The organism is Paenibacillus sp. CF384 (assembly GCF_900106745.1).
Lineage (GTDB): Bacteria > Bacillota > Bacilli > Paenibacillales > Paenibacillaceae > Paenibacillus_Z.
In genome coordinates, this window is the sequence record NZ_FNNV01000024.1 from 1 (window position 1) to 57,671 (window position 57,671).

Genomic DNA, 57,671 nt, shown 5'->3' on the forward strand with positions numbered 1-57,671 from the left:
GCTATCCCCGAAGGAATAACTCCGCTCGACTTGCATGTATTAGGCACGCCGCCAGCGTTCGTCCTGAGCCAGGATCAAACTCTCCATAAAAGTGGTCCGAAGACCGTTTATGAATTCGCTTGTTAGCTCATTCAAATACTAGCTTGCGAAATGTTAATTTCGCGATTTATAACCATTTGACTGGTCGCTCATTGTTCAGTTTTCAAAGAACAAATACTTCGTGTTTTTCTTACTCATTCGCCCGTGTCTCAGCGGCGACTTGATTAATATATCATAGCCCACAAGATGATTGCAACCTTTTTTTAAACTTTCTTCAATTTCTTTTTGGAGTACTGTTTTTCGCTTGGCGATTCCATAAAGAAAACCGCCAGGGCTACTCCCCCGGCGGTTTCGTTTGATTCGATTATTCGCCTGCACGCTCACGCATAAGCGGGAACAACAGTACGTCTCTTATAGAAGGTGCATCAGTAAGCAGCATAACGAGACGGTCAATCCCGATGCCTAGTCCGCCTGTTGGCGGCATACCGTATTCAAGTGCACGGATGAAGTCCTCATCCATTTCATGCGCTTCGTCATTGCCTTGTTCTTTCTCAAGCAGCTGCGACTCAAAACGTTGACGCTGATCGATTGGATCGTTCAGCTCCGTAAAGGCATTCGCATGCTCACGCGCCACGATAAACAACTCGAACCGATCCGTAAAGCGCGGATCGAGATCGTTCTTCTTCGCAAGCGGCGAGATCGCAACCGGATGACCGGTCACAAATGTCGGTTGAATCAACGTATGCTCACAGAACTCCTCGAAGAATGCGTTGAGGATATGACCGAAAGTCATATGCGGTTCAACTTTCACATTATGCGCTTTGGCATGTGCATGCGCTTCTTCGTCTGTCATCTGCTGGCTGAAGTCGACACCTTTTGCTTCTTTGACCAATTCAACCATCGACACACGGCGCCATGCCGGCGTTAGGTCAACTTCCGTACCTTGGTACATAATCTTCGTAGTTCCCAGCACTTCTTGCGCAATATGTGCAATAAGCGACTCCGTTAGAGCCATAATATCTTTATAATCCGCGTAAGCCTCGTAGAGCTCAATCATTGTAAATTCAGGGTTATGACGTGTCGAAATCCCTTCGTTCCGATAAACGCGGCCGATTTCGTATACTTTCTCCATGCCGCCGACAATGAGGCGCTTCAAGTGAAGTTCTATTGCGATACGCATGTACAGCTGCATGTCGAGCGCATTGTGGTGGGTAATAAACGGACGTGCCGCAGCACCGCCAGCAATGGAATGCAGTGTTGGTGTTTCGACTTCCAGGTACCCCTGCGCATCCAGGTAACGACGCATAGTTTGGATAATACGGGAGCGCAAGATAAACGTTTGCTGTACTTCCGGGCTCACGATCAAATCTACATAACGCTGACGGTAACGCAGCTCTACGTCTTTGAGGCCGTGATATTTCTCTGGAAGCGGCAGAAGCGACTTGGACAACACCGTGATTTCTTTTGCCTTAATAGAGGTTTCGCCTGTATTTGTTTTGAAGACAACTCCGCGCACGCCAATAATATCGCCAAGATCGAGAAGATCGAAGGCTTGATACTGAGCTTCCTCGACGGTGTCCTTGCGCGCATAGATTTGAATCTTGCCGCTCAAATCTTGAATATGAGCAAAGCTGGCTTTGCCCATTCCGCGTTTCTGCATGATTCGGCCTGCCACGGTAACCTCAACAGCCTGAGCCTCGAGATCTTCCTTGCTTACCTCTTCATACGTATCTACGATGTTCTTAGCATGATGAGTCCGTTCAAATTTGCCGCCGAATGGGTCAATGCCCAGTCCGCGGAGCTCGTCCAGCTTGTCTCTGCGAATTTGCAGAAGCTCGCTTAATTCTTGTTCTTGCGTTCCTTGCTCCACCACGATTCATCTCCTTGTTGGTCCAGAAAGGCAGGGCGGTACAGCCGCTGCCCTATTACCCTTGCCAGAGCAGAACAGATTCCTGCTCCACAATGTTGAAAAAAGCTTCCTCAAGGAAGCTTTCTCAAAAGGCATGCCTGGTTTATTTTTTGATATCAACGATTTTATATTGAATGATGCCGGCTGGTACGCTTACTTCTACGATCGTGCCTTTGTTCTTGCCTAGAATAGCTTTGCCAACCGGGCTTTCATTAGAGATTTTATTCTTAAGCGGATCCGACTCGGCCGAACCGACGATCGCATACTCCATCATATCACCGAACTCCAAATCTTCAACCGTAACAATAGAACCGATGCTCACCGTTTCAATATTGATTTCATCGTTATTGATAATACGGGCATTACGAAGCATTTTCTCAAGTGTAATAACCCGGCCTTCGATAAACGCCTGTTCATTCTTAGCGTCCTCATACTCCGAGTTTTCACTGATATCGCCATAGCCGATAGCCACTTTGATCCGCTCAGCAACTTCACGACGTTTGACGGACTTCAGGTTCTCAAGCTCATCTTCCAACTTCTTCAGGCCGTCTTGTGTAAGGATAATCTCTTTATCACTCATGTTACAATTCTCCTGTCGTGTGGCATTTTTTCATACCGTGTATGAATCACTGTTACTTAATATATTACGCATCATGCCCATGATGACACCGCGCAGGAATGAGAATTGCCAGTCATAAACCAGGGCGGACGGTTTGTTATTGGAAGATTATATTTCAACTTCCCCTATATGTCAACGAAAGCCAACCAGCAAATGTAATCGCTTAACTCCACGAAACGCAAAGGCGCTCGCTTACGAGCTCCTTTGCGCTGGATTAGTGATATACGGCTTCTTCCGTAGAAGTGGAAGGTGTGATCGAGGCTGTAGGCTCTTCGCTCAGTTCACCTAATGACTCGACATACTGGCCTAGAATATCCACCACGTTGTCGCGTGTCGTTTCTTCCATGATAACGTCTTTGACGCGCGCCGCACCCGGAATCCCTTTGAGGTACCAAGCCAAATGCTTGCGCATCTCCCGAACGGCCGTCGATTCGCCTTTCAAGTTAACAAGACGATCCATATGCAAAATAGCTACGTCCAGCTTCTCGCGAGGCGTTGGATCCGGAAACAGCTCGCCCGTCTGCAAATATTGGATTGTCCGATACAGCATCCACGGATTACCGAGTGCTCCACGGCCAATCATGACACCATCGCAGCCGGTGTGGTCAAGCAAACTGCGTGCATCCTCTGGAGAGAACACATCGCCATTACCAATAACGGGAATGGATACGGATTGCTTAACATCCTTTATAATATCCCAATTGGCCTTACCGGTATACAATTGCTCCCGCGTACGGCCATGAACGCTGACCGCTTTGCCGCCCGCACGCTCAACAGCTTGCGCATTCTCAACTGCAAATACATGTTCACTGTCCCATCCGATCCGCATCTTCACCGTAACCGGTTTATCGACAGCATCGACAACAGCCGACACCATTTCGTAGATTTTGTTCGGATCGAGCAGCCATCTGGCACCTGCGTCGCATTTTGTGACTTTAGGCACAGGGCAGCCCATATTGATGTCGATAATATCTGCGTTCGTTTGCTTATCGACGACTTTAGCTGCCTCCACTAACGATTCGCGGTCACCGCCAAAAATTTGCAAGCTAAGCGGCTTCTCGCGCTCATCTACAAACAGCATTTCCAGTGTGCGCTTATTGCCGTGCAGGATCGCTTTGTCGCTAACCATCTCGGCGCAAACCAGACCGGTGCCGAATTCTTTGGCTATCAGTCGAAAAGCCGGGTTGCACACACCTGCCATCGGCGCCAGCACGACTTGATTCTTCATCTCGATGTTTCCGATTTTAAGCATGGACGTCCAGACTCCCTTCTGAGAGAAATAATTAAATAACAATGGTCAAACCAGCAGCATACTCATTTAAAGTCGGCGGTCAGTTCGCTGTAACTGACACCGAGCGTGTCCGAAATTCGCTCCAGCAGCTTAGGATCCGGCTTGCGTGTTCCCCGCTCAAGCGATCCGAGCACAGCAACAGAAACGCTTAGCTTGGCAGCGAGTTCTTGCTGCGTATAGCCCTTTAGCTTTCGGAATGCGCGGACGCGCCCGGCCAATTGATCGTATTCCATAGCGCGATTCCTTCCCCTCTGTCTTGTAGCGCTTGCTTTGCGATTTCTTTCACTTGCTTCTGCAGTGAATGCTCCTCCGCCATTACATCACTCAGAGGCACCAACACAAACGAACGCTCCATCATACGTGGATGCGGCAGTATAAGCTCCTCTTCCGCAAGCGTAACTCCTTCATATAAAAGCAAATCCAAATCAATGGTTCGCGGTCCCCAGCGGATATCACGTTTTCTCCCAAGCTGCTGCTCCATCGCAAGCATCGCATACAAGAGTTCATGTGGTTCAAGCGAGGTACGCAGTGCGGCAGCCATATTCAGAAACGCCGGTTGATCGGTATAGCCGACCGGGTCGGTTTCGTAAATGGCCGATGCACGTACAACCGTTATGGCTGGGTGGCTGTCCAGCAAATGAAGTGCGTCCCGGAGCCGCTGCTGCCGATCGCCGACATTAGCGCCGAGTGCTATATACGCGTTGGCCTCATCCGTGTGAAAGATGAGGTTCGGATCATTAATGCCTTGCGGGCCGCTCGGTTCCATAGTCATCCCGCTTTCTGCAAAGTTCCACCGTCACGCCATCGAAAAAGATTTCAAAGGGCGGGTTCGGCTTCGTTACGGACACCGTCACTTCATTTACACTAGTATAAGCGTCGAGGACTGCCGATGCAACGTGACCTGCCAGCGCCTCAATCAGTTTAAACGGCGGTCCTTCAACAATGGACTTCACCCGGGCATGAATTTCGGCATAGTTAATCGTATGTTCTAGGTCGTCGGTTCTGGCAGCCTGCGATAAGTCCATCTGAAGGGACAGATCGACATAGAACTGCTGGCCAAGTTTGTTTTCCTCCGGAAAAACGCCGTGATATCCGAAGAACCGCATCCCTTTTAGAGTCATTTTGTCCATGATTCATTCCCCATTCTTCGACAAATTTCTTCTTATATCGACTTCGTGCGCGGATATACAATAGCATCGCTCATTAAGGCGGTCTGCTTGTTCTCGCGAATATCGTGTACTCGGACGATCTGACAGCCTTGCATGATGCCAAGCGAGGTTGTCGCCGCTGTACCAAACGTGATCTCATTCGAATTCAGCTGCAGCGCTTCGCGGATAAACTTCTTGCGAGAGGTGCCAAGCAGAACGGGAAACCCTTCCGCCACCAGTTGATCAAGCTTGCCCATTAACGCGAGATTATCCTCATAGGTCTTAGCAAACCCAATCCCCGGGTCGAGCCAGATGAATTCGTCCGATACGCCGGCTTTTCGCGCTATTGCGATACTTTCGCGCAAATCAGCTAGGACGTCCGTGACCAAATCGGAATAATCTCTTGCCTGCCTATTATGACTAATAATGACGGGACAGCGATGCGCTGCAGCAACTTCGGCCATTCGCGGGTCACCTTTAAGTCCCCATATGTCATTGATGATGTGTGCTCCCGCATGCAAAGCCTGGTCGGCAGTTTCGGCTTTATAGGTATCAATAGAAATCGGAATGTTCGGCAACGCCGCTCGAATGGCACGAATGACGGGGATGACCCGCTTCAGCTCTTCCTCAAGCGGAACAGGCTCGAATCCCGGACGTGTCGATTCCCCGCCGATATCGATGATGTCTGCGCCGTCTGCAACCATTTGGTTGGCATGACGAACGGCCGCTTCCACCTCGTTATAACGCCCTCCATCAGAGAAGGAGTCCGGTGTCATATTCAAAATGCCCATAATCAGCGTCCGTGTTCCAAGCGCAAGCTGCACACCGCCCGGAAATACGTAGCCTCGCTCAAAGGGCCATTGCTTTACTGTATCTTCTGTTATGCATGCTTTCATAAATGGGTATCCTCCCGATATGCCGCCAGCAGCTTCCGTGTGATCGAGCCGGCTTGTCCACTCCCAATCACGGTTCGGCAGCCGTCATCATCCCTTAACACAGTGACAGGTACAAGCTCTTGAATCGAGTTCGTTACCCATACTTCTTCCGCCTCCGAAAGCTCTGCCCACGTATAGAATCCTTCTTCGACGGTTATTCCCGCTTCCCTAGCCAGCTCCATTACACGCTGCCGTGTAATTCCCGGAAGTATGCCTGTTTCAATGTCAGGCGTGAATACCTTACCCCCGCTAGCGAAGAAAAGATTGCTGACGATCCCTTCCGACAGCCACCCTTCCCGGGTCAGCATGAGCCCTTCTGTTCCTGAGGCTGCCCAGCCGATCGCCGCCAGTTCCCGCTTTGCAATAATATTATTCATATAATGCAGCGATTTCAAACGCACTTCGCCCTCCGGCGTATTCCGCAAGGTCCGCAGCAGCGCTAACTCGCGGCCGTTAAGGTAGAGGTCATCATTAGGTTCAGGCAGTGCTTTTACAAGAAGCAGCACATTGGGCTCTTCATAATCCCCGGTCGGAAGACCAAGTACGCCTTCGCCTGCGGTAACCGTCAGTCGAACATACGCTTCTTCCAGCCCATTAGCGGCCATTAGCTCGCGAAGCCAGCTTCGGAGCTCACCTGTATCAAGCTTGCACTTGATGCCAAGCGACTCACATCCGGCCGACAACCGCTCCAAGTGCCTTTCCAATAAATATGGCTCGCCGCCATAGGTGCGAAACGTCTCGAAGAGGCCCATTCCATACAAAAAACCGTGATCGTAAACCGAGATCACGGCCTCTTCCTGTAACTTGATGCTGCCATTCCATCCGATCATCATCGTACTGCGCCTGCCCGCATGTTCAGGAAATTGCGAAGCAGCTTCAGTCCGTTCTCGGTGATGATTGACTCCGGATGGAATTGAACGCCTTCAATGAGATACTCTTTGTGACGCAGTCCCATAATTTCGCCTTCTTCTGTCTCCGCACTGATTTCCAGGCAATCCGGGAGTGTCTCTTTCTTCACAATCAAGGAATGGTAGCGCGTCGCCGTATACGGAGAAGGAATCCCTTCAAAAATCGTGCGCCCGTCATGATGAATCTGCGAGGTCTTGCCGTGCATCAGCTTCTCTGCGCGAACAACGTCGCCTCCGAAGGCTTGTCCGATCGCTTGATGGCCAAGACATACGCCGAATATCGGAATGATGCCTTTGAAACGTTCAATGAGGGCAAGGCTGATACCCGCTTCATTCGGGCTGCATGGTCCCGGCGAAATCAGAATATGATCCGGTGCAAGGGCCGCAATATCCTCAAGCCCCATCTCATCATTGCGTTTCACGACAATCTCCTCGCCCAGCTCTCCCAAGTACTGAACCAAATTGTACGTAAATGAGTCGTAGTTATCGATGACCAATATCATTTGCGTTTCCCCCTTTGGATTACAGCCGCGCGCGGCTTGCTTCTGCCCATTGCTCGCTGTACTCGATCGCCTTCCACAGTGCCTTGGCTTTGCTCAGTGATTCGCGGTATTCACGCTCCGGATCGGAATCAATGACGATTCCCGCTCCGGCCTGAATGTGGACGACTTCATCCTTCACCGACATCGTTCTTATAATAATATTAAATTCCATATCTCCGTTGTAGTCAATCCATCCGAGCGAACCGGTGTAAGGCCCGCGCCGCGTCGGCTCCAACTCTTCGATGATTTCCATCGTACGGATCTTAGGTGCACCTGTAATGGTACCGCCCGGGAAGGTCGCTCCAATGACATCATAAGCGTCCTTGCCTGAGGCAATTCGGCCTTCAACTTGCGAGACCAAATGCATCACATGGCTGTAATATTCGATTACCATGAGCTCCGCTACATGAACCGAGCCATATGCTGATATACGTCCGAGATCATTGCGCTCCAGATCGACCAGCATGATATGCTCTGCACGTTCTTTCTCGTTGCTTCGAAGCTCCTCGGCCATCCGAAGGTCCTCTTCTTCGGTCAGTCCTCGGCGACGCGTTCCCGCAATGGGGCGCGTAGCCAGCTTGCCATCTGAGAGCTCCACCAGCAGCTCCGGCGAAGCCGATACGAGCTGGAAGTCCGGACAATTCAAGAATCCCATATAAGGCGAAGGGTTGAACAGTCTCAGCCATTCATAGAGCTCTTCCGGGCTCGACTGAATGTTACGGCTTTGACGCTGCGAGAGGTTGACTTGAAACACATCACCTGCCGCGATATAGTCCCGAATTCGCTCCACTGCCGCTTTAAAGGCTTCCTTGGCAAAAGGCGACGTAATCCCGTTTACCGACTCCAAGTCGATTTGAAGCGAGCCATCCTCCATAAAGCGAGTCCGAGCACTCCGCAAAGCTTCTGCTGCTGCCGCTGCTTCTCCTCCGGCAAAAGCAGTCCACTGCTCCGCCATGCGCTGCCCACGACTACAAGCTGCTTCGAACAAACCTTCGAGCTGTTCCTTCGTTTCTTGTCCCGTTAGTGCGGTATGTACAGCACAGTAGAGCTGCTCCTCTTGATGATCCACGATCCACAGCTCGTCCATCCGCATAAACAAATAATCAGGCAAGCCCAGGTCGTCTGCCGCCTGCTCCGGAAGCCGCTCAATCGAGCGAATGACATCGTAGCTCCAGAAGCCTGCACAGCCGCCCGTCCACTTCGGTGCTCCCGGGACCCGCGGCGCTCGAAGGCCGCCCATCCAGCTGCGCACCGCTTCGAGCGGTTTCTCCTTATATGGGGTTACACGACCGACTCTATCATGATCGACCGCCTCAGCGATCATTCCTTTGCCGCGGATAACCGACGTAGGGTTTAGCCCCAAATACGTATAGCGGCCATCCTTGCCGCTCTCCAGCACGAACGCGTGAGGCGATGCCATCTTCCACGCCGCTTCCCATGAGGCCGGACGTCCTTCTCCACTGCTGAGAGGTCGCTTCGTAAGCATTGGCAGCGAAGTATAACCCTCTTCCCGCCAGTTCAACCAATCCTTAAAGGCTGTACGTTCCATTATCGCAGCCCCTCCACTTCGTCGCCGTTCAATCCGCTTGTTCTGTCAGAAACTTGCAGCAGCAAGCGATCTTTGTTTGCCAGCTAGTATACCGAAATTACGAGAAAAAGGAAAGAGATGGTGCGATGGTGCTTCTATCTCCGTTCCTCATCTATACTGATTTGAACATCAGCCTGAATAGCCAGCTCCGGGTACAACTTATCCCATGACTGTTCATTCCATTTCCTATCCTGCGATCGCGCAATGGCGCCAAACCCAATCGGATCAATGCCGGCACGTTGGAAAGTTCGAATCATTGTATTTATTTTCGCTTCAAACTCTTTCTCAGCTTTGCTCTTCATCTGACTGATCTTTGGTCCATTCATCTCCAATGTCAGACGATCTACCGGTTGATTCAGTCGGCCGTTTACTTTTAACCGCACTTGCATCTGTTTACGAGAACGCTGCCACCGATAAGAGACTTTGGAGCGCTCGATCTGCATCCGCACATCGCCGCTTTCCGTCTCGAATTGACCGCGGTGAACCGACTGTTTCATCATTGAAAAAAACAACATGTTCATGTAACCTCGCAGAGGCATCACGTAACGGTCATCTTTAAAAAGCGCCAGTCCTTGCAGCTCTACATTTTTGTCTTCTTCATCCTCGCGGATGAGCGGCAAAACCGGGTCCTGCCCTTTTCCCTCCAGCTGTCGCGCAAAAATGAGCAGATTGGTCATTGGAATGAGGCTGGCTTCTTCATTCTTTGAAATGACATCGTTAATAATAGTCGCGGCATCCGCCTTCTTCACGGATAGTTTCAACAATTTGGAGGGTACCGTCTCCGTCACGGCAATCGACAAGTTGGCGGATAGATTGAGCAAGCTGACATATTGGCTGATGAACGGGGTTATCCCTTTCCTCGCTAGCGACTGCTCGATTAAATAGACTTGCACTTTCTGGTCGACGAGCCTTCCTCCCGCTTTCAAGCTCGCCTCATCGTTCATCTTCGTCGTCGAGTTTCCTTTGACTTCAATAAAAAAATTATTAAAGCCGTCCTTCTTATACAACGGAATCAAGTAAGTCGCCATCAAGCTGGGTTTACCGCTGTCTCGGGCTTGCCCTGGCTCTAAGGCGATGCCGTACACGATGCTCATCTTCTCGATCGGCTGACTCTGGCAACCGGATATCAGAAGCGATAAAGCGAGCATCAAGCCTGCGACCCCGATCCATTTAACCATTTGCCTCGCCCCCTATAGGCGCAGCTCCGCCGGATGCCCGTCTTTGTCCTCTGCGGCTTAATAGCACATATATAGGCAAATAGACGAGCAGCATGCCAAACGTGAAGGCAGGGTATACGTTCCCCAAAAACAATGTCTTCTGGAAATGCCAAATGACTCTTGCGGTGATGACCAGCAGCGCCGCCCAAATACAGAGATGAGCCATCTCAGAGAGCTTGCGGAATATTAGCTTGCGCATTAACATCGCTACAATCCACAGCCCTAGGGACATATCCGGAAGCAGCCGAAACACAAGCGCGGCAACGCCGACTTGGTCGATTTGCTCCAGGAACGGCAGCGAAACCACTTTGAAGAAGTCGACCATGGTGATCTGCTGCCTGGACGACGCAAAATCAATCTCGAAAACGCTAAGGATAAGAAATAGCGCATCCATAGATAACAGCACCTGCATGCCGATTGCCCCCCAAATCGCCCGCCTTATCTGTGAGGTCTTCAGATGACTGGTGAACAGCTTGAGAAAAACCAGCAGCTCGATTCCATTAAACATGTTAATGCTGGTGGAGATGCTCTCAAACTTCGGACGCTCTCCATTCCACAACGGCAATACGGACCGCAGCTCGATATAGTCCCAGGAGCCGAGTATGATGATGACGTGCTCAATCAGACGCAAACCGAGAGCGACAAAAAACAAGCCGGCAATAACACGAACCCCGCCTTTTGCCGCAACGACCGCGCAGATAACAAGAGGAATCACCGACCAATAGGTTTGCAGGTTAGGCGCCTGATATTCATCGAACATGCCGATTGTCTCATTCAGCATGATCGTCTCATAAATAAACAACCACCCCACAAAAAACAGCAGGAGAATAACGCCTACCGCATTGCCAAATGCACTCAAGTGATTAGCGACAAAATCTTTCTGCTTGCCTCCTGTCAACACCTTCTCCATCAACATGAGCATCAAGCCCGTGATCGTGCCGAAAACAAGAACGTATAACCAGGCAGAAGTGCCGCCCAGCTTAATCAACCTGCCAATTACGAGTAGATACTGCGATCCTCCTTGAATGCCCAGAGCGATATAAAACAGCTGCCAAGCCGTCAACCGATCTTGTTCCATCTCTTGCTCACTCCTTTCCCTTCAAATAACGCGAGAAGGGGAGTAGGCCAAACAATGCAAACGGCTGATCCAAAGATCGAACCGCAAACATCCGCGATAGCATGAGAAACCAGAATAGGCCGATGCCCGTCATGCCGTACAACTGCGCCAGAATCAAGCAAGGGATCTTGAGCACGAATAGAAAATTGCGCATTTGGACGGACGCCGATGTGAGCGTAAACAAGGCGGATACCGCTACCATGACGAGCATCACGTTGCTTACGAGGCCCGCTTCCACGGCAGCGGAGCCCAGCACGATGCCAGCCACGATGCCCGCGCTTTGCGACAGCTTGGTCGGTAGACGAGTAACAGCCTCTAGCTGAATAAGGACAAGCAGCTCCATGATAAGTGCTTCAAAGAACGCGGAGAACGGCACCTGATACCTGGAGATCAGCATCGTTTCAATCAGTTTGATCGAAAATATTTGAAAATGGTACGTATTCACGGCCACATACAACGGAGTGAGCGTTAACGCCATGATGAAGCTGAACACACGAACCACGCGAATGACCACGACATAATTATGAGATAAAAAAAGATCCGATACCGTGACGAAGGAGTCCTCAAACGAGGTTGGCGCAATAAGCGCCTTGCGCGAACCTTCCATAACCAGGATGACTTTCCCCGACTCCAGCATATGAATCGCGTGCAGCGGCAACTCCGTAAATTCATACGGCGGGAAAAACGTGCTCTTGCCGTTTGGCAGCCGCATCGCGAAGTTAGAAATGTCCAGCAAAGTCTTCGGATGATCGATCGACGCCTGCTCTACTTGATATGTCAATCGGTCAGCCAGGATCTGGCTTTCCGCCAAATAAAAAATGGAAGCCGGCGTCTTCGCGGAGCCAAGCGTCAAGTTTCGCACCTGAAGCTGCTCCGTCACTAATCGCCGGCGAATCATATTCGAATTCGTTTCAAGAGATTCTGTGAAAGCCTCAAGCGGGCCTGCTTCCGAGAATTCTTCCTTCGGCTCTTCAATTCCGCGGTAATTACTTTTCTTACAGGGCAAATAAAGCACATCGGGATGCGCGACACCTGCCGTTTCAATAGTGACACTTATATACCCTTTCAAGAGAAGCGCATGCTTCTCGAATTGGCCGCGTATTTCTATGTTTTCAAACGGCAATATTAGGCGCATATCTTCGCTGGAACGAGGCTTATGCAGCTGGAGCATCGGCAGGAAGCGCTCACGCATCATTTGCAGATCGACCATGGATGACAGCCATTCAATATGGTAAGTACGCTCTTGCAGCGCTAACCGATATGTATTCCAATCGTCGGTCTTTGTAGGCTTGTTCGACATCGAAACCGCACCCCTTTCCAAGGAATCGCCTTATTTTTCCCTATACCGGACCAATTTATTACCCATCGGGCAAGAAGCTGCTGCACGTTATTTGAGCACCAGACTTCAAAAAAAAAAGAAACCCGACGTTTTAAAAAACGTGGGTTTCTCTAAAATTGAGTACCCCTTGGGAAAGAGGATCCTCATCATATAAGCTTGTATTAGTTCTCGAAGTTGAACAGTGGTGTAGACAGGTAACGTTCACCGTTGGATGGAACAATAGCAACGACACGTTTGCCTTTACCGAGTTCTTTGGCAACTTTCAATGCTGCGAAGATCGCTGCACCGGAGGAAATTCCGCAGAGAATGCCTTCTTCTTTCGCTGCACGGCGAGCCGTTTCGAAAGCTTCGTCATTCTCGATTGTGATGACTTGATCGTAAATCTCGCGGTTTAGAATTTCAGGGATGAAGTTAGCGCCAATCCCTTGAATTTTGTGACCGCCAGGGCCGCCACCGGAGAGCAGCGGAGAAGCAGCAGGCTCAACAGCTACTACTTTGATGCCTGGGAAGTTCTGCTTCAGTACTTCACCGGCACCGGAAATCGTACCGCCTGTACCGATACCTGCAACGAAAGCATCCAGCTTGCCGTCAAGCGAGTTGATCGCTTCAACGATCTCAGGGCCTGTTGTTTCGCGGTGTACCTTCACGTTCGCTTGGTTCTTGAATTGTTGCGGAATGAAGTAAGAAGGATTCTCGGCTTGCAGCTCTTCTGCACGGCGAACGGCTCCGTTCATACCTTCAGATCCCGGTGTAAGCACAAGCTCAGCACCGTATGCGCGAAGCAAGTTGCGACGCTCAACGCTCATGGTTTCAGGCATAACGAGAATTGCTTTATAGCCTTTAGCGGCAGCTACCATTGCCAGGCCGATCCCCGTGTTACCGCTAGTTGGTTCTACGATTGTATCACCCGGTTTAAGGATACCTTGCTGTTCAGCTACTTCGATCATGCTGATTGCAATACGGTCCTTAACGCTTGCACCCGGATTCTGGTACTCAAGCTTCACGTAAATTTCTGCGCTGTCCTCCGGTACCAAACGGTTAAGACGAACAAGCGGTGTATCCCCAATAAGTTCGGTCACGCTTTGTACAATTCTAGCCATGAATAGTGCTCCTCCTTATTCCGACTAAATTAGTTGGTTTTACTTACATATTATCAATGAAACCCAGTAGTTGTCAATAGTCAGTTTTCGAACTAATGGCCTACAGCTCTACCCTTTGGACGGCTTTGGCACCACTTCCGCGTTATACTTCTGCAGCAGTGAATTCTCTACTTCACGCAGCCCGTTCAGCTTGGATAAAGCCAGCTCTCGCTTCACTTGATTACGTATGCGGCTCTCGCTCAGCACTTCTTCCGTATGCGTTTCAAGCAGTTGAATGACGGCTTGCCCCTGCTCCACCTCTATTGGTCCGGTAACCTCGCCAACCGACAGTTGATTGGCCGCTTCCAGAATGGCATCATCCGTGAACGGATCATCGGCTTCAATAAACCCCAGATCCCCGCCGTTATCTGCCGTATTGGTATCAATCGAGTAGGTCTTTGCCATTAGGGCAAAATCTTCTCCTGATTCAAGCTGCCGCAGCAAGTCATCGGCTTCGTTCTCCGTTGCAAGCACAATCCATGCCAAATGCAGCTGCTTCCGAGGGGCGAACTGCTCCTTGTTGTCTGCTATGTAGGCATCAATCTCCGACTCGGTCACCTCTACGGATCGAACTGCGATTTTCTCAAGCAGCAGCCGGTACTCGGTGTCTTCCCGAATCCCCTCAGGCGTTAAGCCGAGCTGCTCTTTCATCGTGGCATAATATTGTTCCTTATTCTCATAGCCTGTCATCATGGCCTCAAGCTCATCGTTCATTTCCGTGTCCGAGATGCTCAGGTCGTAAGCTTCCGCCTCCTGCCGGGTAGCTGCTCGCACCATCAATGTACGAAGCAGCTGATCACCGTATTGCAGCTGCAGCTCGTCGCTGAGCTGCTTGGCCGTAATTTGCTCATCGCCAACCTTAGCGGCAATCGGCTCCTCCGAAGACGCGGGGCCTTCTTGGTCTTGTGAATTATCGACCGTCGTTTGCGGATCTGCCTTAGGCGGGAGCAGTACCCGGAACACCACCACGAGAGCTAAAATAATCATACAGATCGCCTGAATGAGCACAATGCTCTTCAGCACCCGGTCGTTCTTCATTATCGCTTGGCCTCCGATTATTGAATCGGCTTCGGCTTAGCCTGATCGAGCAGCATCTCAAGCTGCTGGCGGTCAAATGCGTAGATCTCGTTGCAGAAATGGCACACGACTTCAGCTTGTCCGTCTTCATCAATTAACTGTTTCAACTCATGCTCACCCATGCTGATGAGCGTACGTTCTACTCGTTCCATGGAGCATTGGCATTTAAAGACGACGTCCACTTGGTCCATCAGCTGAATTTCATCACCAACGACAAGACGCAGCAGGCTTTCAGGTGTTTCTCCTTGTTCAAACAGAGCGGATATAGGCGGCAGTGCCGCAATCGCCTGCTCCAACTTCGTAAGGTTCTCTTCAGTGATACCCGGTAACACTTGTACGATGAAGCCTCCTGCGTTCATGACCGTGCCATATTCATCGACTAGCACGCTCAGACCGACAACAGACGGCGTTTGCTCGGATGTAGCGAAGTAGTAAGTGAAATCTTCCGCAAGCTCGCCTGATACGATCGGAATGCTGCCGCGATACGGCTCCTTCAGCCCCAGGTCCTTAATAATATGGATGTAACCAGTACGACCGACAGCTCCTGCTACATCCAGCTTCCCAAGTGCATTGCTGGGCAGCTGTACATCCGGGTTGTCTACATAACCGCGAACCTCGCCATTGGCATTGGCATCGACGACGATTTGGCCGACAGGCCCATCGCCTTTGACTTGAATCGTCAGCTTCTCATTACCCTTCAACATCGCGCCCATCATCGCACCTGCCGTAGCCGTGCGTCCAAGTGCTGCTGTTGTGGTCGGCATTGTGTTATGCCGCTTGCGCAGCTCTTCTACCAGCCCGGTTGTCTTGACGGCAAATACGCGAAGCTGTCCATTCCATGCGGTACCGCGTACTAAATAATCTTTATGCTCTTCAGTCATCTCTATGATACCTCTTTTATTCTTGGTTTCGTTCATAAATAATGCGTAAACCTTCCAAGGTCAACAGCGGGTCTACTTCTTCAATGGTTTCCGATTCGGCGGCAATTAAGTCTGCCAGTCCGCCTGTCGCAATAACACGCGGCGTTACACTGAATTCTTTGCGAATCCGATTCACGATTCCGTCCACTTGACCGGCATAGCCGAAAATAATCCCGGCTTGCATCGACGTAACCGGGTTTCGCCCAATCACACTCTTCGGTTTCACCAGTTCAATACGGGGCAGCTTAGCGGCACGCTGGTATAGCGCTTCGGTTGAAATGCCGATACCCGGTACGATCGCTCCGCCCAAGTAGTTATTGCCTGCGTCAATATAATCAAATGTCGTAGCGGTACCGAAATCGACAACGATCAAGGGCGCGCCATATTTCTCAATGCCGGCAATGGAGTTTACGATACGATCCGCGCCGACCTCACGCGGATTCTCATAACGGATGTTAAGTCCGGTCTTGATGCCGGGTCCGACAATGAGCGGAGACTGACGCATATATTTCTGGCATAGCTGCTCCAACGTACGCATAAGCGGCGGCACAACGGAGGAGATAATAACCCCTTCGATCTGATCCAGCTTAACTCCTGCAATTTGAAACAAATTGTGAATCATAATGCCGTATTCATCCACGGTTGCCGAACGATTCGTGCTCAGGCGCCAGTGGTAAAGCAGTTTGCGAGCTTGGTAGATACCCAGCACAATGTTCGTATTGCCTACGTCCACAACGACGATCATGCTGCTGGGCCTCCTTTCTTCCCATTCAAATCCAGACTAATGTCGAGGGATTGGAACGAATACGTCAGCCCGCCAACGGAAATGACATCAACGCCTGTTTCCGCGATGCCGCGAATGGTCGACAAATTCACTCCACCCGATGCTTCAACGATCACATGAGGGGAGCTGGCCTTGATGCGTCCAACCGCTTCACGCATAAGATCATTGGACATGTTATCGAGCATGATAATATCAGTGCCGCAGGCGAGTGCTTCATCCACTTGAGCAAGCGACTCCGTCTCCACTTCAATTTTCATGGTATGGGGAATAACGTGACGAGCAGCCTTCACAGCGCCGGCAATCCCGCCTGAGCCTTTGATGTGATTATCTTTGATCATAACCGCGTCGTATAATCCGAAACGATGGTTGAATCCGCCGCCCACTCTCACAGCGTACTTCTCCAGAAGTCGATGACCAGGCGTTGTTTTGCGCGTATCAACCAGGCGTGTAGGAAGCCCTTCAATAGCCTGGACAAAAGCGCGGGTCTTGGTGGCGATGCCAGACAAACGCTGCATCAGATTCAGCGCCAGACGCTCACCTGTCAGGATACTATGCGTGCTGCCTTCGACTTCAGCCAGTATCGTACCTTTCGTCACAGCATCGCCGTCTGCCGCCAACGGACGGAATTCCAATGCGGGGTCGACCACCTCGAAAACAAGCTTCGCAACCGGCACACCTGCCAGTATGCCATCCTCCTTCACATGAATGACAGCCATCGAACGCGTTCCTGCCGGAATCGTCGCCCAGCTTGTAATATCCCCTGACCCGATATCTTCAGCAAGCCACGCCTTTATTTGAGCCCGCAGCATCTCAGTCGCACTGTTCCCGAATGCCGCCGCAAATTGTGCTTCATACATCTTCAATTCGCTCCTCTGTTATCCCGTTCTCCCGGTGGAGTACGGTATGCTTGCGCCAGAGCGTATCATTTCGCTCCGGAAAATCTTCCCGACTATGCGCGCCGCGGCTTTCTTCCCGTGTTAGGGCAGACTCTGCCGTGAGCATCGCGCAGGTCAGCAGATTCGCAAACTCATATTCTTCTCGTTTCGTAATAACGGAGTGGAAGATCGAACGCAGCTTCTTGAGTTCTTCAAGTCCTTTGTTCAGCCCGTTAGCATCACGATTCAACCCGACATACCGCACCATCGTCTTCTGCAGCTTCAATCGTTTCTCGACCACCGCCTGAATCGGCGCTTCGCTCCGTTTCAGTGAATCCATGTGAACGTCCGTATGGCCTTCAAGCGGAGGCAGCGCGTTAATACGCTCTACAATTCGCCGTCCGAACACAATCGCTTCGGATAACGAATTGCTTGCTAATCGATTCGCACCATGAACGCCGGTCGACGAACATTCGCCGCAGGCGAACAGCCGCCGCAAATTCGTTTCGCCGTTCAAGTCGGTTTTAACCCCGCCCATCATATAATGCGCCGCAGGGGCAACGGGAATCCAATCCGACGTCAAATCAAGTCCGAAATTCAAACAGAACTCATAAATGTTCGGGAAACGATGTCTCACCATATCCGCGGATTCGTGTGTCACGTCAATATAAACGAAGGTGGATTTGGTCGCTTCCATCTCGCTGACAATCGCCCGCGCCACGACATCCCGAGGAGCCAGCTCAAGCTGCTCATGATATTTCTCCATAAACCGCTCGCCCCGAATGTTGCGAAGCACCGCACCTTCACCACGCACCGCTTCCGAAATCAGAAACCGAGGCGCACCCGGGTAACAAAGCGATGTGGGATGAAATTGAATAAACTCTACATCTTGTATGTAAGCACCTGCGCGATAAGCCATAGCAATGCCGTCCCCGGTAGCTACTTCTGGATTCGTCGTATAACGGTACAGCTGCCCTGCTCCCCCGGAGCAAAGAATGGTTGCTTTGCCGCGCACGAATAATCGCTGCCCATCCGGCTTCTGCACCAAAGCACCTACGCAAACACCGTCATCGGTAATCAGATCGATTACAAAATGATCATCCCAAACCTCAATCCGTGGGTTCGCAATCGCTTTCTCCGACAACGCACGAACGATTTCGAAACCGGTCGCATCTCCATTGGCATGCAAAATACGACGCTGACTGTGCGCACCTTCCTTGGTGAGCGCAAACTCGCCGTTCTCTTGGTCAAACTGCGTACCCATGCGGACTAAGTCCTCTACGCCCTTCGTTCCCTCATGCACGAGCACATCGACAGCTTTATGGGAGCAAAGTCCGGCTCCGGCAATAAGCGTATCCTGACGATGGTAAGCCGGGGAGTCGTCTTCGGAGATCACAGCTGCAATGCCGCCTTGGGCATAACGCGTATTGCTGTCCATCAGCGACTTTTTCGTAATCATGAGAACGTCATTCGTTTCACTGGCTTTAATTGCGGTAAAAAGACCGGCAATGCCGGCCCCGATTACAATGACATCTTTATATATGACTGGAAGCCCTTCGAGTTCAACATCTACGAGATAACGTGGAATCATAAGTGCAACTTTCCTTTCTCATGGAAAGAGAGTAGCGCATGCTACTTCACTTGTAACATGCGCTCCAGGGATAGACGGGCTTGATCGGCAACCTGCTCGGGTACGTAAATTTGCGGCTGCATCGTTTCCAGACATTTCACTAGCTTCTTCAGGTTGTTTACTTTCATGTTCGGGCAAACCAAGTACTTCGTTGCAAAGTGGAACGTCTTATTCGGGCTGTCCAGACGAAGCTGATACCCCGTGCCATCTTCCGTTCCGACGATAAACTCCTGGCCTTCCGATTCTTTACAATATTTTATAATAGCAGTTGTACTGCCGACGAAATCGCCAAGCGCTACTACTTCAGGACGGCATTCAGGGTGAACGACGAACTGCGCATTTGGATATTTCGCTTTCATTTCTTCAACATCTTTGACGGTCAGCATGTCATGCGTGTTGCAGTAGCCTTCCCAGATAATCATCTTCTTGTCTGTTTTCTGCTGCACGTAATGGCCAAGGTTCTTATCCGGCACCCAAATAATTTCGTCCGAATCGACCGAATTCACGACACGCACGGCATTAGCAGAGGTACAGCAAATATCCGTTTCCGCTTTGATTTCGGCGGAGGAGTTGATGTAGGTGACTACCTTCGCATTCGGATGCTGTGCTTTCAGCTTCCGCAAGCCATCGACGTTGACCATGTCAGCCATCGGACAGCCCGCACGTTCATCGGGAATGATAACGGTCTTGTTTGGAGCCAGGATCTTCGCACTTTCGCCCATAAAATGAACGCCGCAGAACACGATAACGTCTGCATCCGTCTCCGCTGCCTTCTGCGCAAGCAGGAAGGAGTCACCGCGGAAATCGGCCACTTCTTGAATTTCATCACGCTGATAATAATGCGCAAGTATAATGGCGTTACGTTCTTTCTTCAATTGCAACAATCGTTCCCGGAGTTCACGGTTTTGTTCCGCTTTCCTTTCGAGAGCTAATGCTTCCATAGCTAAATTCCCCTCTTTTCACTAACTTTGTGAACTGATGCACAAACTTGGCTGTTCGTTCACCATGATTTATCGAAAATGCTGTTATTCCGCTGTGTATTTCATCATCCTTATGATGCCCACGTCATAAGCCGCTTGATTCGCAAGCGCCTTTACAAGGGATTAACCTTAAATTTACACAAGGTAGTGTGCGCTGTCAACAGACAAAAGAGGCCGTATTAACCGATCTACGGAAGGTTTACGCAAGTAAAGAAGTTAGTAAGCCCCTATGCTTACTCGTCCTTCCGCTATAGCGCTAAAGCGCCTACTTGCACAAAAGGCTGCCCGTGCAGTTGCCTGCAATCGGACAGCCTTTGAGGACTATCAACTTCTATTTCGTTAGGACTTCGGCGTACCGTCGTCGTCTTCGTTACCGCTATCTGGATCAACCGGAGTCGTTAATTCGCCTGGCTCCTTGGAACCAATACGAACCTTCACTCCGCCAATCGTATCGATAATCGGCTCTGCTTTAGGCTCTGCGGAAACGATGTTCGAGCTGCCTTCGCCTTCACCCTCGCTGCCTTCTGCCGATCCGCCCTCGATAAGACGCTTGATTTGCTCAAGCTCCAACGTTTCTTCCGTAAGAAGCGTTTTGGCAATGAGATGCATCTCTCTGCTCTTCTCCGTAAGAAGCTTCTTCGCACGAGCATAGCAGTCTTGAATAATGTTCTGCATCTCTTGGTCAATTTCGTAAGCGATGGCATCGGAGTAGTTCTGCTCATGTCCGATGTCACGGCCCAAGAATACTTGGCCTTGCGAGCTGCTGCCGAATTGCATAGGTCCGAGCTTATCGCTCATCCCGTACTCCATAATCATGGCACGAACGATGCTCGTCGCCGATTTGAAGTCGCTGTATGCGCCAGTGCCGATTTCGCCGATGTAGATCTCTTCGGCTACGCGACCGGCTAGCAATCCCGTTACTTTATCAAGCAATTCCTGCTTAGTCGTCAGCATGCGATCGCCATCTTTAGGAAGCATGATGACATAGCCGCCTGCGCGTCCGCGCGGGATAATCGTTACTTTATGAACCTGATCCGCATGCTCCAGGAAGTAGCCTGCAATGGTGTGGCCTGCTTCATGGTAAGCTACAATCCGTTTCTCACGGTCGCTGATCACGCGGCTGCGTTTCTCCGTACCGACGATTACACGGTCAATCGCTTCGTCCACTTCTACCATCGCGATGTCTTTCTTGTTGCGGCGAGCGGCTAGAAGCGCTGCTTCGTTAAGCAGGTTCTCCAGATCCGCACCGGTAAAGCCCGTAGTCCGCTTCGCGATGACATCGAGTTTCACGTCTTTGGCAAGCGGCTTATTGCGTGCATGTACTTTCAGTACAGCTTCGCGGCCTTTCACATCCGGACGGTCAACCGTAATTTGACGGTCGAAACGACCCGGACGAAGAAGTGCAGGATCGAGAATATCCGGACGGTTGGTAGCCGCCACGATAATGATACCTTCGTTCGCACCGAAGCCGTCCATTTCAACGAGGAGCTGATTGAGCGTTTGTTCGCGCTCATCATGTCCACCGCCGAGACCGGCGCCGCGCTGACGTCCAACGGCATCGATTTCATCGATAAAGATGATACATGGTGCGTTCTTCTTCGCATTCTCGAACAAGTCACGAACACGGGAAGCACCGACACCGACGAACATTTCAACAAAGTCCGAACCGGAAATGCTGAAGAACGGCGTGCCCGCTTCGCCTGCAACAGCACGAGCAAGCAACGTTTTACCGGTACCCGGAGGGCCGACAAGCAGTACCCCTTTCGGAATACGAGCGCCTACAGCTGCGAATTTACGCGGATCTTTCAAGAACTCGACAACCTCGACAAGCTCTTGCTTCTCCTCGTCTGCGCCTGCCACATCCTCGAATGTGACACGTTTCTTCTCTTCGTTGTACAATCTGGCACGGCTCTTGCCAAAGTTCATCACTTTGCCGCCGCCGCCTTGCGCCTGATTGATCAGGAAGAAGAACAAAATAAAGATGATCACGAATGGAATGATTGAGGTCAAGAAGGTGAGCCAGATGCTCTGTCCTTCCATCGGCTTAACTTCCATTGCGAATTTGTTTTTTAGCTGCGCATCGGTCACTTCTTTAACGACGTATTCCTCAACGCTGGTATGGGTGTAGAATTGGGCTGAATCCGAACTTTCCGGTTTGTTCTTGTACTCACCGGTGATCAAGTAAGAGTAGCCGTCGAACTGAAGCTCAACTTGCTTCACATTGTCATTAGCTAGTTCCTGCCTAAATTGATCGTAACGGATTTCAGTGGTGGAGTCATTTTGGCTGCTGATAAATTGGAAGATCCCGACGGTCACCAAAAAAATAATCAAATAAAAGCCAGTGTTACGGATGATCCGGTTCATCCCCTACCTCCTCTCAAGACGCAAAAAATAAGATGACCTTGCTCGGTAAGCTCCCGTGTGCGGGAGCCCTCGATACATGGCTGATTGCATGGACTGTCTTACAACCTTACTTCTCATAAACCTCAGGCTTCAAAATGCCGATAAACGGCAAGTTGCGGTATTGCTCCGCATAATCAAGCCCGTACCCGACGACAAATGCGTCCGGCAATACAAATCCTTTATAGTCCGCTTCCAACTCCACCTTACGGCCTGTCGGCTTATCAAACAGCGTAACAAGCGTGATGGACTTGGCGTTGCGGCGCTCCAGCACATCGATGAGATAGCTGAGCGTAAGACCACTGTCGATAATATCTTCAACAATGAGTACGTCTCGGCCTTGCACCGATGTGTCAAGGTCCTTGATAATTTTCACAACACCGCTTGTTTTGGTCGATTGTCCGTAGCTGGACACCGCCATAAAGTCGAGTTCGACCGGAATTGTGATGGTCTTAACCAAGTCAGCCATAAAAATAAAAGCGCCTTTAAGAACGCAGATAACGAGTGGATTACGCCCCTCGAATTCGCGGCTAATGGTATCGCCTAGTTCTTTTACTTTCTGCTGAATTTGGTCTGCGTCGTAAAGTACTTCTTGAATGTCGTTCAGCAACACGGGCCCTCCTAAATGGTTCTTGCCTATACTATGAATGGATCAGTGCATCTTATTCAAGTTGGTTCAGTGCGGAAGCATCGAGGTTGACCCGCATCATCATTCTGATAACACGGCTCGTCGTTTCCATCACCTGAGCATGTCTTGATCTTCGAATGCCCGGGATCCAAAGCACGGTTCCGTTAGCGTCGACAACGATCGGCAGCATCTCACGACGTGAGGGTGCGACACGTTCATCAACGAACATATCTTGTACCTTTTTGGTGCCATTTAAACCAAGCACTTGCATTCGGTCACCTGGACGGCGATTTCGGACCAAGAGCGGGAATTCGAGCGAGTCGGCATCAAACAGAGCTTCATGTCGATTATTCGGTCTGAGCGCATGATCTGCAGCCCGTTCCTCAAGCGACAATTCCGCTTCCGCCTCCGGCAAAGCCAGGCGTACCGCATCTCGATTCACAACATAAGCATATCCGCTGCGCTCGGGGGTCATTCTCCCCTTATTCGCACGGGTGAACACTAAATTGTCGTACTCACGCAGAAATCGAACTCCGCTGCCAACATCGAAGCTCCACGTTGCAGCTGCGCCATCAGAGGCCGCAATCCTTATCGTTTCTACGCTTTCGAATGAAGTGGTTTCCGTTTCCAAGCCAATATAACTCAATATTAGTTTAATCAATCTCCTTTGTAAAGCGACATGCAGGCCAAGCAGCGCTTTGCGGGTCAATTGGCATCCTTCGCTGTGAGGCGCGATATGGCGCTCGAAAATTGCCTTAGTTTCTTGCTCCAGCCAATCGTCTTCAGCCGATGCAAGCTCCGCCAATCGGACTAGCGACTGGGAAAACTGCGGGTTAAACGAAGCCAAGTAAGGCAGAACGTCCATACGGACCACATTGCGAAAATAATACTTCTGCCCATTGCTGCTATCTTGACTGAACGGGATCGCCCACTGTTCACAGTAACGCAGGATGTCTGCCTTGTATGTACGCAGAAGCGGCCGAATAAGTTCCACGTTTTTTTCATTTCGCCGAATTGCTATTCCCGCAAGCCCTCCGGGTCCCGTTCCGCGAACCACTCGCATCAGTACCGTTTCGGCTTGATCGTCGGCATGGTGGGCGAGCGCGATGCGTGCAGCGCCGTATGTATGAGCAACCTGATGCAAGAAGGCATACCGCTTCTGGCGGGCCGCCGCCTGCGCGTTCATTCTTGTTTCTTCTATATAAGCAGGCAAATTAAAAAGCGCCGTTTCGCAAGGGATGCCGAGCAGCGCCGCGTATTGTCTCACAGATTCAGCTTCACGCGCCGATTCCTCGCCGCGAAAGCCATGGTCCACGTGAGCGGCAACCAGAGTAAGCCGCTCTTGCCCGGACAGCCGGTGAAGCAAATGGAGTAAAGCCATGGAATCCGGTCCGCCGGATACCGCAACGACGATCGTCTCTCCCGGCAGCCACAGCTGCTCATCCCGGGCTAGTGCGGACAGCTCGCTTAGCCAATCATCCACTTCCCTCATCCTTCCCAAGTTGCGTATTCTTATGATGCGCCGCGCAGCAGCCAATAGATCGTGGTGGCCAGCACGGCCGCCGATGCGGCGAACAATCCCTTCATCCAGCGAGGTGCCGGCGCGGAAACGGACTTGCCCGCTCCTGAGCGGTGCATCCACTGCTGCCAAGCAGCAGCCGCTTCGCGGGCGCTTGCAAACTCGCCGTAAAGCGCCTTGCGCAGCCAACCGCTGAGCGGCTTAAGCGCGGCGCTGGTCGCGGCGAGCTTCGCCAGCTCGTCCGGCGTTCGCGTCTGCGGCAGCAGTCCGGCACTAAGCTGCGCAAGCCGGCGGCTTTCGTGCAGCTGGATGCAAAGGACCGCAAACGAGAACATGTCATATCGTGCATCCGCCGTTCGCGTTCCCGCATTCCAATAGCCCCGGTCGTAGATCTCCGTAAACTGCCGTACGCCTTTGCCGAAAGCAGTAGCACCGCCGTAGTCTACGAGCTCCGGCCGACCGTAATCGCCGACAAGGACGTTCTCTACCTTCAAGTCGCCGAACGTCCAGCCGGCTTCATTGAGCTCTGCTAGTTTGCCTAATAGATTAAAAGCAACGACAGGAAACCATTCCTTCCCTTGTTTACCTAGATAATCGGCAAGCGTCATCCCTTTAATGTATCGCATGACATAGAACGGATGCTCTTTGCCATCTCCCCCGCGGAAATCATCTACATCGACAAGGAATAGACCTCCCTTAGCGCCACGCTTCTGTTTCTGCTTGGAAATCGTTTGCAGCACATTCACTTCCGACTGCAAATCTACGGTATCCGAACCGATCTTAAGCGCGTACAGCTCGCGCTGCCGCTCGACCAGAAATACTTTGCCATTGGCGCCTTCGCCAAGCAGCCGTTCCACGCGATAACTGCCCTGCTTCCACTTGCCACGAATGATCGTACCGCGCGGAAGCGTCCATTCAAACGACGTAGTCACTCATCATCCCGTCCGTTTCATCATTCTTCCTACTACCATAATCGGCTTTCTGATAAAAATCAATGACATGCAAGATCGCAGGACCTGTCGGCGTCGTCCCTCGCATCTGCAGCCGCGGGAATAAGGAATGCACGCCGCTAATATTACCTGTCCAATCAAGATCAAGCTTGCAATCCTCTCCGTAGGCGGAGCCGGGAAAATGAAACACCGCAAGCTCGCTGCCTCCCTGTCTCGACTGCAAACTGATCGCCAGATCGCGAATGGCCTCTTCTACCGCTTGCAGCTTCGGTTTCATACTGGCACTGGCATCAATCAACAGCGCAACGCGCAGCTTGCTCGTCTCGCTCAGCTCATCGATGACGCGTACGACTTCACCGCGCTTCTCCGGTGAGAGCTCTTCGATGGACGACGTGCCGAGCACCTGCTTCAACTCCCGTTGAACGGCTTGCTGTATTGTCTGCACGACGGTCTTGCGCGTGAGCATTTGAACCGTTTGCGAGAGCTGCCGTGTATGCGATAACCGGCTCAGACCGCCCCCTGCCCGTGCAATCTCTTCAATTTCGGTTGTTCCAAATTCGGCGAGATCGCCTTGATCCACCACACCGACAACATTCACCGTGATCCCTACTGCGTGCGCCTGCGCAGCTGCGATAACCGGACTTACCCCAACATTGGAGCAGCCGTCCGTTACTAATAGAATCTGCCTCATCGTTCATTCCCCCAAAACCTTGGAATCTGAATCTACTGCCGGAAGAAACCTGCCTACAACTATCGTCCAGGCAAGTTTCTTCCCTAGTACTAGCTCTATCAGCATTGCCAATTATGAGAGGGGATAACCCTATTTGGCTCAGTCGGGCGGTTTGGGTAGGCGGCGTGAAGCGCATCTTCTCCCATCGCTACAAGCACCCGCACACGAAAAAGAAGCCTGCCGGCCGGACAGGCTTCCATTCCTCTTCTTCTATATAAAGCTATGGATCTTTAATAATCGCCGCCGCACGCTTATACTGCCTCAATGCTTGTACACGCTTCCGCTGTTGCCGCCCTCGGGTAAACTGTCCGTTTCGTATGTTGATGTTCATCTAATCGGCTCACCGTCCCTATTGTGCTCAACCCGGCTCTACCAGGTTGGCGGAATGCAGCCCGCCTAGGCTGATGTCTGATCATTCTAGTGATGACAAACCATCTAAGATTACCGATTCTCTTATTGATCATTAATAATTGCCGGTGCACGCTTCATTAAAGAAGGGTGCCGAATGCGTTTCCGCTGCTTGCGCCTTTGGAGTAGTTGCTGGATCCATTTCATGTTCATGGTTAGCTCACCGTCCTTGGTCGCTCGACCTTGGTCACGCCAGGCCAGCGGAATGTAGCCCACTCGGGCTGATGTTTGTCTACTCTCGCAACGACAACCGTCATATCATCCACAATGTCGCCTTTGTGGTACCTCACGACTGTGTCCAGCAGTCCATCGGCAATTTCCTGTGGATCATCGGATCGAATTTCTTGAATGACCCGTTTCATCCACATTTCCTTATTCACGGCATGCCCCGGCGCGTCATAGATGCCGTCGGTCATCATAATGAGCGTATCTCCGGGCTGCAGCTGAACGCGAATAAGATCTATGTCAATGTCCTGCAAAATCCCTACCGGCAAATTGTTGGCCGTGATCGGAATCACTTCGTTCCCGCGCTTAATGAAGCTGGGCGTTGATCCGATTTTCATAAAAGTCGTCTTCGCGGAGTACATGTCGATGAGTGCGACATCGACAGTTGCGAATATCTCATCCGAAGAACGCAGCAGCAGAACGGAGTTAACCGATTTGATCGCAAGCTTCTCATCCATGCCGGATTGCAGAAGCTGCTGCAGAATCGTCAAAGCAGTGCTGCTCTCCTGCTTTGCACGCTCCCCATTGCCCATACCGTCGCTGATGGCGACAGCAAATTTGCCATTGCCGAGCTCCACCGTACTAAAGCTGTCTCCCGACAGCAGATCGCCTCCCTTGGCGAGTCCGGCGACACCCGTTTCAATCTCATACGCTTTGGCTGTTCCGAAAATGACCTGCGCAGCACTTCCCTTCTTCTCCGGATAAGTCTCCGACATAACGGCAATGGGCTCGCCTAGAATATCGGATAACAGCGGCGCGATGATTTTGCGGCATTCATCATAACCGCGGCCAAAGGTGTGATACACCTCAATCTCAACGTTTCCCTCCTCCAAGTTAATAATTTCAATGCCTTGTATCGATAAACCGAGCCCTTCCAGCGCCTCCCGGATTTGTTCTTCCTGCAAATGCAGCTGCTGCCCTTCCCGCTGAATTTCCCGCGCCAAGTCTTCCATGACTTGAGAAACGCCGGACAACTGTTCTGCGACAAGCTGCCGAGAATCGTTCAGTTGCTTGCGCCAATGCCGATCATGCTGGTATAACTCATGCTGCTGCTGCATGACGTTAAGCACTTGATGTGGCTTCACGCAATGCACGCTCCACTCCCTCGGCACCTCCTTCGGCCCCAAACGGCGCCCTTCCTCTACGGTTGTCATCATGCTCGTCATCATCTTGTACGTATCATAGAATCGCCCCTCCCAGCAAAGTTCCCGCTTGTGGCAGGCATTGCATGTTCGCTCTGCGGCCGCATTCATGAAGTGACCGGCAGCTTCTTCCCGCCTTTCTTTCTCCGTAGCCTCTTGGCCAAGCTGTCCGAAACTTCGAGAAAGCTGGCGAAACACTTCAGAGAACTGATTGACGCGCTGTGCCGTGACATCTCGGACTCGCCTTGCGTATTCATGCTGCGATTTCACGTGTTCCTGCGTGCCGGGCACATATTTCGAGATGATGCGAATAATCGATTTTGGGGTAAACATTAGCATAGTGGCCGCGATCACCGACTCCCACGTCGACGCCATCACGTCTGCCTGATTACCGACATAGATGGATAGAATCGAGGAACCGAGCAGCATCCCGAAGGCTACGGCCATTTTGCCGCCTTCACGAAGCAGTCCGGCAAGCAAGCCGGCAAAAGCTAGCAAGCTCATCTGCACAATTGCATTGGTATCCGCCAAACTGAGTATGAGACCGGCGACAACACCCACAGAAGCGCCAAGGGGTGCGCCGCCTACAAGCGCAAAGAGCAGAAGCATAAACCTCGACATGATATGCTCAACGGACATGCCATATATCGTCCAGCCCACAGCCCCCGTCATAATGGAGGCGAGCATGATCATCAAACAGATAATTTCCTCATTCTTCAGTGCCGAGGACTTCTTCGTCAGCGTCAGCACCGGTATCGCTTGGACGAATACCAAGGTCAGGACAAAGGCAAGTGATGCCTCTACGCCAACCATCATCAGCTGGTACCAATCCAAGGTGTCTGTCGTCACTACGCCGAACAATCGCACCAACATGGTAGCGAGGAATACAAGCAGCGGTGCGTAGGACAGTTCCGCTCGTTCATATGCCTCAAGGCCCCTCAGCAATAAGTAAACGACGGCCAGCTCCATCGCGATCCACATCGGTTCCGGCGCGACAGCAAGCCAACTCCCTGCTACAATGGCAGCCGCAACCGGAAGCAGCAGATCTCGGCGCAGAAAGAAGATTACGGTAAAGTAAGCAACTGCAAACGGAGTCAATGACTCCAAGATGACAGCTCGTCCGAGCAGAAACCCGACGGCCATCAGCGCAAACGTCCATTTTCGCGAGGTCAGCATCCCTGCTATGCGAAGCAACCCGGTTCGTTCTATTCCTTTCCTAAAGGTTGATTGGACGAAGCTAGTTTTCTGTACACCGGGGAACATGACAACTTTAGGTTTGTCCACCATGCCTGATGACACCGCCTTATTCCAAATTTGTATCCCCATTATAGAATTACGAATTTAGAAATGTTTGTCAGAAAGCGTTGTCATACAAAAGTTTTTTCCGACATTTTCACGCGCCGTGGGCGACCCCCTGTCGGGATTGCGGCATCCTAGCGCTATCAAGGGATCGACATCCTTATGCGCCTTCCCGTCACCCACCGTTTCAACAAAAAACGTTCCTTCCGCCAAGCCTGCGCTTGGCGAACCGCCGTCCGAACCTGTCGGGATAACGTGAGAACAAGAGAAAAGTTTTTGAGGTGGGCGGGTATATTTATTGGATATGCTGCATATCAAGGCATTGACAGCCCCTTCATGCCGAAGAAAAGCATCAAAAAAAAGGCAGCGCCTCAAGGGGCACTGCCTTCTTCTCTATTACTATGCTATTAATCGCGCTTAGCACCACGGCCACCGCGTTTGGATTCCGTGTTCTTCTTAAGCGAAGACATACGCTCTTCGCTGTCTTTCAGGAAACGTGACATTTTGTCCTCGAAGGACGGTTTGCCGTAAGCAGGTTTGCCGCCGCCAGCTTTGTTGAATGGACGTCCGCCACCACCGCCGCCTTGACGATTAAAACCGCCTCCGCCGCCGCTTGGTCCGCGATCTCCGCCGCCGCCCGGTCCGCCTGTACGATTGAAGCCTCCACCGCCACCACCGGCACCTGTCCGGTTGAAGCTGCCGCCTGGTCCGCGATCTCCACTGCGTTCACGCTGAGGAGGTGCAGAGCCTTCTGGCCGGTCGATTGCTTGCTTAATGGAAAGCCCGATTTTCCCGTCTTTATCTACATTAATGACCTTCACTGTAACGACATCTTCCAGTTTCAAATGGTCTTTAACATCTTTGACGTAGTTATCGGCAATCTCTGAGATGTGAACTAGCCCTGTGACACCTCCCGACAAATCGACGAATGCTCCGAAATGCGTAATGCCTGTCACCTTGCCCTCTAACTTGGCGCCCACTTCAATTGCCATAGGTAAAAATGTTCCTCCCTAACCGTTATGCGAAGCCATTAGCTTCGAGTTCTCACAGCCTGAGACTGCGAGCATAAAAATAAAATATGACTACGGTAAGCCGTTTTAAAAATATGGTTACTAAGCTGATTATACTCCAATGGGAGATGCAAGGCAACAGGACGGACACCCGTTGTTACGCCCATCCTTGATGGATGCAAGATGAATGCTGAGTCAACCAAAGGTTGCCTCAAACCAATCATAGTTGATGAATGCATGATCGACCGAAGGTCTCCCCAAGCCAATCATCATGGCTGAGTAACGACCTCAATCCGCTTCTCGCCTTTGCGAACCATGCCTTGTTCCTTCGTTGCCAGCTGTCCGATGTACTCCTTATCGCTCAATCGCGCGACCGCAAGCTTCAGCTCTTCGACCTGCTTAGCTGCCGCGTCGATTTTCTGGGAGGCATTCGCCAGCTTGATCTCCGCTTGTCCTTGTCGATCAAGCTGAGAGATCAGCGTATATAGCGCCCAGCCCATGAAAAGAACGATAAAAACAACCCAGATCTTCAACCGGCGTTTCGTTCCTGCATATTGCGCCGCAGCGGATGAATGAGAACTTGTTGTAGTTGTCGCCATATCACGGACCTCCTGACGTTAGATTAATCGTCTTTCTTCTCTTGCTTCCGATTCTTCCAGCGCTGCCATAGCTTAATCAATCCGGTACGAAGTGCAGTGACTCGTTCCGGTATTCGCCACTTGGTTATAATGGGATTTACCCAGCGTCTCCAAGAACGAAGCAGCGGCTTCCAAATCGGCTTGGTCATCCAAGCAGCCAGCAGCCAAAATGGACGTACCAATTGTACCACAATTTTGAAAAGGAAAATAGCAAATGCTCTCAAAAACGCAAAGAGCAGCTTTCCGATTCGATAGAGCAGCAGCAGAGGACGAATAATCAACAGATCAAAAGCACGGATGATGAATCTCGTAACCGCGCGGACGGTGCGGATCAGAATATGCACGAGCTGCATCGTGATTTTGCTAAACAGCCAGTAGTAACAGCCGATGCCAAGCAGCAGCCCGATGAACACATAGGCCCGCACTTCTCCTTCATTGCTCGCAGAGAGCACCTGAAAGACAACCAACGTGGCCGCAATCCAGTAGAGCAAGTCGAAGATCGGAACCCATAACCGGCTGATCCGCAGCTCGTCCGATACGACACGATACCCATCGAAAACGACGCCCATCCCGATCCCAGAGAGCAGCATCGTTATCATGGTCCACCACTGAACGGTCAGACTCACTTGAATATCTTCCCGAACAAGCCCTTCGACTTGCTGCCCGTATTGCCATCCAGGTAAGTGAGCGAATGAACCAGCCCTTCAATGGCGACCAATCCCTGCTCCAGACTGAGATGCTTCATATGCAGGTTCTGCCCGCGGATCGCCAGAAAACCAAGCTCCGTCTCCAGCAGAAACTCTTCATTGTCGAAGCTCTCCACATTCATCACGCCGGTAATCTCAAGGATCTTGCGGTTAAGCATTTTGATTTCCTGGCGCTTCTGTCCCTTAGCTTGCTCGATCATTGCTCGTCCCCCTCCTTCAGCACATCTATCACTGAGACTAGCCTATGGGGCAAGGACAGGTTTTAGAACTGCAAACTGCGAGATTCGAGGGTTACGGTTTTGGCAGGATCATAGATTTGACGACTTGGACGAGCAGGGCGAAGGCGAAGAATAGGATGCAAATCCCGCCGATAGCGCTGATGATTCGCATAGCCGTTCGGATGAACAGGTAGCTGTTCGATGATTCTGCCAGTGTGAGGAAGACGGAACCGATTAGCCGATCATTCATGCAAAAAAAGCACAAGTCCAGCTAGAATACCGAATAGGTAGTTTTTATGGGCTGTCATCGTTCACCTCGCCATCCGTATTGAAAACAAGCTGCCGCTTGTGAGATTATAGCATTTTTGTGCAAAATATGGATACAGTTAACTCACTCTCACTGACTAATGTTGCATAACATGCAACATTTCCTGCGCTTTGGTGTCTCGTGGGGGTTAATGTTGCAAAGTATGCAACATTCCTGCTCCAACAGACGGATTTGCGGCGATTTCGTTCAGAAATGTTGCAGATTCTGCAGCATTAAGCTCTTTTTGACCATTAGGAGGTTGAAATGCTGCATATTCTGCAACAAATAGCTCGTGAGGTACTAAACAAAAACCAATAGCTGCCCCACAAGCCGAAATAGGCGCATAAGAAAAACAGCCTCCCCCAGGTATGACCCGGTTGAGGCTGTCGCTTCAACTGCTTATGCTTGCCAGTCGAGTTTGTTCTCTTGCTGGCGCGCTTCTTCTTTCAACAAAGTATACATCCCGCTAGCCTCGTCCTTCTTGGTCGTCTCCAAGATCCGCTCGACGCGGACGGTGACGATCTTCTGGCCGTATTGAATCTTGAGCTCGTCGCCGGCTTTGACGGTGCTGCTCGCTTTGGCTTCACGATCGTTAATCCAGACGCGGCCTTGTTCGGACACGTCCTTTGCGACAGTACGCCGCTTGATTAAACGCGATACTTTGAGAAACTTATCCAGACGCATGATTACTTGATTGCGTCTTTCAATTTATTGCCGGCTTTAAACGCTGGAACTTTGGATTCTGCAATGGTGATCGGGTTGCCCGTTTGCGGGTTGCGACCTGTACGGCCGGAACGCTTACGCGTTTCGAATGTACCGAAACCGATCAATTGTACTTTGTCTCCGCCTGCCAGGGCATCTGTTACTTCGCCCAGAAAGCCGTTCAATACGGATTCTACATCACGCTTCGTCAAACCGCTTTTTGCCGAGATGTTGTTGATCAAGTCTGTTTTGTTCATGGTTAATGGCCTCCTAATAGTTCAAATATACTTGTAGGCAGTGTTTAGACTGCCGCATAGCTTAGTTTCCTCAGCTACTACTTCTGCCTATTAGCAAATAAATCCTGCTGATTGGAAAATTATTTTCACGTTTTGTGAGGAAATAAGCCGAATTTTGACGAATCTTTAATCCTTTTACTAGGGAAGCTTCTTCGCATCCTCCCAGTAGCGATCCATCTCTGTTAAATCAGTTTGGTCAAAGGTTCGGCCGCTTATACGAAGCTGCTCCTCAATATATGAAAATCGTTTCTTAAATTTCGAATTGGTGCGAGAAAGCGCCTCTTCCGGATCGGCATGGATGAAGCGAGATACGTTGACTGCCGCGAACAACAAATCGCCAAGCTCGTCCGCCTGCTCCTCAGCATCCTTCGATTGAATCGCTTCGCGCAGCTCTTGAAGCTCCTCGCCAACCTTGTCGAGCGCCGGTCCGATATGATCCCAGTCGAAGCCAACTTTGGCCGCTTTCTTCTGAATCTTGTAAGCTTTCATCAGCGCAGGCAAATCAGGCGGAATGCCATCGAGCTGCGAGACTTTGGTAGGATCGATGCCCTTGCGGCGTTTCTCCTCGGCTTTCATCTGCTCCCAATTGCGCAGCGCCTCTTCGGAATTGCCGGCACTCGTATCGCCAAATACATGCGGATGACGGAACAGCAGCTTCTCGTTAAGAGATTGAATAACATCATAGACGGAGAACGCGCCAACCTCTTCTTCCATCTGACTATGCAGCATCACTTGCAAAATAACATCACCGAACTCTTCGCGCATCCCATCCGGATCATCGTTATCCAGTGCTTCGATTGCTTCATAGGTTTCTTCGATGAAATTCTTGCGAATCGATTGATGGGTTTGCTCCCGATCCCACGGGCAGCCTTCGGGGCTTCGCAGAATCGCAACGATTTCATGCAAGCGCTCAAAGGAGCGATTGCGCAGCATATCATCCGTGGAACGCGGCAGCCAAATCAGCGAGAGGTTGCCGTACCCTGGCGTCCGGTCCAGCTCGTAGAGCGGAACGGTGATGATCTGCTCCTCGCCGGGTACGCCGAGCGCATGACCGATCGTGATGGGATAGTCATCCGGCAGCAGCTCCATAAGCGTCAGCTTCACATCCGAAGCCGTAAACTCGTCATAGACTTGGCCGATTACGGTATGCAGCTCCGTACGGATCATGGACGGCTTCAATTCCGCTGCATCCAGCAGCTGGAAGCCCTCGATCGGATCGAAGCCGAGCCTCGTAAAAGCTTGATCCAGGAAGCTCTCGCCGCCAAGAATGCTCAGCTCGATGCCGTGCTCCGGGCAGCGCTCGCGCAGCAGCTGTACGGTTCGCTCCGCCACCATGGGATGGCCGGGAACGGCGAAAATCAAGCTGCCTTTCGTGCCGGCGTTCTTGATCAGCTGCTCCGCAATGGCTTCATATACATCCGGGAACGATTCCATCTGCTCGTATAGAAAATCAAAGGACTCGTATGCTAATTGATGATCGCTGAATAACTTCATCATGGGGTGCTTGTCCGTCCGGACATAGCGATTCGACGCTTCTTGCAGTCTGCGCCAAACACCAAGCGTAAGCTGGTCTTCGTCGCCGGAACCTAGTCCGACTACGGTTATTGTTGGTTGTGGCATCTATTTGTTCCTCCTTTGGGAATGCAATTGTCTTGCGAGCCTAGTTGGCGGCGGGCAGCAGCCGCCAACGCTGTAATCGGGCGGCCAGCGCATCGCCGCCCGGAAGCGCGCGCAGCTCGCGCGCGGTCACGCCGCCGAAGCGCAGCACGGCGGCGGCGAAGAGCGCTCCGCCGAGGGCGGTTCCCCCGAGCGCGAGCGCGCAAGCTGCCGCCCTCGGCGGCAGCGCCAGGTCGAGCAGCGGGGCACCGCCGCGCTCGACCAGGACGAGCACCGCGGCCATGACCGCGAGTGCGAGTCCGATGCCCGCGACGCGACGCGCGGGCATCGCCGCGCCGGCGGCGCGGCGGACGGCGCCCGTGCCGAGCAGGGCGGCCGCCGTGAGCGCAGCGATGCCGGCGCAGGCTGCGCCGGCCGTGCCGAACGACGGCACGAGGGCGGCGTTGAACGCCGCCTTCAGCGCCGCCGCGGCCAGCATGAACAGCGCAGGGGCACGGACGGCCCCCAGCCCCTGCAGCGCAGCAGCCGCGATGGCGCTAACGGTGCCCGCGAGCGCCGTGCACCCGACAAGGGCGAACGTACGCGATCCGGCATCGTCCGCGTATAACATCACATTAACGGGCTCGGCCAGCAGCGCGAGCCCTAAAGCCGCGGCTGCGCCGATGCCCCACGCAGCCCGCAGCACGAGAGCCGCCTGCTGACGCACGGCGGCTTCGTCTCCGCGCACGCGTGCGGCCGCTAGCGCGGGAACCAGCGCGGCTCCCATCGCGCCTGCAACCATGACGACCAGCTGCACAAGCGGCTGGCCTCGGCTGTACAGGCCGAAGAGCGACATCGCTTCGGCCTGCGACACACCTGTTCCGCGAAGCAGCCGCGGAACCGTGAACGCATCCACAACGCCAAGCGCCGGCACGGCAAGCGCCCCAAGCGTGACCGGAATCGCAAGCAGAGCCAGCTTGCGCATCAGCGTCACTATTCGTTCTTTACCCGCTTCCTGCAAAAAGTTACGCTCAACCGTAACGCCGAGCTTCCACTTCTCTTTCCGCTCTTGCTCTTGCTCTTGCTCTTGCTCTTGCTCTTGCTCTTGCTCTTGCTCTTTCTCTTTCCCTTGCCCTTTCCCTCGCTCTTGCTCCTGCTCTTGTTCTCGCTCCTGTTCTTGCTCCCGCCATCCCCGCTCCCGCAGCCAGAACGCCGCAATTACCGCAAGGCCAGCCGCACCGCCAATCGCAGAACCGGCGGTTGCGCCGGCAGCAAGCTTAGCATCCGACCAATTGTAATGCCAACCGATCGCGAGCAGAATCAACATGCCACCCACGCGGACGGTCTGTTCCGATAGCTGGGATACGGCCGAAGGAAGCATCTGTCCCCGTCCTTGGTAATAGCCGCGAAGGGCAGCCATGACAGGCGCGAACCAAAGCGCGAGCGAAACGGTTCGAACCGCAGATGCAGTGGCCGCGTCGCCTATCCAGTCGGCGATTCTATCGGCTGCCAGCCACAGCAGCACAAATCCTACCGCGCCGCTCATAAACAATAACCAAGCGCTGGCGCCAAGTACCCGCCTTGCACCACCTGAATCCCCGCGTGCCTCGCGCTCGGCTACGAGCAGCGAAACCGCAACAGGAAATCCTGCCGTTACCATGACCAACAGCAGTTGATACAAGGGATATACCGCATTATAGATCCCGAATACGCGATCACCGGCTATATTTTGCAACGGAATTTTCTGCATCGTACCAAGCACCTTGCTGATAAGCATGGCAACGCCCATCAAAGCCGCGCCACGAAGCAGCAGAGGCTTATTCCCCGTGCCTGTACTCTTCACCGTTCCCCCCGTGCCTGCACGCTCCATCTCCCCCGTGCCCGCACGTTTCTCCGTCTTCCCCGCACCTTGCTCCGCACGCTGCCCATTCACACCCGTAGTCCCAGCATGCTCCTCTTGCCCTATTTTCAAAACCTGTGCACCTGCCCTACTCTCTTCTCCTGCTCCCATTATACCCCAAACGGCCCCGCAGAATGGACCTCAACAGAAAAAAGCTCCCATGAAGACATGCTCTTCAAGGAAGCTTCTACGCGGCTATTGCTCCATTTGCTTGGCGAGGAACCCCGCTGCGGTTTCTGCCATTTTGGTTTCCATTTGCGACATCTTGACGCTCTCATCCTTACTTAGCAGCACAACGGTACCGATCGGATCGCCGCCGGCCACTATTGGAGCCGCCACGAAAGAACTGAATGACTCTCCAGTATCTTTGACGACCTCGTAAGAGCCTCCGCTGGCTTCCATAACGGTTTTGCGGTTCTCCATACAGTTCTCCAGCATGGAGCCGATCTGCTTCTCCAAATAATCTTTCTTGGATGCTCCCGCGACCGCAATAATATTGTCCCGATCCGTGATCAACGTAATATGGCCTGTGCTTTCGGCTAAAGATTCCGCATACTCTTTGGCGAAATCGCCAAGCTCACCAATTGGGGAATACTTCTTCAGAATAACTTCGCCATCGCGATCAACGAATATTTCCAGCGGGTCGCCCTCGCGTATGCGCAGTGTTCGGCGGATTTCCTTAGGGATGACGACCCGGCCGAGATCATCGATACGACGGACAATTCCAGTTGCTTTCATGTTCTAGTTGCCCCACTTTCCTTGAAGGTTTTGAATTGGACTGGACGCAAACTGCAAATTGCAATTTTTTCTATCGTTCAAGAGGAGAGGATCCTTGAAAAAGGTGATTATCGATCTGACCATAGTATTCATCCCCTCCCATTTTCTTATGCACGTGGAAAAGGGACAAAAGCCTTGAATCACCGCTGTTGGAGGTATCTTCCACAAACACCTCCAGAACATAGAAAAAAAGCACCCCGCAGCTCTAACGAAGAGCTTCGGGATGCCGAAAGAACATCATTCTAACGATAAAACCAAGTGCCGCCAGTAGCTTTCTATTGAAGCGCTTCGCATCAGCACCACCTGCACTGCCCACCTTGCCGCTTTCCGCGGAAGGACCATTCGAATCACGCCTCACCATGCCGGATCACTCCTCGCCCAGGATTGCCTTACTTCTAGTGCTTCAACAGCTGTCCAAGCTCCCGCTTGAGCGCCAGAAACTCCGGCAGCTCGCGTACTTCAGGAGTCCGTTTATCCGGCAGTCCCACATCGAAGGTTTTCAGAATGCGGCCCGGGCCTGCACCCATGACCACAATGCGCTGCGACAGGAAAATCGCTTCGTCGATATCATGCGTGATGAAGAGAACGGTCGTCTTCTCCTTCTCCCACACCTCAAGCAGCATCTCTTGCATCTCCAGCTTCGTCTGGGCATCAAGCGCTCCGAACGGTTCATCCATCAGCAGTACCTTCGGACGGTTCGCAAGTGCCCTTGCAATCGCCACCCGCTGCTTCATCCCGCCGGAAAGCTGCTTCGGATAGGCGCTCGCAAACGCTTCGAGCTTAATCACTTTCAGAAAATGATTGCTGATCGCACGGCGCTCCAGCGTCGAAATTCCTTTCAGCTTCGGGCCGTACTCAATATTCTCACGCACCGTGAGCCACGGAAACAGCGTATACCCTTGGAAGACCATGCCCCGTTCCGCACCCGGCCCGATTACTTCTTCGCCATCCAGCGTAACCGATCCGTCCGTCAGCTCATCAAGTCCCGCAACGATACGGAGCAGCGTCGACTTCCCGCAGCCGGAAGGGCCTACGATGGTGACAAACTCGTTGGTGCCAATGCTCATATCGATATTTTTGAGGGCTTCGAATTGGCTTTTCTTCGTCTCGTACACCTTCTGCAGGCCTCGGATCACGATCTCACCGCGCTGCACCACTGCTAATTCCTTCGCACCGGCTCGAGTATTTCCTTTCGCGTTTGCCGATTGCTCTTCATAGTTAGCTTCACGTTTAACGGCTTCCATCCGCGATCAACTCCCTGTACTTATTTCCTTGCACCTGCCTCAAAGCCATCCGTAAGCCTACTTCATTCCGATCACGCCCAAGGGAACAACCTGCGGTTTAAGAAAGCGAAGATCCGGTCGCTAATGAGTCCAAGAAGACCGATGACGATAATGCCTACAAAAATCTGATCCGTATTCAGGAACCGCTGTGCCTTCATGATGGCGTAACCGAGTCCACTGTTGACCGCTACGAGCTCGGCAACGACGAGGTACGTCCATGCCCAGCCTAGAATGAGGCGAAGCGTGTTCATTAATTGCGGCTGAATGGCCGGAATGAGCACCGTCTCGATCGCCTTCCAGCGGCCTGCCCCAAGCGTGAAGGACGCTTGAAGCAGATCGTGGGAGACGCGGCGCGTGTTGTCCGCCACCATCAAGACGAGCTGGAAGAAGCAGCCGAGGAAGATAAGCAGGATTTTCGCCCATTCCCCGATGCCTGCCCACACCATAATGAGTGGAATGAAGGCAACTGCCGGCATGTAGCGGATGAATTCCATCGGCGGTTCTACGAAGGCTTCGCCGTACTTGAATGTACCTGCGAAGATGCCAAGCGGAATGCCTACGATACAGGCAAGCAAGAACCCTGCCGATACGCGGAACACGCTAATCCCGATATGATGCCAGTACTCGCCGGTACCTAGCATCTTGAACATCTCTACAAACACTTTATCCGGCGTTGGCAGGAAGACCGGATTAACCGATTCCGTGTAACTAAGTGCCGACCAGACGATGAACAAGAGTGCAAAAGAGAATCCTGCGGTGAAGGCAAACGGCCTCCCGCCGATATCCTTAAAGATTTGAAACCGATTCGGCCGCTTCTTATGCCCTGGTTTAAGCTCGTTTGCCTTCATCGTGATCACTCCTTAGCTGCTTTTTCTACAAACGATGAGTCGAAGAGGATGTCGAAGTCTTTGATTTCATCCACCATATCAAGCTTTTTCAAGAAGTCTGCTGTTTTCTTAGCGGTATAAGGCAATGACGTGTAATCATCGCGTTTACCGAATGCGTTCACGTTATCCGACGGCGTGAACAGCTTGATACTGTCCAGACCAAGCTTGAAATCCTCCGGCGTCGTTTCTGCCTTCTCCGCCATAAGCTTAATGGCTTCATCCTGGTGCGATTTGAAATAATTCAGTGCATCGAACCACGCATCTACGATTTTCTGAATGTCATCCGGACGGTTCTTCACGACATCATCGCGGAAGACGAGCAGATCGGGAATGAGGCCCGGCGTATCTTTGGAAGAGAAGAGCACCTTGCCCTTGCCTTCTTTAACGGCTTTCGTTTGGAACGGCTCCCATAGCACGGAAGCATCGGTTTTGCCGGATATAAAAGCAGGACCTGCATCGTTGACCGTCATGTTGACGTAATTGACGTCGCTCTCGGTCAATCCGTTCTGATCCAGCGCGGTCAGCAGCAGCAGGTGATCGACGGTACCCAGCTCAGTTGCAACGGTTTTGCCTTTGAGTTCGGCAATGGAGCCGATGTTGGACTTGCTGACAATGGCATCGCCGCCGTAGGAGTTGTCATTGACAAGAACGGCTTTCAGGCCGATTCCTTTGGATGCGGGAGCGAGCGTATCGCTGAGCGTTTGGCTGTTGGCATCCACTTTGCCCGTAGCGAGCGCTTGAAGAGAATCACTGTAAACCGGGAACCATTTCAGATCGACTTTGACGTCATGTTTCTCGAAGAAGCCCTTCTCATCGACGAGGTACCAGAAGAACCAGCCCGGCCAAGGACTAAGCGCAATTGTAATCGGCGAATCGTCCGAACTCGATGAAGCTTCCTTGGAACCTCCGCAACCGGTGAGCGCCATCAGCATTGCAGCAAGCAGTAGCAGTGTAACCGTCGTCCGTTTCGTTCTCTTCATTTCTCCCCACTCCCATCAATTCTCTATAAATAGAAAAAGCCTCAGGAGAGATCTCCCAGGCTTTTGTCCTTCCGTGTTATACGGAGATCGCCGCCCAAGTTCATGTGAGCCATTCTCCATACGCCGCCTCTCGGACCAGCTGGTTGTGACACCACGGAACCCTAGACAGCTTTTTCGTTCCCGTATATGACCGAGAACCGATATTCTATTGTTAGCCAACCTTACATTTATCTGTATTGTAAGAGTGAAATAGCTAGTGTGTCAATGTCTATGTAAGGTTTTATTACATGAATGCTAGACAGTCAAATAATGACGGATGACTTCATCGTTCAAATCGGACAAGCCGCCTTCCCATGCGATCGAGCCTTTCTCGAGGATATAGAAGTAGTCGCCGACGCTCTTCACGAACTCCAGACTTTGCTCCGCCAGCAGAATCGCTGTGTCGCCTCCGGCCTTGATCGAACGAATCACATCGCGGATATCATCGACAATCGATGGCTGGATGCCTTCACACGGCTCATCGAGCAGCAGCAATTCTGGCTCGGAGGCAAGTGCTCTGGCAAAAGCCAGCTGCTGCTGCTGTCCACCGCTCAGATCACCGCCCCTGCGACCATACATGGAAGGCAATACGGGAAATTTGGCAACGGCTGACTCCGGAATGGCGCGTTTTTTCTCTTTGCATGCTTCCAATCCGAGCAGCACATTCTCAAATACGGTCAGCTGCGGGAAGATTTCGCGCCCTTGCGGCACGTACCCGATCCCCTTCTTCGCACGCTCGCCGGGTGCCCGCTTCGTCAGATCGGTTCCTTTGTAGGTCACCGTACCTCTCCGTGCCTTCAGCACCCCCATAATGCTCTTCATCAGCGTCGTCTTGCCGACTCCGTTACGCCCAAGCAAACAGACGACCTGCCCCGGCCGCACCTGAAGCGTAACCTGCCGCAAAATAACGCTCTCCCCATAACCCGCTTCAAGCTGTTGAACGGCTAGCATCGACATCCCGCCTTTTCCCCAGATACACTTCCGCTACGCGGTCATCGCGCTGCACTTCTTCCATGGAGCCTTCCTTCAGCAGCTTCCCTTCATGCATCACCGTCACCTTGCTCGCGAAGCTGCGCACGAATTCCATATCATGCTCCACCACGACAATCGACTGCGTCTTGCGAATATGCTGCAGCAGCTCGCCGGTTTTCTCGGTCTCCCCATCAGTCATCCCGGCAACAGGCTCATCCAGCAGCAGAATCTCCGGCTCCTGCAGCAGCATCATTCCGATTTCGAGCCACTGCTTCTCTCCGTGCGAGAGACCGCCTGCGCGCCAGTCCGCTTTTCCCGATAGTCCTACCAACTCCAGTTGAGCAAGGATCCTCTCTCGGTCCTCCGCTCGCATCTTCGCTCGCATCGCGGCAAATACGCCCCGATTCTGCTTCATCGCAATTTCAAAGTTCTCCATCACGGTAAGGGACGCGAATATGGACGGCGTTTGAAATTTGCGGCCGATGCCAAGCTCCGCGATCTGATGCTCCTTCTTCCGCGTAATATCAATGCTTCCGCTGAACATCACCTTCCCGTCAGCCGGCTTCACTTTACCGCATATGACATCAAGCATTGTCGTCTTCCCCGCTCCGTTGGGGCCGATTAGAAATCGCAGCTCCCCCTGGGCAAGGGAGAAATTCATCCCCTGCACCGCTTTAAATCCGTCAAAGTCGACCGTTACCTCGTCACACTGCAGGACTACTAGGGACTCCTTTTGCTCCTTCATCAGCAGCCTTCCTCCTTCTAAACCACTTGAATTGCCCAAACAGGCCCGCCGCTCCCTTCGGTAAGAAGACCACGACAACGACGAACAATGCGCCCATGAACAGAATCCATATATCCGGGTAAGATTCGCTGAAAGCACTCTTAGCAGAATTCAGCAGCACTGCGCCGAGCACCGCGCCGACCAATGTTCCGCGGCCTCCGATTGCTACCCAGAGCACCATCTCAATGGAAGGCACTATGCCCATCATAGAGGGCGAAATAATGCCGACATGCAGCACGAACAGCATACCTGCGAGTCCGGCAAGCCCTGCCGAGATGCTGAAGGCAACCATCTGATAGACGGCAGGGTTATACCCGATGAACCGTACCCGATTCTCGCCATCTCTTATTGCTCGCAGCACCTTGCCGAAGCGGCTCTTCACTATAAAACGGCAGAGTAGGAAGGCCCCGATAAGCAGTACAACTGTTACCCAGTATAGGTAGCGCTTCGTGTCCGGCGATGCCAGGGAGAAGCCGAGCAGCTTGCTGTAACCGGTCACTCCGTTCGTACCGCCGGTATACGCCTGCTGCCCAATGAACAGCGTGACGGTAATGATGACGAGCGCTTGCGTTAGAATCGTGAAGTACACGCCGCGAATGCGATTGCGGAACGTAAAGTAACCTAGTATCAGAGCCAGCAGTGCCGGTATTAATATACCTGCCAGCAAGGCAAAGGGCAGCGATCCGAACGGCTTCCAGAACCAAGGAAGCGCCGTGAGGCCGCTCCAATCCATAAAGTCGGGAAGTTTCCCTCCATTGGCATCCAACTTCAGATACATCGCCATCGCATAACCACCTAAGCCGAAGAACACCCCGTGTCCCAGGCTTAGAATGCCGGTATACCCCCATATCAAATCAAGCCCCAGCGCTACAATGGCGTAGGCCAGAAACTTTGCCAGCAAATTTAGCCGAAAATCACTCAATACAAGCGGTGCACAGAATAACGCAGCAGCGGCAACCGCATAACCCGCCAAAAGCCATATCCGCTCAGGCGTCATCGTTCGAAGCTGCATCATGACTCCACCTTTCAAGGGCAACTCTATCCCGTCTAGTTATCAAGCGAACGCGAACGCATCGCCACAAGCCCCATCGGCTTCCACTGCAGGAAAGCGACGATACACAGGAATACAAGTACTTTGCCAAGCGATGCCGTCGTCCAATATTCAAAAATCGTATTCGACAGCCCGATGCCAAGCGCACCGAACACCGTACCCACCAACTTCCCTACACCACCGAGTACAACGACCATAAACGCATCCACGATGTAGTACGTCCCAATCGAAGGACCAATCGGACCAATGAGCGTAAGCGCACAGCCTGCGATGCCCGCAATGCCAGAGCCAATCGCGAAAGTCATCGCATCTACTCTGCGCGTTGAAATGCCGAGGCAGGCAGCCATTTCACGATTTTGCATAACGGCTCTCATTCTGCGTCCGGAGTGACTCCGATAGATGTACAGATACATGACGAACAAACAGACCAGCACCAGACCGATGATGAATAGTCGCTTGTACGGGAATACAACGCCGCCCAGCGCCGTTACGCCGCCATTGAGCCATTCAGGACTTGTTACGCCGACATTCGGAGCACCGAAGATGCTTCGAGCGATCTGCTGCAGCATGAGTCCGACACCCCATGTGGCAAGCAGACTGTCGAGCGGTCGTCCATAGAGAAATCGGATAAGCGTCATCTCCAGCACCATGCCAAACGCGAAAGCAACGCAGAAGCTTACCGGTATGGCAAGCACGAAATACCAACCGAATGCCGATTCAGGCATATAAGAGGTAAAGAGATTTTGCACGACGTATGCGGTGTAGGCACCGATCATAATAAGCTCGCCATGCGCCATATTAATGACTTTCATAAGGCCGAAGGTAATCGCCAAGCCAAGCGCGATAAGCAGCAGAATCGAGCTTACGCTGATCCCGTTAAACAACTGCACAATAATAACATCCATCGATTGCATGCACCCCTTATGCAAACTGCGCCGTCCTAAACACATCAAGTTGGTCCCGATGACAGGGCTTGCTGTGTCTGGCGGCGGCGCAGTTCACGTTAGTACCGGACTATTGGTTTGTTTATTTGCTTTCGCTCAAGCTGGCAGCCCATGAGTAGCCTTTGAGGTAAGGGTCTGGCTTAACCGGCTCTCCGGAGTTCCATACTTCCTTGAATTGACCATCCGTTTGAACCTCGCCGATCCGAACCGTTTTGTACAAGTGCTGGGTTTCGCCGTCGATTTTCACTTTGCCTTCCGGCGCATCCCACTCCAGCTCTTTGGCCGCTTCTTTCACTTTCTCTACGTCCGCGGATCCTGCTTTCTCAACGGCTGCCGCCCAGAGGTAAACAGCATCGTAGCCTGCTTCAATCGGGTCGGCCGTAACACGGTCTTCGCCGTATTTTTTCTTATAGTTTTCAACGAAGGTTTTGTTCGCCGGGGTATCTGTGGTTTGGTAGTAGTTCCATGCGGCATATGTACCGGCCAGTACATCGACGCCAATACCGCGAATTTCTTCTTCAGCTACGGATACGGATAAGGTCGTCAGGTCTTTCGAGGAGATTCCAGCATCCTTCAATTGTTTGAAGAACGCTACGTTGCTGTCGCCGTTAAGGGTATTGAACACTACATCCGGCTTCGCTTCTTTGATTTTGGCAATGACTGTTGCATAGTCGGTATGTCCAAGTGGGGTATATTCTTCACCGGCGAGCTCGCCGCCTTCGACTTTCAGCTGTTCTTTGATGATTTTGTTAGCGGTGCGCGGGAATACGTAGTCAGAGCCTAGGAGGAAGAATTTCTTGCCGTGGTTTTCAAGCAGCCAAGTGACAGCCGGAACGATTTGTTGGTTGGTCGTAGCGCCGGTGTACATGATGTTCGGGGATTGCTCTAAGCCTTCATATTGAACCGGGTACCAGAGTAAGCCTTTCAGCTCTTCGAACACCGGAAGCATTGCTTTACGGCTGGAAGACGTCCATCCGCCAAATACAGTCGCAACCTCATCCTCCGAAATCAGCTTCCGCGCCTTCTCCGCGAATGTCGGCCAGTCGGACGCGCCATCCTCGACGACAGGCACGATCTTCTTCCCTAATACACCGCCCTTAGCGTTAATTTCGTCAATCGCCATCATTTCCGAATCTTTCACCGATACTTCGCTGATTGCCATCGTGCCGCTAAGAGAATGAAGAATGCCGACTTTAATTTCGCTTGCACTGTCGCCAGAACCGCCGACTGTATTCGTCGATGCGGCCTTATTGTCGTTCTTGCTGCAGCCTGCCAGCACCAAACAACAGGCAAACAGGATGAAAACCCCACTTTTCCAAACGTTCTTCCTCATTCTCCCACTCCCTATCCACTTTTTATCTCTAATCCGAACGTTCTACTGGATTGAACTTCCATCGTTCGTGGTTTCATTATAAGATCAGCCCAAGTTTTATGTCAACAAAGATTACATAAATGATGGAAATATTTATGTGTTAGCGCATACACTCTAAAAATGATCAATTTTATGTTATATTAACTCACTTGTTTGATTGAAAAATGCAAGATATTCATTTATATGTATCATATATCTAACATTAATATGACACAAATAATTGCTCTCCGCATCATCCCAGAACCAACCATACAAACAACAAAAAAGCCGGACAGGCACCATGTGCCCATCCGACTTTCTACCTTGCCTGCTTATGCAAAAGCAATACAAACCGGCTTGCTCGTCTCGATGACGTTGCCCGTAGGCGTCAGCCCGCCTGTCGCTTCATCGATTCGGAACGTAACGATGTTATCCGATTCCTGGTTAGCCGCAAGCAGGTACTGTCCATCCGGCGAGATCGCGAAGTTTCGCGGTGTTCTGCCGCCGCTCGGCGTAATCTCGACAAGCTCCAGCTTCCCTTCCGCAACTACGCGATAAACCGCAATACTATCATGCCCTCTGTTGGAGGCATACAAGAAGCGGCCATCCGCCGTCACATGAATGTCGGCACATGTCGTCGCTCCGTCGTATCCTTCCGGCAGTGTAGAGATAATTTGCTTCAATGTAAGCTGAGACTGTTCGGCCTCATAATCGTAAATGCCTACTGTGCTGTCCAGCTCATTAATCACATACAGCACAGGCGATTGCGGGTGGAATGCCATGTGACGCGGACCCGCGCCGGCAGGCATCTCCGTCTCCTTATGTCTAACCAGCTTCTGCGCAGCGTGATCGATTTCATAATGAACCAGTCGATCAATACCGAGGTCCGCAATCAGCACATAACGGTTGGCTGGATCAATAATGGCGGAATGCGGATGCGGCGCTTCCTGACGATCCTTCCGCGGCCCGCTTCCCTCATGAGCAGCGAAATCCGCCGGCACGAGCGCACCATCCTCACTCTCGATTCCGTATAGAGCCAGATTGCCTCCTGTATAGTTCGTCACCACAAGCAGCTTCCCTGTAGCATCAAATTCAATATGGCAAGGTGAACCACCCTGCGTGGTTACTTCGTTGATCGCCTTCAGTTCCCCGTTATCGGCATGGATGGCAAAGCTATGCACGCTGCCCGGCTCTGTCCCTGTCTCACTGACCACATATAGTCTTGTGCCTGCTTCATTGCTTCTTAGAAAGGATGGATTAAGAATGCCCGCTTGACCTGAAAGCCGCGTAATTGCGCCGTCCTCCGTATGTAAGACCATGCCCGAGATGCCTTCTTGCTCTTTCGCTGAATAGGATCCCACAAAAAATAACTGCTGTCCCATTGAAACGCCTCCCGTTTTTCGCTATAGGTTCAAAACAAGCCCAGCCATGAGGCTGAGCTTGTCGTGTTGCTTCTTACTTCTTGTCGTTTGTTGCTTTATCGTCTGTCGCTTTGTCCGCGTTGTCTGTTTTCGAATCATTTGTCTTCGAATCATCCGTCTTGGAGTCATCTGCAGCAGGCGTTTCCGCTTTAGGCAGATCGATCTTCGTAATCAGCTTCGGAAGCTCGTCCGTCATGAATTTATTCAGGTTAGCCGAAGCGACAGCTTGCTTCAGCTGCGTCTTGTCTTCTGCGGTTAATTTATCGAATGCCGTAGCTTCGCGTTTCTCAACCTTCATGACATGGTAACCGAATTGGGATTTAACCGGATCGCCGACTTTGCCGATTTCTTGCTTGTTGGCCGCGTCTTTGAATTCCGCAACCCAGCCTTTTGCTTGCTGAGCTTCGTACAGACCGCCGTTTTCTTTGGAGCCTGTATCGTCGGAGTACTTCTTCGCAAGCTCTTTCCAGTCGCCGCCGGCATCCAGCTTCGCTTTTACTTCTTTTGCGATTTTTAGCGCTTCTTCGTCTTTACGCTTCTCTTGGCCTGTTGCAGGATCTACAGTGCCGATGAGAATGTGACGAACGCTGATTACGTTATAATCGGCTTTTGTCGTTTCAAATTCTTTCTTCACTTGATCGTCGGTGACTTTCTTCTCTTGCTCCTTCATAATCGTAGAGATCATGGAGTAGAAGTATTTAATATCGTCTTCAGTCAAACCAGCGTCATCGGCTTTCTTCTTGATTTCCGGTGTACCGTCGATTTGCTGCTTCATTTGCGTGTAGAAATTGTCGACTTCTTTCTTCGTTGCATCGTCTTGCTTCACGTCGCCTAGACGCTTGTACAACACTTTGTAGCCGATATATTCACGCAGAAATTGTTCCTGCAGCTGTGGAATGCTGAGGTACATCTCTGTTTGAGGCTGTACGATGCCAAAGAATGTCGAGTACTTCTTAAATTCCTTATCCGTTACCGTGCCGTCTGTATACGTAGCGATCGTCTTGCCTTCGCCCGTACCCGGAGCCGCGCCCTCCTCTTTCTTCTTGCCGCAGCCTGCTGCCAATACAACAACCAGCACAGCAGCCAGTGCGAGCAGAGTCGCTTTTCTCCAATAGTTAGTGCGTAACATTCTGTAGTTCCCCTTTCGATTGAATGGTGTCTTTATAGTGCATCAAAAAACGTTCCAGCAGCTCAAGCTTCTGCTCTACCGACAATCCTTTGCCCCTTAATTGCATAAGCGGATAAGGCTCTTGTCCGGCAGAACGCTTGAATCGGTTTTCCAGCTGCAGGCATAACATGTCAACCTTCTTCGTGTCGAACCGCTGCTTCTCACGCTCCGCGAAGCGCAAGGCGATATCCTCGCCTTTTCCGCCGATTTGCTCAATGCCGCAGATCGCGCCGTACACCTTCAAACGAGCTACAGAAAGCAGGTTGTCGACCGCTTGAGGCAGATCGCCAAACCGGTCAATCAACTCCTCGCGCAAATCTTCCACTTCCTCAAAGGTGCGAACCGAGGCCACTTTCTTATAAATCTCTATCTTCTGTATGCTATCGTAAATATAGGAAGACGGCAAGTAGGCATCGATGCTCATATCTATGATCGTGCTGACTTCTTTCACAGGCTCCTCGACTTCGCCGCCGCCCATGTCTGCTTTGCGCTTCTTAATCTCATCGGCCAGCATTTGCGAATACAGATCAAAGCCAACAGACGCAATGAACCCATGCTGCTCCGCACCAAGCAGGTTTCCCGCTCCGCGGATCGACAGGTCGCGCATCGCAATCTTGAATCCGGAGCCGAGCTCCGTAAATTCTTTGATTGACTGCAGCCGCTTCTCGGCTACTTCAGTCAGCACCTTATCACGTTGGTAGGTGAAGTATGCATAAGCGATCCGGTTGGAACGTCCCACCCTGCCGCGCAGCTGATACAGCTGGGAAAGCCCCATCTTGTCCGCGTCGTGGACGATAAGCGTATTGACGTTCGGAATATCGACGCCTGTCTCAATGATGCTGGTGCTGACAAGCACGTCGGATTCCCCGTCCAGGAAGTCCAGAATCGTCTTCTCCAGCTCCTGCTCCGACATTTGGCCATGACCGACCGCCACCCGTGCATCCGGCACAAGCGCATGGATTTGCTCCGCCATCTGGTGGATTCCCTGTACGCGATTATATAGATAGTACACTTGGCCGCCGCGCGCAAGCTCCCGCTCGATGGACTCCCGAACAAGCGAAGGACTGTATTCCACCACGTAGGTTTGAACCGGGAACCGATTCTCCGGCGGCGTCTCAATGACGGACAAGTCCCGCACACCGAGCATCGACATATGAAGCGTGCGCGGAATCGGCGTTGCCGTCAGCGTCAGCACGTCGACGTTTGTTTTGAGCCGCTTCAGCTTCTCTTTATGCGACACGCCGAAACGCTGCTCCTCATCCACGATAAGCAGTCCCAGGTCTTTGAAAATAATATCCTGCGAAAGCAGACGGTGCGTGCCGATGACCACATCGACCGTGCCCGCCTTCAGCCCTTTCATCGTGGCCGTTTGATCCTTCTTCGAACGGAAACGGCTTAGTACCTGCACATTGAAAGGGAATCCCGAGAAACGCTCGCGGAAGGTTTCATAGTGCTGCTGCGCCAGAATCGTCGTAGGTACCAGAATGGCGACCTGCTTGCCTTCGATGGCAGACTTAAAGGCAGCCCTAACCGCTACCTCGGTTTTGCCGTAGCCGACATCGCCGCAGAGCAAACGATCCATCGGACGAGCGGTCTGCATATCCTTCTTGATTTCTTTAATCGCCCGCAGCTGGTCGACGGTCTCGTCATAGGGGAACATCGCCTCGAAATCTTGCTGATACGAGGTGTCAGCACCGAATGCAAAACCGGTCGTAGCCTGACGGTCGGCATACAGCTTAATGAGCTCATCGGCAATGTCTTTAACCGACGATTGCGCCTTGCTCTTCACCCGCGTCCATTCGCTGCCACCGAGTTTATAGACCTTCGGCTCTTTCTCTTCGGAGCCGACATATTTCTGAATCAGGTCAATCTGTTCAATCGGTACGGACAGCTTGTCGCCGCCTGCGTACAAAATATGCATGTAGTCCTTATGGATACCGGCAATTTCAAGCGTACCGATCCCCATGTACTTGCCAATCCCATGATTCTGATGGACGACGTAATCGCCGACCTTCAGCTCCGTATAGCTCTTAATCCGCTCAGCATTGTCCATCTTCTTATCGAGGCGGCGCGCCTTGCGCTGCTTCTGCGAGAACATCTCGCCTTCGGTGATTACGATCAGATGAATCGAAGGCAGCTCGAAGCCCGTTTGCAGATTGCCTTCCATGATGACAGGCGGTTCAATGCCGTAGTCATGCAGCACCCGGCGCATGCGGTCCATCCGCTCTGCGTTTCCGGCCAGCATCATAACCGTGGCGCCTGTCTTGCGCCAACGTTCCATCTCCGCTTTCAGCACGTTCATTTGACCGTGGAAGTTCTGCATGGAGCGGCACACTACATTCAAAATATTTTGCGGCTGCGTATGCGGAATTTGCCTTAAGAAAAGGGAGAGAAACAGCGTCGGGAACGGACGATGGAAGAGCACGTCGTCAGAAGGACGCGCAAGGGCAAGCGAAGGCAGCGCTTTGCCGTTCGTTAAGAGATGCAGCGCCCACTCCGATTCATCCCGCTCCAGTTGGCGACCGGTTTCAATCAGCCTTGTCGGCTCGTCATAAATCAGCAGCGTATCCTTAGGTACATAATCAAATAACGTATGCCGCTCCGGATAGAGCAGCGAAATATATTTATAGATTTCCGGAAAATACACATGCTCCCGCAGCTTCTCAAGCTCCGAACCGATCTCCGAACGCAGACGATCCTTCGCTGTGCGGTCTGTCATCTTGAGCAGCTGCTGCTCCAGCAGCTCTGCGGCATGCTGAGCCGCATTCTCAAACCTTCTCGCATCGGCCAGAATTTCCTGACATGGCGGTACGGTATACGCCTCCATCTTCTCTATGGAGCGCTGATCGGTTTGATCAAAGGAACGAATCGAATCGATCTCGTCGTCGAACCATTCCACCCGGTATGGATGGGCTGAAGTAAGCGGGAAGAAGTCGACGATTCCGCCCCTCACACTCATTTCGCCTTTGCCTTCTACCTTATCGACGCGCACAAAGCCAAGCTCTACCATTTGGCGTAAGAACGCTTCCAACGATAGTGTCTCGCCTACGCGCAGCTCGATGCGAGCATCTGCCATCACGCTGCTTATCGGCAGGAAACGGCGAACGCCGGAGAACGGCACGACAACAATCCCGCGAAACCCTTGCGACAGTCGGATAAGCACATCCATCCGTTGCGCCAGCGTTTCCGGGCTCGATATTGCTGCTTCTGCAGCGACTAATTCATTGGCGGGATACAGCAGGACTTCGTTCTCGGACAGGCACTCCACCAGATCCTCCGCGATCTTCTGCGCGGCGAACATATTGTGAGTGACCACCAGCATCGGTCTGTCAAACTCATGTTTCAGAGCGGCGATCATGACCTGCCTCGAAGAACCGGCGAGCCCGGATACCAGCTGCTCCTGCATCCCTTTCTTGATTCCGGATACGATAGATTGAAAATCCGTATCCGCAGCGTAAGCTTCCAGTAATGCTTTCAACGTTAGCGGCACCTCGTTTCTTTCCACACCAGACCATCTATAAGAACCGGCACCAGCCGTCCTCTAGCAAAGGTACTATTCACATTTTGCATTCGAGATCACTACAAAAAGAAGCCTCAGCCGTACGCCAAGGCTCTTCATTCATTTCCAGCAGCCCGCTTATTGCAGCGGGTTCGAAACAAGCAGCAGCTCAGGGTTACTGTCGATCGCCTCGCGGCAATAGTCGCAAACCACGTTAACCGTAACGTCGCCGTTCGGATTATACGCTATTATATCGCTGCGCTCTTCGGGGGTCAAGAAATGGAAACCGAGCTGTGTTTCTGAAATTTGGGCGTTGTCGATCGACCCGATCTGCGATTTGCAATGCCGGCAAATATAATTTACAGCCATATGTATGCCTCCTGAGTAATCGTTATACCCTCAGTATGCCCGCATCGGCTGAAATTTAACGGTTATATTTGGCCATCGTCCGTTCAAAGGTATTCGTCAGCGCGAACTCGGCCGCATCGCAGCTCTCTTCCACCATCACCTTAAGCAGATCCTGCTCGCTCTTCGGGAAATTCGAGAGTACATAGTCCGAAATGCTCATGCCCGGCTGCGGACGAGAGATGCCGATTCTAATCCGGTCGAACGTCTGGGTCCCCGTGTGCTGAATAATGGACTTAATCCCGTTGTGCCCACCGGCGCTGCCTTGATAACGCAGACGGATTTTGCCCGTTTCCGTATCCATATCATCGTAAACGATGATGGCATCTTCCAAATTCGCTTTAAAATAATCCATGAAGCCTCTTACCGTTTCACCGGATAAATTCATAAAGGTCATCGGTTTAATGAGTGCAACTTTCGTTCCCGCCACATTGCCTTCGCCAATAAGTCCCTTGCATTTGCTCTGCGTAACGCTAATCCCCCAACGCTTAGCCAGCGCATCGATGACCATAAAGCCCACATTATGCCGCGTCCCTTGATACGCGGTGCCGGGGTTGCCTAATCCGACTATCCATTTCATGCTGAAACCTCAACTCCTGCTACACCCAAATTTCTTTTTTCTTGATGCAACGAATCTTCGCCTTCGATTGTCATACATATAGATTCGGCAGAAAAGCCGAACTTCGTTCATAAAGGAGCGTATCTTTCGATGTATGTAAACGGCCAGCCTATCTTCGACGATTATCAGTTCCAGGATCACCATGAGCATCAAGTTCCTGTCCAGGTCTATTGGGGCCAAGAACATCATGATATTGGCTACGTCGAATATTTCAGCCCTTCGTACATCAAGATGAATAATATTTTCTACAGCCGCAAGCAGTTTACCTTTGTTTCCAGACCCGGCTATTGAAAAAAAGTAAAGGGCTGCCTCTTACCCGCAGCCCTTATCGTACGTTTATTCAAACTTAGCCGCATGCATCTCCGCTTCATGTGCACGCTGCTCCGCTTCCTTCGTTTCTACCGCCGCATCCTCTGCTTCTTCCGCCGTCAGATCTTTCTGAGGAGTCAGAATCGTGACAATGACTTGGTCAGCGTCCAGCTTGGTCGTTACACCGGATGGAAGCTTCAAGTCACTGACTAGCAGGTTCTCCCCAATACCTAATGAGGACACATCCACCTCAATGACCTCCGGTATACGATCCGGTAAACAATGCACCTCAAGCTCATGCAGCATCGCCTGCAGAATTCCGCCTTCTCGCACCCCGGTAGAATCGCCGACCATCTCCAGCCGAACCGGCGTTTTGATGGTTTCATTCATGTTCACCTGATGGAAATCAATATGGAGCAGCTCGCGCGTCAGCGGCTCGCGCTGCACTTGCGTCAGCATGACCGGCTGCTTGCCTTCTCCCGGAATATCAAGTTCAAGCAAGGCATGCGGATGGGAGCGCAGCAAATGCGCCAGCTCCTTCTCATTGACCGAGATCGAAATCGATTTGGTTAGCTTCGTGCCGTATACGACGCCGGGTATGTTGCCCTGCTGTCTCATTTGTCTCAATTGGCCTTGCGTGGCTGTCGTCCGTGCTTCTGCTCGAAATGGTATCGCCATAGTCGGAAACCTCCTGAGAGTGTAGTGATTTCCATATATTCATACCCATTCCGGCCCGGAAATAAACGAACAACTTCTCACAATCAGCCTTTCGCCTTGCTATCCTTCTTCGCTTTGGCGCGTCCGCGCAGCTTCTCGGCATAACCCGGTTTGTTGACCTGGCGCTCGCGAGCGATCGCGACATCATTGTCTGGCACGTCCTGCGTAATGGTAGATCCTGCAACGACATAAGCACCGTCACCGATCTTAACAGGCGCGATTAAATTCACGTTGCTGCCTACGAAAGCACGGTCGCCGATTTCGGTCAGCGACTTGTTATAGCCGTCATAATTAACGGTAATCGCGCCGCAGCCGATGTTCACGTCTTTGCCTACTTTCGCGTCGCCGACATAGCTCAGATGGGAAACCTTCGTGCCTTCGCCTAACTCAGCGTTCTTGATCTCGACGAAATCGCCGATTTTGCAGCCCGCACCAAGCTTAGCGCCCGGACGCAGGTAGGCATATGGTCCCACTGCACAATCGTCGCCAATAACGGACTCCACAGCGTTGGAATGCTTCACCGTCACACCGTTTCCGATCTCCGTATCCGTAATATCCGCATGAGGACCAATCACGCAATCTTCTCCGATGACAGTACGACCGCGCAATACGGTGCCTGGGTAAACAATCGTGTCCGAGCCGATAACCACATCTGCTTCGATGTAGGTCGCAGCAGGATCAATAATCGTCACGCCGTTAATTTGATGCTTCCGGTTAATTCGAGCACGCATGAGCGCCTCCGCTTCACCTAGGCCGACACGATCGTTTACGCCAATGCCCTCGGCATAATCCGGCGTGCAATACGCGCCTACTGTCTCGCCTGCCTTTTTCAATATTTCCATCACGTCGGTGAGGTAGAACTCCCCTTGTGCATTGTTGTTCGTTACCTTCTTCAGCGCCTGGAACAGCTTCTTATTGTCAAAGCAATACATGCCTGTGTTGATCTCAGTTATCGCCGCCTGCTCAGGCGTGCAGTCCTTCTGCTCCACGATCCGAAGAACATTGCCGGCCTCATCGCGGATGATACGTCCAAGTCCTTGCGGATTAGGCACAATTGCCGTCAGCACGGTCGCTGCCGATTCTGTCTTCGTATGAAGCGCAAGCAGCGCTGCAATCGTTTCTGAAGTCACCAGAGGCGTATCTCCGTACAGAATGACCGTCGTACCCGCTTCCTCGCCAAGCAGCGGTTCTGCTTGCTGTACGGCATGGCCAGTACCCAGCTGCTGCTCCTGCAGCACAAACTCCACGCCATCCCCCAGATACGTGCGGACCGTTTCCGCGCCATGACCCAGCACGACGACTGTGCGCTCACAAGCCGCATCTTGTACCGTCTGCAGCACATGAGCCACCATCGGCTTGCCACATACCGGATGCAACACTTTATATAGTTTGGACTTCATTCGTTTCCCTTGTCCTGCCGCCAACACAATTGCCATTACTTTGTTCAAAGGATGTCCCTCCCAGCTTCTATATCCCTATGTTATTCAAAATATAAACCATAGACACAGCTTATATTTCTCCGAAATGAACCTCGCCGGCATAGCCGCAGCCGATTCACCTTGCTTAAATGCTCTACTGAATATAGCGTATCTGTACGCAAAAGAAAAGAGAGCCCGGTTGGGCTCTCTTTGCTAGACGTCTTGATACCTTGATTTAGGCGCCCTCTTCGATTGCTACATCTTCTTCCGTCGCTGCACGTTCGTATTCTGCTAGGACGGCAGCTTGGATTTTCTCCCGTGTCGTCGAAGAAATAGGGTGTGCGATATCGCGGAATTCTCCATCAGGAGTACGCTTGCTTGGCATTGCCACAAACATTCCATTGTTACCGTCTATCACGCGAATATCGTGAACGACAAATTCATTGTCAATGGTAATTGAGGCGATTGCCTTCATCCGGCCTTCGGAATTAACTCGGCGGAGTCTAACATCGGTAATTTGCATCTGTGTTCACCACCTTTGCCTATCAAGGACTTGGTGTATACTTCCACGTTTCAATGCGAATTCCTTCATGATTCTGGAAAATAACTGTATTGTTTGAAAATATTTTTTTAAACGGAATATTATCCGTTTCTATTCGACTTCAATCGCCACGATCAGCTCAATTTCGACAAGCACGTCTTTTGGCAGGCGCGCAACCTCAACGGTAGAGCGGGCTGGCTTATGATCGCCGAAGTAGGATGCATAAATGGTATTGAGCGCTGCGAACTGATTCATATCTTTGATGAACACCGTCGCCTTCGCTACGTCAGCGAATGTTGCTCCCGCTTCAGCTAGGACAGCCTGCAGATTGCGGAATACTTGATGCGTCTGCTCTTCGATTCCACCTTCAACAAGAACGCCTTCCGCTGTCAGCGGAATTTGACCGGAGGTAAACAGCAGGTTGCCCAGCTTAATTGCCTGGGAATAAGGTCCGATTGCAGCTGGCGCTTGCGTAGTCGCTACGATTTGTGGTTGTGCTTTCATGATCAAGTAATCCTCCTCGGTTGGTTGCTACACAGAAGTTCGTGACGTGAAATAGTTTCCTGGTACAACAGTTGTGTGTTTCGTCTTCATATCTACAGCCGTCAGCTTCGCTAACGACACATAATCCTCTAGCAGTCGATCCTCGGTTTCCAATTCCCCGGATTCCACGAATACGCCGACACCGGCTACCTTTGCGTTAAATTCGAACAGCAAATCCATCATGCCTTGAATTGTTCCGCCGGCCTTCATAAAATCATCAATGATTAATACGCGTGCATGTTCCTTCAATGCACGACGTGCAAGTGACATCGTCTGAATGCGTTTATTGGAGCCCGATACGTAATTGATGCTCACAGCAGAGCCTTCCGTCACTTTGTTGTCGCGACGCACAATGACAACAGGCAGATTCATGCAAGCTGCCGTTGCATAAGCAAGAGGGATCCCTTTCGTCTCGACCGTCATGATGACATCGATATCCGAAGCTGCGAATGCGGTTGCAAACATTCGTCCAACATCTGCGAGCAGTCCCGGCTGTCCCAGCATATCCGTCATGTACAAGTAGCCTCCGGCAAGAACCCGCTCCGGTTGCTCCAATTGACGACAAATGCCGTTCATGATGCCAAGTGCCTCGGCCTGACCCATCTTCGGCGTATATTTCACGCCTCCTGCGGCCCCTGCCAACGTATGCAGCTCACCGAGCCCTTCTTCTTCGAATACCTCTTTAATAATCGCCAAATCCTCACTAATAGATGACTTGGCAGATTGGTAGCGATCAGCGAATGCTGTCAGAGAAATTAACGTATGGGGGCGTGTAAGTAAGTACTGCGTCATTTCTACTAACCTTGCACTCCGTTTTAACTTCTTCAACGTGTACTCCCCCCAGCCAAATCCGAATATTATAATGACATAATACCATTTTCATACGGATTTAATCAAGACACACGTAGGCTTCATGTCAGCATTCTTACCACATAGACTTCTTTGCAAAATCCGCGGAGTCCATTATAGATGCGCGAAACCTTCGCTTCCTTGCTTACAAGGCCAAAAACCGTCGGTCCGCTGCCTGACATTAACACGCCATCTGCGCCCAGACGCTGCATGATTTCCTTTAGCTGCAGCACCTCGGGGTGAAGCTGAAGCGTTACCGATTCCAGGACGTTGCCCAGATACGTGCAGACGCCGCCGAATGAGCCGCTTGAGATCGCGGACAGCATGTCCGCTGTTGAAGGATGCTGCTTCAGCTCAGAAGCGCGAAGCTTCCCGTATACGT

The 57,671-nt window shown here is 51.9% G+C and carries 57 protein-coding genes and 1 rRNA gene (1 of these 58 running past the window's edge); 1 reads left to right on the forward strand and 57 read right to left on the reverse strand.

What is annotated here, in order from left to right:
* The 51 genes from BLW29_RS27725 to pth all read right to left on the reverse strand — a co-directional run.
* Positions 1-90 (reverse strand): 16S ribosomal RNA (locus BLW29_RS27725); the annotation flags it as partial.
* A gap of 313 nt (positions 91-403) precedes the next feature.
* Positions 404-1,912: a lysine--tRNA ligase gene (gene lysS, locus BLW29_RS27730; RefSeq protein ID WP_177186844.1), complete on the reverse strand. Its 1,509-nt coding sequence runs from the start codon at positions 1,910-1,912 to the stop codon at positions 404-406.
* A 139-nt stretch (positions 1,913-2,051) separates the two neighbouring features.
* Positions 2,052-2,528, reverse strand: coding sequence for a transcription elongation factor GreA (gene greA / locus BLW29_RS27735; RefSeq protein ID WP_090985824.1), 477 nt, complete (start codon positions 2,526-2,528; stop codon positions 2,052-2,054).
* Between the two features lie 253 nt (positions 2,529-2,781).
* On the reverse strand, positions 2,782-3,819 hold the full coding sequence (dusB, locus tag BLW29_RS27740) for a tRNA dihydrouridine synthase DusB (RefSeq protein WP_090985826.1): 1,038 nt from the start codon (positions 3,817-3,819) through the stop codon (positions 2,782-2,784).
* Positions 3,820-3,881: 62 nt separating this feature from the next.
* Positions 3,882-4,091 (reverse strand): helix-turn-helix domain-containing protein, encoded by a 210-nt coding sequence (locus tag BLW29_RS27745; RefSeq protein ID WP_090985828.1) that lies wholly within the window; start codon positions 4,089-4,091, stop codon positions 3,882-3,884.
* Complete coding sequence (gene folK / locus BLW29_RS27750; RefSeq protein WP_371264815.1) at positions 4,043-4,630, reverse strand: 2-amino-4-hydroxy-6-hydroxymethyldihydropteridine diphosphokinase; 588 nt, start codon at positions 4,628-4,630, stop codon at positions 4,043-4,045. Before folK ends, BLW29_RS27745 begins: the two co-directional genes overlap by 49 nt.
* Positions 4,596-4,988, reverse strand: coding sequence for a dihydroneopterin aldolase (folB, locus tag BLW29_RS27755; protein WP_090985832.1), 393 nt, complete (start codon positions 4,986-4,988; stop codon positions 4,596-4,598). Before folB ends, folK begins: the two co-directional genes overlap by 35 nt.
* Positions 4,989-5,020: 32 nt before the next feature.
* Positions 5,021-5,902 (reverse strand): dihydropteroate synthase, encoded by an 882-nt coding sequence (gene folP, locus BLW29_RS27760; RefSeq protein ID WP_090985834.1) that lies wholly within the window; start codon positions 5,900-5,902, stop codon positions 5,021-5,023.
* Positions 5,899-6,774, reverse strand: a complete 876-nt coding sequence (locus BLW29_RS27765; protein WP_090985836.1) for an aminotransferase class IV — start codon at positions 6,772-6,774, stop codon at positions 5,899-5,901. The genes folP and BLW29_RS27765 overlap by 4 nt, the downstream gene beginning before the upstream one ends.
* Complete coding sequence (gene pabA / locus BLW29_RS27770) at positions 6,771-7,352, reverse strand: aminodeoxychorismate/anthranilate synthase component II (protein ID WP_090985838.1); 582 nt, start codon at positions 7,350-7,352, stop codon at positions 6,771-6,773. The genes BLW29_RS27765 and pabA overlap by 4 nt, the downstream gene beginning before the upstream one ends.
* A 19-nt stretch (positions 7,353-7,371) precedes the next feature.
* Positions 7,372-8,940, reverse strand: a complete 1,569-nt coding sequence (locus BLW29_RS27775; RefSeq protein WP_090985840.1) for an anthranilate synthase component I family protein — start codon at positions 8,938-8,940, stop codon at positions 7,372-7,374.
* Between the two features lie 134 nt (positions 8,941-9,074).
* Positions 9,075-10,157, reverse strand: coding sequence for a Ger(x)C family spore germination protein (locus BLW29_RS27780; protein WP_090985842.1), 1,083 nt, complete (start codon positions 10,155-10,157; stop codon positions 9,075-9,077).
* Positions 10,150-11,274: a GerAB/ArcD/ProY family transporter gene (locus tag BLW29_RS27785; protein ID WP_090985844.1), complete on the reverse strand. Its 1,125-nt coding sequence runs from the start codon at positions 11,272-11,274 to the stop codon at positions 10,150-10,152. Before BLW29_RS27785 ends, BLW29_RS27780 begins: the two co-directional genes overlap by 8 nt.
* Before the next feature lie 7 nt (positions 11,275-11,281).
* Positions 11,282-12,613: a spore germination protein gene (locus BLW29_RS27790; RefSeq protein ID WP_090985845.1), complete on the reverse strand. Its 1,332-nt coding sequence runs from the start codon at positions 12,611-12,613 to the stop codon at positions 11,282-11,284.
* Positions 12,614-12,813: 200 nt separating this feature from the next.
* Positions 12,814-13,752, reverse strand: coding sequence for a cysteine synthase A (gene cysK, locus BLW29_RS27795; RefSeq protein ID WP_090985847.1), 939 nt, complete (start codon positions 13,750-13,752; stop codon positions 12,814-12,816).
* Between the two features lie 108 nt (positions 13,753-13,860).
* Positions 13,861-14,829 carry a peptidylprolyl isomerase gene (locus tag BLW29_RS27800; RefSeq protein WP_090985849.1) on the reverse strand — a complete coding sequence of 323 codons (969 nt, stop codon included), beginning with the start codon at positions 14,827-14,829 and terminating at the stop codon, positions 13,861-13,863.
* Between the two features lie 17 nt (positions 14,830-14,846).
* Entirely contained in the window at positions 14,847-15,749 is a 903-nt protein-coding gene (gene hslO / locus BLW29_RS27805; protein WP_256208988.1) for an Hsp33 family molecular chaperone HslO, read from the reverse strand.
* Positions 15,750-15,765: 16 nt separating this feature from the next.
* Positions 15,766-16,533 carry a type III pantothenate kinase gene (locus BLW29_RS27810; RefSeq protein WP_090985852.1) on the reverse strand — a complete coding sequence of 256 codons (768 nt, stop codon included), beginning with the start codon at positions 16,531-16,533 and terminating at the stop codon, positions 15,766-15,768.
* Positions 16,530-17,381, reverse strand: coding sequence for a carboxylating nicotinate-nucleotide diphosphorylase (nadC, locus tag BLW29_RS27815; RefSeq protein WP_090985953.1), 852 nt, complete (start codon positions 17,379-17,381; stop codon positions 16,530-16,532). The genes BLW29_RS27810 and nadC overlap by 4 nt, the downstream gene beginning before the upstream one ends.
* Before the next feature lie 40 nt (positions 17,382-17,421).
* Complete coding sequence (gene nadB / locus BLW29_RS27820; protein WP_090985854.1) at positions 17,422-19,038, reverse strand: L-aspartate oxidase; 1,617 nt, start codon at positions 19,036-19,038, stop codon at positions 17,422-17,424.
* Between the two features lie 41 nt (positions 19,039-19,079).
* Positions 19,080-20,018, reverse strand: coding sequence for a quinolinate synthase NadA (gene nadA, locus BLW29_RS27825; protein ID WP_090985856.1), 939 nt, complete (start codon positions 20,016-20,018; stop codon positions 19,080-19,082).
* Between the two features lie 378 nt (positions 20,019-20,396).
* A complete protein-coding gene (ftsH, locus tag BLW29_RS27830; protein WP_090985858.1) occupies positions 20,397-22,421 on the reverse strand; it encodes an ATP-dependent zinc metalloprotease FtsH in 2,025 nt (674 codons plus the stop codon).
* 106 nt (positions 22,422-22,527) lie between these two features.
* Entirely contained in the window at positions 22,528-23,067 is a 540-nt protein-coding gene (gene hpt / locus BLW29_RS27835; RefSeq protein WP_090985860.1) for a hypoxanthine phosphoribosyltransferase, read from the reverse strand.
* A gap of 52 nt (positions 23,068-23,119) precedes the next feature.
* Entirely contained in the window at positions 23,120-24,577 is a 1,458-nt protein-coding gene (gene tilS, locus BLW29_RS27840) for a tRNA lysidine(34) synthetase TilS (protein ID WP_090985862.1), read from the reverse strand.
* A 20-nt stretch (positions 24,578-24,597) separates the two neighbouring features.
* Positions 24,598-25,536, reverse strand: a complete 939-nt coding sequence (locus tag BLW29_RS27845; RefSeq protein WP_090985864.1) for a protein kinase domain-containing protein — start codon at positions 25,534-25,536, stop codon at positions 24,598-24,600.
* Positions 25,520-26,245: a vWA domain-containing protein gene (locus BLW29_RS27850; RefSeq protein WP_090985866.1), complete on the reverse strand. Its 726-nt coding sequence runs from the start codon at positions 26,243-26,245 to the stop codon at positions 25,520-25,522. The genes BLW29_RS27845 and BLW29_RS27850 overlap by 17 nt, the downstream gene beginning before the upstream one ends.
* A gap of 602 nt (positions 26,246-26,847) precedes the next feature.
* Positions 26,848-29,346, reverse strand: a complete 2,499-nt coding sequence (gene spoIIE / locus BLW29_RS27855; RefSeq protein ID WP_090985868.1) for a stage II sporulation protein E — start codon at positions 29,344-29,346, stop codon at positions 26,848-26,850.
* A gap of 419 nt (positions 29,347-29,765) precedes the next feature.
* Complete coding sequence (locus tag BLW29_RS27860) at positions 29,766-30,350, reverse strand: S1 domain-containing RNA-binding protein (RefSeq protein WP_090985870.1); 585 nt, start codon at positions 30,348-30,350, stop codon at positions 29,766-29,768.
* A 287-nt stretch (positions 30,351-30,637) separates the two neighbouring features.
* Positions 30,638-30,967 carry an FtsB family cell division protein gene (locus tag BLW29_RS27865; protein ID WP_090985872.1) on the reverse strand — a complete coding sequence of 110 codons (330 nt, stop codon included), beginning with the start codon at positions 30,965-30,967 and terminating at the stop codon, positions 30,638-30,640.
* 23 nt (positions 30,968-30,990) lie between these two features.
* Positions 30,991-31,632 (reverse strand): spore cortex biosynthesis protein YabQ, encoded by a 642-nt coding sequence (yabQ, locus tag BLW29_RS27870; protein ID WP_256208991.1) that lies wholly within the window; start codon positions 31,630-31,632, stop codon positions 30,991-30,993.
* Positions 31,629-31,913: a sporulation protein YabP gene (yabP, locus tag BLW29_RS27875; protein WP_090985874.1), complete on the reverse strand. Its 285-nt coding sequence runs from the start codon at positions 31,911-31,913 to the stop codon at positions 31,629-31,631. Before yabP ends, yabQ begins: the two co-directional genes overlap by 4 nt.
* A 91-nt stretch (positions 31,914-32,004) precedes the next feature.
* Positions 32,005-32,181 carry a hypothetical protein gene (locus BLW29_RS31575; RefSeq protein ID WP_177186845.1) on the reverse strand — a complete coding sequence of 59 codons (177 nt, stop codon included), beginning with the start codon at positions 32,179-32,181 and terminating at the stop codon, positions 32,005-32,007.
* Between the two features lie 456 nt (positions 32,182-32,637).
* Entirely contained in the window at positions 32,638-32,922 is a 285-nt protein-coding gene (locus tag BLW29_RS27880; protein ID WP_090985876.1) for an RNA-binding S4 domain-containing protein, read from the reverse strand.
* Positions 32,923-32,924: 2 nt separating this feature from the next.
* On the reverse strand, positions 32,925-33,197 hold the full coding sequence (locus BLW29_RS27885; protein ID WP_090985878.1) for an HU family DNA-binding protein: 273 nt from the start codon (positions 33,195-33,197) through the stop codon (positions 32,925-32,927).
* 177 nt (positions 33,198-33,374) lie between these two features.
* Positions 33,375-34,856 (reverse strand): bifunctional methyltransferase/pyrophosphohydrolase YabN, encoded by a 1,482-nt coding sequence (mazG, locus tag BLW29_RS27890; protein WP_090985880.1) that lies wholly within the window; start codon positions 34,854-34,856, stop codon positions 33,375-33,377.
* Between the two features lie 40 nt (positions 34,857-34,896).
* On the reverse strand, positions 34,897-36,804 hold the full coding sequence (locus BLW29_RS27895; protein WP_177186846.1) for an oligosaccharide flippase family protein: 1,908 nt from the start codon (positions 36,802-36,804) through the stop codon (positions 34,897-34,899).
* Between the two features lie 123 nt (positions 36,805-36,927).
* Positions 36,928-37,470, reverse strand: a complete 543-nt coding sequence (gene spoVT, locus BLW29_RS27900; protein ID WP_090985883.1) for a stage V sporulation protein T — start codon at positions 37,468-37,470, stop codon at positions 36,928-36,930.
* Between the two features lie 244 nt (positions 37,471-37,714).
* Positions 37,715-37,870 carry a hypothetical protein gene (locus BLW29_RS31580; protein ID WP_177186847.1) on the reverse strand — a complete coding sequence of 52 codons (156 nt, stop codon included), beginning with the start codon at positions 37,868-37,870 and terminating at the stop codon, positions 37,715-37,717.
* A gap of 34 nt (positions 37,871-37,904) precedes the next feature.
* Positions 37,905-38,753: an ABC transporter ATP-binding protein gene (locus tag BLW29_RS27905; RefSeq protein ID WP_090985885.1), complete on the reverse strand. Its 849-nt coding sequence runs from the start codon at positions 38,751-38,753 to the stop codon at positions 37,905-37,907.
* 71 nt (positions 38,754-38,824) lie between these two features.
* Complete coding sequence (locus tag BLW29_RS27910) at positions 38,825-39,640, reverse strand: ABC transporter permease (protein ID WP_090985887.1); 816 nt, start codon at positions 39,638-39,640, stop codon at positions 38,825-38,827.
* Positions 39,641-39,645: 5 nt separating this feature from the next.
* Positions 39,646-40,659, reverse strand: coding sequence for an ABC transporter substrate-binding protein (locus tag BLW29_RS27915; protein WP_090985889.1), 1,014 nt, complete (start codon positions 40,657-40,659; stop codon positions 39,646-39,648).
* A 294-nt stretch (positions 40,660-40,953) separates the two neighbouring features.
* A complete protein-coding gene (gene urtE / locus BLW29_RS27920; protein WP_090985957.1) occupies positions 40,954-41,649 on the reverse strand; it encodes an urea ABC transporter ATP-binding subunit UrtE in 696 nt (231 codons plus the stop codon).
* Positions 41,627-42,415, reverse strand: coding sequence for an urea ABC transporter ATP-binding protein UrtD (gene urtD / locus BLW29_RS27925; RefSeq protein WP_090985891.1), 789 nt, complete (start codon positions 42,413-42,415; stop codon positions 41,627-41,629). Before urtD ends, urtE begins: the two co-directional genes overlap by 23 nt.
* Positions 42,375-43,466 carry an urea ABC transporter permease subunit UrtC gene (gene urtC, locus BLW29_RS27930; protein ID WP_090985893.1) on the reverse strand — a complete coding sequence of 364 codons (1,092 nt, stop codon included), beginning with the start codon at positions 43,464-43,466 and terminating at the stop codon, positions 42,375-42,377. Before urtC ends, urtD begins: the two co-directional genes overlap by 41 nt.
* Positions 43,467-43,501: 35 nt before the next feature.
* Complete coding sequence (gene urtB / locus BLW29_RS27935; protein WP_090985895.1) at positions 43,502-44,410, reverse strand: urea ABC transporter permease subunit UrtB; 909 nt, start codon at positions 44,408-44,410, stop codon at positions 43,502-43,504.
* 121 nt (positions 44,411-44,531) lie between these two features.
* Entirely contained in the window at positions 44,532-45,782 is a 1,251-nt protein-coding gene (gene urtA, locus BLW29_RS27940; protein ID WP_090985897.1) for an urea ABC transporter substrate-binding protein, read from the reverse strand.
* Between the two features lie 350 nt (positions 45,783-46,132).
* Complete coding sequence (locus BLW29_RS27945) at positions 46,133-47,182, reverse strand: lactonase family protein (RefSeq protein ID WP_090985899.1); 1,050 nt, start codon at positions 47,180-47,182, stop codon at positions 46,133-46,135.
* A 73-nt stretch (positions 47,183-47,255) separates the two neighbouring features.
* Positions 47,256-48,350 (reverse strand): peptidylprolyl isomerase, encoded by a 1,095-nt coding sequence (locus tag BLW29_RS27950; protein WP_090985901.1) that lies wholly within the window; start codon positions 48,348-48,350, stop codon positions 47,256-47,258.
* Entirely contained in the window at positions 48,337-51,867 is a 3,531-nt protein-coding gene (gene mfd / locus BLW29_RS27955; RefSeq protein WP_090985903.1) for a transcription-repair coupling factor, read from the reverse strand. Before mfd ends, BLW29_RS27950 begins: the two co-directional genes overlap by 14 nt.
* Positions 51,868-52,026: 159 nt before the next feature.
* Complete coding sequence (locus tag BLW29_RS27960; RefSeq protein ID WP_090985905.1) at positions 52,027-52,257, reverse strand: anti-sigma-F factor Fin; 231 nt, start codon at positions 52,255-52,257, stop codon at positions 52,027-52,029.
* A 55-nt stretch (positions 52,258-52,312) separates the two neighbouring features.
* Positions 52,313-52,873: an aminoacyl-tRNA hydrolase gene (gene pth / locus BLW29_RS27965; RefSeq protein ID WP_090985907.1), complete on the reverse strand. Its 561-nt coding sequence runs from the start codon at positions 52,871-52,873 to the stop codon at positions 52,313-52,315.
* Positions 52,874-53,002: 129 nt separating this feature from the next.
* On the opposite strand from pth, the gene BLW29_RS27970 reads away from it, so the two are divergent.
* Positions 53,003-53,203, forward strand: a complete 201-nt coding sequence (locus BLW29_RS27970; protein WP_090985909.1) for a hypothetical protein — start codon at positions 53,003-53,005, stop codon at positions 53,201-53,203.
* A gap of 45 nt (positions 53,204-53,248) precedes the next feature.
* Here BLW29_RS27970 and BLW29_RS27975 read toward each other — a convergent pair whose 3' ends face one another.
* The 6 genes from BLW29_RS27975 to ispE all read right to left on the reverse strand — a co-directional run.
* Positions 53,249-53,899: a 50S ribosomal protein L25 gene (locus BLW29_RS27975; RefSeq protein ID WP_090985911.1), complete on the reverse strand. Its 651-nt coding sequence runs from the start codon at positions 53,897-53,899 to the stop codon at positions 53,249-53,251.
* An 83-nt stretch (positions 53,900-53,982) separates the two neighbouring features.
* A complete protein-coding gene (gene glmU / locus BLW29_RS27980) occupies positions 53,983-55,374 on the reverse strand; it encodes a bifunctional UDP-N-acetylglucosamine diphosphorylase/glucosamine-1-phosphate N-acetyltransferase GlmU (protein ID WP_090985961.1) in 1,392 nt (463 codons plus the stop codon).
* Positions 55,375-55,591: 217 nt separating this feature from the next.
* Positions 55,592-55,879, reverse strand: a complete 288-nt coding sequence (spoVG, locus tag BLW29_RS27985) for a septation regulator SpoVG (RefSeq protein ID WP_090985913.1) — start codon at positions 55,877-55,879, stop codon at positions 55,592-55,594.
* 129 nt (positions 55,880-56,008) lie between these two features.
* Positions 56,009-56,401 (reverse strand): RidA family protein, encoded by a 393-nt coding sequence (locus BLW29_RS27990; RefSeq protein ID WP_090985915.1) that lies wholly within the window; start codon positions 56,399-56,401, stop codon positions 56,009-56,011.
* A gap of 27 nt (positions 56,402-56,428) precedes the next feature.
* Positions 56,429-57,268, reverse strand: a complete 840-nt coding sequence (gene purR, locus BLW29_RS27995) for a pur operon repressor (protein ID WP_090985917.1) — start codon at positions 57,266-57,268, stop codon at positions 56,429-56,431.
* A gap of 83 nt (positions 57,269-57,351) precedes the next feature.
* Positions 57,352-57,671: the end of a 4-(cytidine 5'-diphospho)-2-C-methyl-D-erythritol kinase gene (ispE, locus tag BLW29_RS28000; RefSeq protein WP_090985919.1), read on the reverse strand. 535 nt of this gene lie beyond the right edge of the window; 320 of the gene's 855 nt are visible here — the last part of the coding sequence; its start codon lies beyond the right edge, outside the window; it ends in the stop codon at positions 57,352-57,354.

Coding starts and splice junctions, on each gene's coding strand:
- BLW29_RS27865 (WP_090985872.1), bottom strand. CDS start 30,967: ATGGCGACAACTACAACAAGTTCTCATTCATCCGCTGCGGCGCAATAT.
- nadA (WP_090985856.1), bottom strand. CDS start 20,018: ATGGAAGCATTAGCTCTCGAAAGGAAAGCGGAACAAAACCGTGAACTC.
- BLW29_RS27910 (WP_090985887.1), bottom strand. CDS start 39,640: ATGAAGGCAAACGAGCTTAAACCAGGGCATAAGAAGCGGCCGAATCGG.
- dusB (WP_090985826.1), bottom strand. CDS start 3,819: ATGCTTAAAATCGGAAACATCGAGATGAAGAATCAAGTCGTGCTGGCG.
- spoVT (WP_090985883.1), bottom strand. CDS start 37,470: ATGAAAGCAACTGGAATTGTCCGTCGTATCGATGATCTCGGCCGGGTC.
- mazG (WP_090985880.1), bottom strand. CDS start 34,856: ATGCCACAACCAACAATAACCGTAGTCGGACTAGGTTCCGGCGACGAA.
- BLW29_RS27800 (WP_090985849.1), bottom strand. CDS start 14,829: ATGAAGAACGACCGGGTGCTGAAGAGCATTGTGCTCATTCAGGCGATC.
- BLW29_RS27990 (WP_090985915.1), bottom strand. CDS start 56,401: ATGAAAGCACAACCACAAATCGTAGCGACTACGCAAGCGCCAGCTGCA.
- BLW29_RS27790 (WP_090985845.1), bottom strand. CDS start 12,613: ATGTCGAACAAGCCTACAAAGACCGACGATTGGAATACATATCGGTTA.
- cysK (WP_090985847.1), bottom strand. CDS start 13,752: ATGGCTAGAATTGTACAAAGCGTGACCGAACTTATTGGGGATACACCG.
- urtA (WP_090985897.1), bottom strand. CDS start 45,782: ATGAGGAAGAACGTTTGGAAAAGTGGGGTTTTCATCCTGTTTGCCTGT.
- BLW29_RS31575 (WP_177186845.1), bottom strand. CDS start 32,181: ATGAATGATCGGCTAATCGGTTCCGTCTTCCTCACACTGGCAGAATCA.
- BLW29_RS27915 (WP_090985889.1), bottom strand. CDS start 40,659: ATGAAGAGAACGAAACGGACGACGGTTACACTGCTACTGCTTGCTGCA.
- pabA (WP_090985838.1), bottom strand. CDS start 7,352: ATGATATTGGTCATCGATAACTACGACTCATTTACGTACAATTTGGTT.
- BLW29_RS27960 (WP_090985905.1), bottom strand. CDS start 52,257: ATGGCTGTAAATTATATTTGCCGGCATTGCAAATCGCAGATCGGGTCG.
- BLW29_RS27780 (WP_090985842.1), bottom strand. CDS start 10,157: ATGGTTAAATGGATCGGGGTCGCAGGCTTGATGCTCGCTTTATCGCTT.
- greA (WP_090985824.1), bottom strand. CDS start 2,528: ATGAGTGATAAAGAGATTATCCTTACACAAGACGGCCTGAAGAAGTTG.
- spoIIE (WP_090985868.1), bottom strand. CDS start 29,346: ATGGTGGACAAACCTAAAGTTGTCATGTTCCCCGGTGTACAGAAAACT.
- BLW29_RS27975 (WP_090985911.1), bottom strand. CDS start 53,899: ATGGCGATACCATTTCGAGCAGAAGCACGGACGACAGCCACGCAAGGC.
- BLW29_RS27950 (WP_090985901.1), bottom strand. CDS start 48,350: ATGTTACGCACTAACTATTGGAGAAAAGCGACTCTGCTCGCACTGGCT.
- urtC (WP_090985893.1), bottom strand. CDS start 43,466: ATGCAGCTTCGAACGATGACGCCTGAGCGGATATGGCTTTTGGCGGGT.
- folB (WP_090985832.1), bottom strand. CDS start 4,988: ATGGACAAAATGACTCTAAAAGGGATGCGGTTCTTCGGATATCACGGC.
- nadC (WP_090985953.1), bottom strand. CDS start 17,381: ATGCTGCGGGCTCAAATAAAGGCGTGGCTTGCTGAAGATATCGGGTCA.
- hslO (WP_256208988.1), bottom strand. CDS start 15,749: ATGACTGAAGAGCATAAAGATTATTTAGTACGCGGTACCGCATGGAAT.
- spoVG (WP_090985913.1), bottom strand. CDS start 55,879: ATGCAAATTACCGATGTTAGACTCCGCCGAGTTAATTCCGAAGGCCGG.
- nadB (WP_090985854.1), bottom strand. CDS start 19,038: ATGATTCCACGTTATCTCGTAGATGTTGAACTCGAAGGGCTTCCAGTC.
- urtB (WP_090985895.1), bottom strand. CDS start 44,410: ATGGATGTTATTATTGTGCAGTTGTTTAACGGGATCAGCGTAAGCTCG.
- BLW29_RS27850 (WP_090985866.1), bottom strand. CDS start 26,245: ATGAGGCAGATTCTATTAGTAACGGACGGCTGCTCCAATGTTGGGGTA.
- tilS (WP_090985862.1), bottom strand. CDS start 24,577: ATGAGGGAAGTGGATGATTGGCTAAGCGAGCTGTCCGCACTAGCCCGG.
- pth (WP_090985907.1), bottom strand. CDS start 52,873: ATGAAATGGATAGTCGGATTAGGCAACCCCGGCACCGCGTATCAAGGG.
- BLW29_RS27775 (WP_090985840.1), bottom strand. CDS start 8,940: ATGGAACGTACAGCCTTTAAGGATTGGTTGAACTGGCGGGAAGAGGGT.
- BLW29_RS27885 (WP_090985878.1), bottom strand. CDS start 33,197: ATGAACAAAACAGACTTGATCAACAACATCTCGGCAAAAAGCGGTTTG.
- BLW29_RS27860 (WP_090985870.1), bottom strand. CDS start 30,350: ATGGCAATTGAAGTGGGCGCCAAGTTAGAGGGCAAGGTGACAGGCATT.
- BLW29_RS27945 (WP_090985899.1), bottom strand. CDS start 47,182: ATGGGACAGCAGTTATTTTTTGTGGGATCCTATTCAGCGAAAGAGCAA.
- BLW29_RS27810 (WP_090985852.1), bottom strand. CDS start 16,533: ATGATCGTCGTTGTGGACGTAGGCAATACGAACATTGTGCTGGGTATC.
- folP (WP_090985834.1), bottom strand. CDS start 5,902: ATGAAAGCATGCATAACAGAAGATACAGTAAAGCAATGGCCCTTTGAG.
- BLW29_RS31580 (WP_177186847.1), bottom strand. CDS start 37,870: ATGGTGAGGCGTGATTCGAATGGTCCTTCCGCGGAAAGCGGCAAGGTG.
- BLW29_RS27765 (WP_090985836.1), bottom strand. CDS start 6,774: ATGATGATCGGATGGAATGGCAGCATCAAGTTACAGGAAGAGGCCGTG.
- glmU (WP_090985961.1), bottom strand. CDS start 55,374: ATGGCAATTGTGTTGGCGGCAGGACAAGGGAAACGAATGAAGTCCAAA.
- folK (WP_371264815.1), bottom strand. CDS start 4,630: ATGACTATGGAACCGAGCGGCCCGCAAGGCATTAATGATCCGAACCTC.
- BLW29_RS27905 (WP_090985885.1), bottom strand. CDS start 38,753: ATGGAAGCCGTTAAACGTGAAGCTAACTATGAAGAGCAATCGGCAAAC.
- ftsH (WP_090985858.1), bottom strand. CDS start 22,421: ATGAACCGGATCATCCGTAACACTGGCTTTTATTTGATTATTTTTTTG.
- BLW29_RS27880 (WP_090985876.1), bottom strand. CDS start 32,922: ATGCGTCTGGATAAGTTTCTCAAAGTATCGCGTTTAATCAAGCGGCGT.
- yabP (WP_090985874.1), bottom strand. CDS start 31,913: ATGATCGAGCAAGCTAAGGGACAGAAGCGCCAGGAAATCAAAATGCTT.
- urtE (WP_090985957.1), bottom strand. CDS start 41,649: ATGCTAGCCGTTCAACAGCTTGAAGCGGGTTATGGGGAGAGCGTTATT.
- BLW29_RS27785 (WP_090985844.1), bottom strand. CDS start 11,274: ATGGAACAAGATCGGTTGACGGCTTGGCAGCTGTTTTATATCGCTCTG.
- BLW29_RS27970 (WP_090985909.1), top strand. CDS start 53,003: ATGTATGTAAACGGCCAGCCTATCTTCGACGATTATCAGTTCCAGGAT.
- urtD (WP_090985891.1), bottom strand. CDS start 42,415: ATGAAGGAGCAAAAGGAGTCCCTAGTAGTCCTGCAGTGTGACGAGGTA.
- BLW29_RS27745 (WP_090985828.1), bottom strand. CDS start 4,091: ATGGAATACGATCAATTGGCCGGGCGCGTCCGCGCATTCCGAAAGCTA.